Source organism: Segatella sinensis (assembly GCF_040095255.1).
In the GTDB taxonomy this organism is placed as follows: Bacteria; Bacteroidota; Bacteroidia; order Bacteroidales; family Bacteroidaceae; genus Prevotella; species Prevotella sinensis.
The window spans coordinates 1-53194 of sequence record NZ_JBBNGE010000022.1; the positions used below are offsets into that span (position 1 = coordinate 1).

Genomic DNA, 53194 nt, shown 5'->3' on the forward strand with positions numbered 1-53194 from the left:
ATGTACAATAAAAGAATTTTGGTCGTTTTACAAGTAAATTCTCACGAAACCCTATAGGTTGCGGATTTGAGGGTATAGATAAATACTTCTAATGGTATCCACAACTTTCCCTTGTTTCATCAAAAAATACCCTTAGGGATAGAAGCTGTTTCCAGTTATCAGGAATGCTTCTTTCCCTAAGGGTATTGGTTTTCTTAATAAGGAGTATGATTATATCTGTCCTGATTCTACCTGTCTCACCACTCTTTCCGTGAGCCTATCTACTCCGTTCGGATCATATTTCTTGTTGAGGCTGGCACCGAAGAGGGCGGCGAAAGCCTGGTAGAAACCGGCACGGATAGGGCCGAGGAATGCCTGGATAAGGTGATAGGAGGACGAATTGCACTCACGATACACCAGTTTGATGCAGAGCTTGCCCTGTGCATAGGTGAGTTTCTTCATTCTCGGTGTATATTCCTGCTTGATGCTTTTCTCCACCAGTTTCATGTGCGCATCCTTCGCCTTCTTGTTGGGCAGGGTTTCCAGATAGTCACCCGTTTCGATGATGATCTTTCTCACCTCTTTGGCTATCGGCAGAACTTTCTTGATGTTATATACCAGACGGTTGTACGCCATTCTTTCCTTGGCGTTCTTGAACACCGGCTGTGGATAAACATACACGTTGTTCACCTGTACATACTGTATGCTGTCGTGGTCGAGCAGCACCTTTCCCACCTTCACCATCGGTTCGAAGGTAGGAGCATCCATATCGACTTCCTTGTTTTCAGGCTTGTCGTCATCCGTCTGTGCCATTGTCTGCAGCGTGATGCAGAAGAGCATCGCCAGCAAAAAGAATATCTTCTGTTTCATAAAAATCTTCTTGATCCAATTTTAAAAATCCGCTCCCTGTCCGGAACATCTCTTATATATAAAGAGGTGTAATCCTCTTCAATTCCTAATTATGCCGCAAAATTACAGATAATTTCCCATTTAGAGAAAGAAAGTTACTCTTTTCTTACTCATTTTCAGAATTTCGCAGTATCTTTGTGGAAATTTAATAATTCTTTTGCCTGTCTATGAAGTATTGGCAACCTATCATCCGCTTATTGTTGAAACTGTTTTTTATAGGCAGCTCCCAGTTATTCTATGTCCCTTCTGTTTGTGCCCAGGACTCCTCTTCCCGGTCGGAAGAAGATAGGGAGAAGCATGTCTCTTTGCGTCCTTGGCAGGAATATCTGATGGAACTCTCGGAGATGGAGGATTTCGAACAGACTGCCTGGGAGGATTATGAGGAGGAACTGGAGGAGCTGGCGCAGCATCCGCTGAATCTGAATACGGCTACCCGCGAAGAGATGGAGCATCTGCCTTTCCTCACCCCTTCGCAGGTAGAGGATATCCAGGCATATCTCTATCGCTATCACGGGATGAAGACGATGGCAGAACTGGCTCTCATCCCCAGTATCAGCTGGTATCAGCGGCAGTTGATGAACAGCTTCTTCTATGTAGCCGACGAGACTCCCCGCCAGCAGTTCCCGAGCCTGAAGAATATCCTGAAGTATGGCAAGCACGAGGTGATGGGAATGGTGAAAGTGCCTTTCTATGAGCGCAAGGGCGATGGCAAGGGAGCCGATGGATACCTGGGATATAAGTATAGGCACGGGGTGCGCTATCAGTTCAGGTATGGCGACTATGTGAAGATGGGATTCGTTGGCGCCCAGGATGCGGGCGAACCTTTCGGAAGCGGCAGGAACAATCTGGGATATGATTTCTATTCCTTCTATCTGCAAGTCAGGAAATTAGGCAGATGGAAGAATATCACCCTGGGCAGGTATCGGCTGCACGAGGGAATGGGACTGATTCTCAACAAAGACTTCAGCTTCGGCAAACTCTCGGTACTGTCCTCGCTGGGCAGAACCACCAGCCAGATCAAGGTTCATTCCTCCCGCTCTTCTGCCAACTATCTGCAGGGAGCAGCAGCCACCTATACCTTGTTGAAGGGACTTGACCTTACCGGATTCCTCTCTTATCGCAAGATAGATGCCACGCTGAGTGATGAAGGTGGCATCAAGACCATTCTCAAGACCGGTCTGCACCGTACACGCAGGGAGATAGCCAGGCAGGATATAGCCTCCAATACGCTGGTGGGTGGCAACATCAACTATCGCCATCAGGGCTGGCATATCGGAGCCACCGGTTTCTATACCTCTTTCTCTCTTCCGCTGATGCCGGAAAAGGTGCAGTTGTACAAGCGGTTTGCTCCCGAAGGTGATGCCTTCTGGAATGTGAGTGTAGATTATGGCTATATTTCCCATCGCTGGACGATAGGTGGCGAAACGGCAACGGGTGATTGTGGAGCCGTCGCCACGCTCAATGCTGCTTCTTATCAGTTTTCCGACCATTTCTCGCTCACGGCTGTGCAACGGTTCTATTCTGCCAGATACTATTCCCTGTTCAGCAACAGCTTTGCCGAGGGAAGCAGCGTGCAGGATGAAAACGGCATGTATGTGGGGGCTACGTGGTCGCCAGGCAGTCGCTGGACCATTACCGCCTATAGCGACTTTGCCTATTTTGCCTGGCCTAAGTATCATACCCGTCAGAGTACGCAGAGCTGGGATCATCTGCTGAATATCCTCTATCTTCCTGCCCGTTCCTGGACACTGGGAGCCCGGGTCCGCTATAAGGAAAAGGCGGGAAACGCTACCGGGCGTCTCCGTTTCTATGCCAGCGTTACCATGAAAAACTGGAGTTCCAAGACGAGTGTGGATTATACGAAGTACCGGGAAGGAAATGCGGGCAGCGGTACCGGGAATGCTTCCAGTAGCGGCACCCAGAATGCTTCCAGCAGCGGTTATCTGCTGAATGAAAACCTCGGATATCATTGGCGGTGGTTGAGGCTGCAGGGCAGTTTCGGCTATTTTCACACCCAGGATTTCGCCAGTCGCATCTATGCCTATGAGCCGGGCTTGCTCTATCAGATGAGTTTTGGCAGTTACTTTGGCGAGGGCATCCGCTATGCCCTGATGGCGCGTTCGGAGATCAGCCGTCATCTGCTGGTTATAGCAAAGCTGGGCAGCACCGATTATTTCGACCGCACCCACATCTCTTCCGGCTTGCAGGAAATCGCCGGTTCTCATCAGATGGATCTGGAGGTACAAGTGAAGTGGAAGTGGTGAAATCTGGGATTTATACTGCTTTCCCAGTCCTTCTTTTCAGGAATATGATGCAAGATTATAAAAAAACTGGCGTTTTATTTGTGTATGTAAGAAAATCGGGGTATTTTTGCAATTGATAAGTATCCATGCTAACGACGAAAAAAAGAAAAGTGATGAAGATATTCATAGTGATTCCTTGCTATAATGAGGAAGAAGTATTGCCGAAGACCCTGGAGGTGCTTGGCAATCTGATCAAGAACATCAAGGTAAAAACAGACGCCGACACGGAGTTGCTCCTTGTTGACGACGGTAGCCGTGACCGTACCTGGCAGATGATTTCGGATGCTGCCAAGCAACATCATTATGTACACGGCATCAAGTTATCCCATAATCGTGGACACCAGAATGCACTCTGGGCAGGAATGGAAACGGCGGTAGATCATTGCGATGCGATGGTAAGTATCGATGCCGACCTGCAGGATGATGAGAATGTCATCATCGATATGGTACAGCAGGTGCAGGAAGGCAAGGATATTATCTATGGTGTAAGAAAGGAACGTAAGACCGATACGTTCTTCAAGCGATTCACAGCTCTTGCCTTCTATAAATTGATGCAGAGTGTGGACAAGGATACGGTGCAGAATCATGCAGACTTCCGAATGATGACCAACCGTACCCTCAAGGCATTGATGCAATATCCTGAGCGCAATCTCTTCCTCAGAGCCATCGTCCGCCAGTTGGGTTTCCGAGAGGGATTCGTCTATTACGACCGCAAGGCACGCGAGGCAGGTGAGAGCAAGTATCCGTTTACCAAGATGCTGAGCTTCAGTATCGATGGCATCACTTCGTTCTCCGTGGCACCATTGAAGTTTATCACCTTCCTGGGTCTGGCGATGACTTTAGTAGCCTTCATCATGATTATCTTTGCCTTGGTGGAGCATTTCCAGGGCAAGACCATTCAGGGCTGGACTTCCCTGCTTGTCTCCATGTGGTTTATCGGTGGCATCATCACCACGGGTGTGGGCATCACAGGCATCTACATCGGCAAGATTTATACCGAGGTGAAGCGCCGCCCTCGATACTTTATCGAAGAAAGAGTATAATCTTATCGAAGAAAGAAAATAAGAAGACTATAAATTTGATAGATACAAAAATAGCATCGGGTTGATGAATCCCGATGCTATTTTTTGTATCTGATTATTGATTATTTCTTTTGTGCGATGTTGGCACTTGTCTTTACAAACTGATAGAAGCCTACCGGATGGTGCCATTCTACGAGCCTCCTTACTTCCCAAACCTTCTGGAAGGTATAGTCCTTGCCGAATTTCTCTTTGAAATCTGGCATGTCTTCCTCTGGAATCATCAGCACGCCATCCTGTGGCAGCACCTTGTCAAACTGCTGGATCTTATCGCCCAGATAGAAGTTGAGGCTGAAGAAATGCAGCATATCTACTGACATATAAGAGTAGAGCTTGCTGGTATCAAACTTCTTTTCGATAACCGGCGCCAGATGCTTGTCTGCCTTCGTGTTGAGCACGGCAGGCTGCAGGGTGGAGTCGAGTGTGATGAAAATTGCGATAATCATCACCAATGTATATTTCATCATTTGGCTTGTCTCTTTTTTCTTGAGTGCCTTGAATATATGATAAGCCCCTATTATAAGAAACATATAGCATACGTAGAATAGGATACCATGAGTAGATTCCCCTATTGCATGGAGCATGGCGATGTTGTCGGCTGCATGCTTGCCATGGAAAATGGTATCTGGTATGCCGCCTGCTCGTATAACAAGCGTAGCAATCACAAGGATAACTGCCAGCGAGGCAATCACGCCGGCATATACCTTGATGGCTCCCATCTTTTCCTTCATCATCCAAACGATGTATTCGGCGATGAGATAAGCCATGAACGGATAGCATGGCAGCAGATAGACGCTGCGCTTGCTCTTTGGGATGCAGTAGAAGAAGAGCACCAGGAGGAAGGCGAGCCAGGTGAACACTTGCAGCGGAGTAGCCTTCTTCGCATTCTCCAGGAATCGGGTCTTTGAGAACTTTTTCCATGGCAGGATGAAGAGCGAGAACAGTAATAATAAGGTATAAGGAGCCCAACCCATCACGAGTGTAAGCAGATTGTACCACGCCGGGTTCTCATGCGATTCGTATGCCATCTTGCCCATGAATCGGTCGATGTTCTCTTCCTTTACCAGACGCAGGAACTCGTCGCCGCCTTGCAGATAGGCTGCATAGTACCAGCAGAATGGGATAATGAGCGAGAGCAGGGCGGTTAGCGCCATGCGCCATACGATGCCCCAGAAGTTCTCCCGTTGGGTAAGCATGAATACACCCATCACGAAGCATGGCAGGATGATACCCACAGGACCCTTGGTCAGCGTGGCACCGCTCATGCAGAGGATGGCAAGCCAAGGCAGCTGGTGCTTTCCTTTCTCCCACCAGCGATAGAGCAGATACATGGCTCCCACCATGAAGGCGGTGTTCACCATATCCACACGACAGTTGATTCCCGCACGGTGCACTTCGAAAGCGGTAAGTGTGAGGATGGCTGCGATGAGGCTGATCTGGGTATCCTTGCGCTTGGCATAGAACACGAAGCCGCCGATGGTCATCAATACCAGCGATACTGCGGATGGCAGACGGGAGGTGAACTCATTCACGTAGCCGATGAAAAGGCTGAAGAAAGCGATGCACCAGTGGAAGAAAGGTGGCTTGTAAGGGATGTCGCCTCCATTGTTGATAGGCAATATCCAGTTGCCATGTTCCAGCATGGTGTAGGCAACTACTGCCTCGCGAGGTTCTCCCTTGGTATTGAAATCAGAGAGTCCGAGGAATGGAATCAGCATCACGATGGCTAGAATAGTGATAAGCCATAGGGCTTTGTTGTACTTGATGTTCATGTCTTATCGAAGTCTTATAATGTTATTTTGTCTGCAAAGTTACATATAATTATTTGTTTATAGACAGAATAAGGTGGGAATTTTGCTTTTATTGGGATATAATTATTAACTTTGCACCCGATTTCTAAAGTAGAATAAAGATGAAACGATATTTTAAGGCTTTGGGTTATCTCCTTTCGGTGCATGTATTGGCATTGTTGGTGATGACTCTTTTCAGATTGGTAGAATTCATAGCCCTGCATGGCATGATAGTAGATGCAGGGGTGAGTAGGGTAATGGCGTTTGTCAAGGGTGTATGGTTCGACAATGTCATTGCTTGTTATATTTCGGTATTGCCTGTGGCTGTGCTCCTTGTAGCTGCCAGTCTGGGGTGGTGTCATCGCCGTTTGCTGCGTGGCATCAACATCTGGTATGCGGCATGGTTTGCCATCGCCTTCATGCCTTCGGCAGCCAATACCCCTTATTTCCAGTATTTCTTCAAGAACATCAACTCCAGCATCTTCGGGTGGTTCGGCTATGTAGCCACCACATCGGGCATGCTCTTGCAGGAGTCTTCCTATTGGCTCTATATCGCCCTCTATTTCGTGTTCACGGGGGCATTTATCTATGCGCTCGTCCGCCTGCGCCGCTATTTCGAGGGGCTTTTCCTGTTGCCAAAGGACAATATGCACCTGATGCTGGTGGTAAGCCGTTTCCTCATTTCTGCGGTGATGATAGGTTTCTGCCTTTTCGGCATCCGTGGCAGAATGGGCTATAATCCTATCAAGGTGAGCCAGGCTTACTATTGCGAGGATTCCTTCCTCAACCAGCTCGGCATCAATCCGGCATTTAATCTCCTTACTTCGGCACTCGACGATATGCGCAAGGAGAACAAGGAACTGCATCTCATGCCATACGCTGAGGCTATCACGAATACCCGTCAGTGGCTCGGTATTACGGGAAAGGTGGATAGCACGAATATTCTGAAGCGTGAGGTGGTGAACGATTCCCTGATGATGAAGAAGAATCATCCTAATGTGGTGGTGATACTGATGGAGTCGATGTCGGCAAACTTGCTGGGTACTTTCGGCAATCAGCAGCCGCTCACTCCAACGCTCGATTCGCTCTATCATCATTCCCTGGCGTTCACCCACTTTTATAGTGCCGGCATCCATACCAACCACGGTATGACGGCTACGCTCTACAGTTTCCCTGCCCTCATGTTCCGCAACCTGATGAAGGGAACGGTGACTCCGCGCCGCAAGGGTATCGCCACGGTGTTGAAGAAGTATGGCTACGAGAACATGTTCTTCATGACTCACGAGGCACAGTATGACAACATGAAGGCTTTCTTCCAGACCAATGGCTACGATGACATCTTCTCTCAGGAGAACTATCCTAAGAGCGAGGTGGTGAACAGCTTTGGCGTGAGCGACCATTTCGAGATGGGCTATGCCCTCAACACCATCAACCAGAAGGCGAAGACGGGCAAGCCTTTCATGGCTACCATCCTCACCGTGAGCAATCATCCGCCATATATCATTCCTGATTTCTTCAAGCCGAAGACCAAGGAGAAGGAAACGCAGATTGTGGAGTATGCCGACTGGGCGATAGGCGACTTTCTGAAGAAGGCAAGCCGGGAGCCTTGGTATAAGAACACGATATTCGTGATTCAGGCAGACCATGGCAAGCTGGTGGGTAAGAGCGAGGGCGAGTTGCCTCAGTCGTACAACCACATTCCGCTCATCATTTTCGGTCCGGGTGTTCCGCAGCAGCAGTATGCCGGTTTGGGTATGCAGGTAGATGTAATGCCTACGCTTTTCGGCCTGATGAATCTGAATTATGAGTACGAGGGCTTCGGCGTGGATTTGCTGAAGCAGCAGCGCCCGATGGTATTCTATTCGGCAGATAACCAGATTGTGGCAAGAGACCATCAGCGTTGCTTCGTTTATAATCCATCAATGAACCGCAATTTCTGCTATGATGTGTTGCCGAATGGCAATCTGAAGGAAAACAAGCAGGAGTCTAAGTTCTGGGATTTGAAGACCTATGTCTTCTCGAATATCCAGGCAGCGGAGTATATTGAGCGACATCAGCAATAAAACACGGATATCATCATAAACAGTAATCCCCCACCACGTTTTGGCTGCGTGATGGGGGATTAACTGTTTATATAGTTTTTCTATTTTTTATTGAGGCAAAATGTTGCAGTATTCCCGTTTGAACCACAGTTCGAAGACGGGGTCAACCATCTTGAAGCCATCGCCCGATTTCTCAATGAAGTCTCTTTCTACAAGAGTCTTCTTGTTCTTGGTGATGGTGCGTGGAGCACCGAGTCCATATTCTGCTACAACCTGTTGGGCATGGAAATGAGTCTCTCCCATGCAGACGGCACGCAGGAATGCTATTTGTGAGGCAGGCATGCCATCAATATCGGTAATGAACATATCGGCATTGGTATCCAGAAGTTTGGTAAGCTGTGACTGATAGATTTCCTCTGTCACCTCTGTTGCCGTACGTGTCCAGATGAGAAAGCAGAATTGCTGCATGTACCAGGAGTGGCATTGCACGGCATTGCAGATTCGCTCTATCATTTCATTGCTGATAGACTTGCCATAATTGTAGAAACTGTCGTGGATGAAAGGCTTCCAGTATTCCTTGGCTATCTTCTTCAATGTCATCATCTGTCCAAAACGGTAGAATGGATTCTTCGAGTTGCCGAATATATCCATCATCATGTGGCGTTTACTGCCATAGAGACAATAGGTCGTACTGTGTTGTCCCTGCCATACCGAACGCATGGTTCCTTCTAGGCGCTTCCAGTCGGGCAGGTTTGCCAATTGTTGGAACTCATCAATACACACGATGACATGGATGCCTTTTGCCTTGGCAATCTTTTCTGGTAGATTGAGTATTTCTTCGGCACTTTCCTTCAGGGGCTTGAAGTTTAGATTTACTTCTACGGCATTCACCGGGTCGCTGTTGATGGTAAGGCTTGGAGATATGGATTGGATGAACTTTACGATGTCAGCCCATCTCTTTTCCATCGTGGAAGAAACTCCCTGGAGTATTGCACTTGCAAACTTGTGGTAGAACTCTTCCTCAGAGAAAATCTTGAAGGCATCCAGATAGCATACTCTCACATCCTTCTGTTCTTGCTTCAGCTCTTCCATAGCTGCTTTGACAAGTGAAGACTTACCCCATCTTCTTGGAGAAATCAGCATCACGTTGATGCCTCCTCCAAGAAAAGTCTTGAGGTCTCTTCTATCTTCAATTCTATCAATGAAATATTCATTTTCAGCGATAGAACCATATTCAAATGGTATCTTGTTCATATACTTAAAGTCTTGATTCTCTGCAAAGTTACAAAATTATACCCAAAGGTATTATACCCTAGGGTATAATTTATGAAACTTTATGTATTTCTCTTCATCATTATCTCTTTTTCGAGTGTTATCAGCAATGAAATGGTGATATCATCAGAAACAGTAATCCCCCACCACGCAGCCAAAGCGTGATGGGGGATTAACTGTTTTAGGAGATTCAAGATGCCTTATGCAGAAAGTGTAGATGTGCTTTATGCCGAGAGGGTAAGCTTCTGCCAGATTTCGGTGTCGCCACTCTTCAGCTTCTTGCAGAGACCACGCTTGGTCCAGCGGCTTATCATCTTACGGATGGTTTCACGACTGGCTCCGTCGCCACGCTCACGGCTGGCATCAAAGAGGGTGAACTGCTCCGGGAGTTGGGCGAAGAGCAGGGTGTTACGGGATTTATAGACAGGGATTGCCTCGTTGTCCTGCTGCTGCTTGTCGAGGCGCAAGCCAAACATCTCCATCTGCATGGCGAGCACGTAGTCGGCTACAGCCTTGGCAAAACGGATGCAGGCATCGGTCTCCTCTTCGGTCTGCTCCAGAATGTGGAAGATAACGCCACAACGGAAGCCGATGACTGCGGAACGGCGACGATACACATCCATCACACGATCGGCATTCGCCAGGGCGAGTTGCCTCTTTGCTTCGAGCCACTGGCAGAACTCCTCGCACATACGGGGCAGCTCCATCACGCCGTGGCTACGCTCCAGCAGACTTACCGCCTTGAGGATGTTGGCCTGCTCCTCCTCGGTGTAGCCGTGGTGCTGGCTGAGGGGTGCGAAGGATGTATCTGGCATCTTGGCGAGCATCATGCGGGAAGAAGAACCATCCTCGATGTTGTCATCGGTGAAGAACTTCTGGAAGATGTTCTGGGTGCAGCAGCCTGTGAAGTTGAGCTGGGCGTGGGTTACGCCGCTGGTGGCGGTGATGTAATCCTGACCCACCTCGCTCTGGTCGAACGCCTTACGGAAGTAGTCGCCGAACACCTTCCATACGCTCTTCATCGAACCGAGCTCCTCGCTGAACATATACATGGTATGGCCATCGGCACAGAGCTGACGACGCATCAGGGCCGACTTAGAGATGGTATCGCCGATGTGACGGATGCAAGGCTTAGGGTCTATTACGCCCTTCTTGCCCTTGTGCTGCTGGTACCATGCCTCCTCCTCACGTGGTTTCTCATCGTCCTTATCCATCTTCTTCGCCCAGATGCTCTCGATTCTACGGCATACGCCCTTACCCGAAGCCTGCTCGCCGATGATGATAGACATGAGTGCCATCGGAGTCTCGCTGCCGTCGCAATACTTCGCCTTCACGCCGTCGGCGTAGGCTGCGGCAATAGGGAGGGCAGAGAAGAGGGCAGGCACGCGAGCCTCTGGGGCTACGCCAGAGAGTGAATCACGGAGTCCGAGTGGGAGCTGATCTACAGGAAAGTCGTTGAGTGGTTGTGTACTAGCTTTAGCAGCCAAAAGATTCTCAGAGTTTTGAATGGTTAAATTTTCCATGCTTTTAGTGTTTAAAAAGTTCGGTTGCCGGACTATCCGGTAATCGGGGGCAAAAATACGACATTCTTTTGTAACCGCCAAATTTCGGCTGGCGATAAGGTCCCAAATTCAGCAGCCGTTCGGAGCAAATTGTGTTAATAAATGCAACTCGTAGTTTTGTGGGTGGAGAAACATAGTATAAGAGGAGTAAAGTCATAGCTTCTCGGATCTCTAGTTTTTGTTTCGATACCTGAACCCCTCTTTCTTTCTCATAAAAAATAACACGGACAAATTGAATTTGTCCGGACAATTTGTCCGGTTGCTTGTAACTTATTGATTTTCTTCCTGTTATAAACCTATCGGACAACCATCCGGACAAATTCAATTTGTCCGTGTTTAAAAAATCGCCCCCGTTTATCCCTTTATGATATAATGCGTAAATAGTTGATTAATAGTAGTTTCTGTAAAAAGTTACTAGTTTTAAACAACTTTGTTTAAAACAACCTTGTTTAATCTGTTTTTTTTTGCTATCTTTGCAGAAGATTTGCTGCACTCGGCAATTTGAAAGCTTCTGCCCTTTCAGGGCGTGTGGAGCTTACATGCGATTTTCAGTAGTATATAATAAGGTAGTGATTATGAGAAAAAGTAAAGAAGCTCCGTTTGTGTTCGGTGTTCGTGTGGAGGGAGATTCTTTCACCGACCGAAGAGAGGAAACAGAACGCCTGAAGGCGAACTTTACGTATGGAGTGAATACGATATTGATTTCGCCTCGTCGTATGGGTAAGACTTCATTGGTGGATAAGGTGTGTTCGCTTGTAGAGAGCGAAGACATCAGGATAGCTCGTATAGATGCCTTTGGCTGTCGCTCTGAGAATGATTTTATCAATGCTTTTGCCACAGCTGTGGTTCGGGCTACTTCTTCAAAATGGGAAGAATGGATGGAGAATGCCAAGGTGTTCTTAAGCCGTTTCGTTCCGAAAATCAGTATCGGTCAAGATCCTTTGTCTGATTTCTCTTTGTCGTTGGAGTATAATGCAGGTAACAATACAACAGAAGAGGTTTTGAGACTTCCGGAAATGATAGCTCGGTCTAAAGGTTGTCATATCGTAGTCTGCATCGATGAATTTCAGCAGATAGGTGATTTCCCTGATTCCTTGACCTTCCAGAAGAAGCTCCGTAGCGTATGGCAATTACAGAGTCATGTATCTTACTGCCTTTATGGAAGCAAGAAACACATGATGGAACAAATGTTCCAGAATGCCAGTTACCCATTCTATCGCTTTGGTGATTTCTTCTATCTGAATAAAATTAGCGAGAAAGACTGGGTGGAGTATATCTGTCAGCGTTTCGAATCTACTGGCAAGCATATTTCTGAAGAGCTGGCTCGAGAAATCTGTCAGGTAACAGATAGGTATTCCTCTTATGTACAGCAGTTGGCATGGTTTGTATGGTTGCGTGTACAGGATGATTCTGTAGCAACAGAAGAGGACTTGAAATATGGAATAGACCGGTTGCTGGATGCCAGCGAGCCTTTGTTTATTCAGCAGACCGAAGACCTTTCTGCCTATCAGATGAATTTCCTGCATGCCATCACTAATGGAGTACATACCGGTTTCACCCAGACGGCAATATTGGAAACTTATCGCCTGGGTACTGCCGCCAATGTAACCCGCCTCAAGAAGTCCTTGATGGTGAAAGATCTGATTACAATACCTGCTCCTAAGCATCTGGAAATGAGTGACCCCATTTTGGCGTTGTGGCTCAAGAGAAGAGTTTGGAAGTTGACGTAATTTAGGCTTAGGGGAGATTGTCCGTGGATAAGACAACCTCTCCTGAGCCTTATTCTTCCGTTACTTCCTCGCACATTACCATTTCTGCTCCTCGGTAGATAACTACGAGTTTGTGGAGCTTAGTGGTCTTGACCGACTCCTTGACGATGTCGCTATTGGCATAGCGGCAGATTTGGGCAGAGGCTTCCTTGAAGAGAACTTGCAGCTGTTTGTCTTCGGTATTGGTCTTGCAGTATTTCAGTTCGATGATGTAACTGTCCACCATGTCCTTGTAGATGTCGCAGAGCGGAGAAAGGAAGATGTCGGCATAGCCACCATCGTTGTCTAGCTCTGAGATAGGGCGATAGAACTGGTTCTGGCTGGTCATCGCCAAGGTGAAACCATGCACGAATGCTTCTCCCTTCTGCTTGTCACGCTGAGAAGAGTAACGCTTCAGACTGTCGGCGATGAACTCAAAGTATGCCTTGTAGTTGCCATCGTATGCCAATTGAGACTCTAATTTTCCCTTATTGAAACTATCATAGGTCAAATCGTTCTCCTTGTAGGTGTCTAAGAGATATGTATACATCTGGTCTCGTACTACCTCGTTTGGAATGATAAACTTGGTGACTCCCTTGTAATCACCATCTATCGTTACCATGCCGAAATAGAAGAGCAGACTCAGGAAGTTGTCTGGGTCGTTGATGCGCTCGGCAGGGAAGTTCTCTACGAGCTTACCTGTGACGAATCCTTGGGTTACCAACTGCTGGATGATGCTGGCATCATGAGCAAATTCCTTGTCATGACGGATAAGCATACGTACTTTGTCATAGTCGATACGTATATTGCTCTCTACCATATTCTTAGGAATGTCGTAGTTGTTGCGGATGTACTTGTCTAAGAAGTTAAGTACCATCACAGAATTGTACATCGTAGTTTTTCCGTACTCCTCTTCGGCAAAGCAATAGTTGTCATACCATGGCTTCATCACCTTGATGAGTTCATCCACGCTGTGGTTGAATGGCAACACACTGGAGTAGTAGCCCAGCATATCTCTTACTTCATCCTCAGTGAATCCTGTCATTTCATTGAATTCCGGAGCCAGAGAGTAATTGGTGCCGATATTGAATCCGCTTGTCAGGTCATCCATCGTTACAGGGCTAACGCCTGTTACGAAGACACGTGCCAAGGTATCGCCTGCAGCTCCCTTGATGGTATCGAAGAATTTTCTGAGATATCCTTCGCCATGGGTCTGTATGCGGTATCTCTGTTCATGCTCCTTGTGTGCGAGAATCTGGTTGGTGAAGTGGTCGTACTCGTCAATGAAGAGATAAATCTTCTGACCAGATTTTTTGCTTTGGGTGCAAAGATAGTTTAATTGGTTGACGGCATCTTCCTGTTGGTTGAGGCCTTCTTTGGTACCTTCTGGTAAGAGATGCGAATATACATCCACGAAGTAATTAAACTGCGTCCTGCAATAATTGTCCATGCCATGCTTGTAGTCGTTTAGGTCGCCTACAATAATGGCAAAGTTGAGATGGATGATGAGATAACTATTATGTTCGGGAGTTGGATTCTCACCAATATAAAGCTTGCCAAAAATTTCATCAAACTTGTCTTTCTTGTTGATGTCATAGTAATTTTCAAGCATGGAGATGGTAAGGCTCTTGCCGAATCGGCGAGGCCTTATAAAGAAGAAGTACATATTAGAGTCTTCTATTTCCTCGATGAAAGGAGTCTTATCTACATAGTAGCAATCCCTTTCAATCACATCCTCAAAATTCTGCATACCATAAGGTATTCGCTTGCGATAGATTCGCTTTTTTCTTTCTCTTACCATAGCTCTTTACTTTTTGCAATGACTGAGTACAAAGTTACGAAATATTCTTGAAAGTCGATATGCTAGTGGCATTTATTTATGAAACTTTATCAAAGATAAGATGCCAGCACTTGGGCTGGCATCTTATTGTTACTTAAAGAATCTGTTAAGCTGTTTGATGGCTTTGTCAAGTAAATGCTGCCCCCCTCCATATCAAGATGCAGGCAGGTGTATACAGACGAGCGTATTCCTTGATGTAATACCAGGGTTTGCTGTTTTTTCCGCTATGGAATTTATATTTCAATTTTTGAATATTCATAGGATTTCTTTTTGTTTATGAAAACGCTGATGATGTTATTAGGTACAAAAATACGAAATATACTTTAATCTTGCAAGAAAATGGATAAAAAAAGCAAGTATCAATGAAGGAAGAAAGATAATCTTTCTAAAATTTGGCGTTTCTGATAGTTTTTCGTATCTTTGCAACCTATGAGATACCAGGAAGGTATCTTGTTAAAGAATATAAAAGAATTGTATGTTAGAAGTACGTGATAGATTAAACTTCGAGGATTATCTGGATTCACTCTTGAATAGCGTAGAGAGTGATGACTTGGAGTTTAAAAGTGCTGCCGGTGGATTTCCTGGTAGCTTTTGGGATACTTACTCAGCCTTCGCCAATAGTGAAGGAGGAGTTATCGTGCTTGGAGTTATAGAAAGAAAAGGTAAGTTCTATATAGATAATCTATCTGATGAACAGATAGAGAAATACACCAAGGACTTTTGGAATAATGTGAATAATCGGGCTACGGTTAGTTGCAACCTGTTAAAAACAGAAGATGTTGTGGTAGAAGATTACAATGGTCACAAACTTATGTTATTCTTTATTCCTCGTGCATCCAGAGAACAGCGTCCTGTTTATAGAACGTCTCAACCCTATAATGGTACTTTTAAGCGCAATCATGAAGGTGATTATAAATGTACGGAGCGAGAAGTTCAGCGTATGTTTTCAGATGCGAATGTTTCTAATCCCGCTGATAGCCGCATTTTGAGAAATTATTCATTGGATGATTTAGATATGGAGTCTGTTGCTCAATATCGACAATTATTAAAGTTAGCCAAGCCAGATCATCCTTGGTCTGTTTTGTCTGATTTTGAATTTCTTAAAAAGATAGGTGCTTATCGTACTGATCGTGGAACGAAAGAAGAAGGTTTTACTGTGGCAGGAGTTTTGATGTTTGGTAAAGAAAATGCCATTACTGATAATGAATGTTGCCCCAACTTCTTTCCTGATTACCAAGAAAAGCTATCAGATAATCCTGAGATACGATGGACCAATCGTATTTGTCCTGATGGAACTTGGGAGGCAAATTTATTCCAATTCTATCTTCGTGTTCTTCCAAGATTATCAGCGGTCTTGCCAAAACCTTTCATCTTGGAGGGCAATATTCGTCGTGATGAAACTCCTGCGCATGTGGCTGTTCGCGAAGCTCTGGTGAATTTTTGTATTCATACCGATTATTCGGAAAATGCAACAATGGTAGTGCGATTGTATAGCAATAAAATTGTTTTTACTAACCCGGGAACTCTGTTGGTTTCTAAAATGCAATATTATGGAGAAAGTGCTAGCGTATGTCGCAACAAGACTCTTCAAAAGATGTTTATGTTGATTGGCTCTGCTGAAAAAGCGGGAAGTGGAGTTGATAAGATATTGGCAGGTTGGCGATTTGCAAATTGGAGAGCACCTATGTTGAGAACATTAAGTCAGCCTGACTTAGTGGAACTCACAATGATGATGGAGTCGATGATGGATGAAGGAACAAAGGAAAGATTGGTTCTGATATTTGGAACAGAAGTTTTTTCTTTGGGACATGAACGCCTGTTGACTCTTAATGCAGCTTGTACAGATGGATATATTACAAATGAGAGCTTAAGGGTTGTCCTTAACCAGCATAAGGCAGAAGTTGCCGATTTGTTGAAAGATATGTGTAAGCATAAATTGCTGGTTCAAGAGGGATATGGTAGAGAAACCAAGTATCGGTTGCCTATGACAGTTAAGGTTGCAAGTCCTGACTCTAAGGTTGCAAGTTCCGGTTCTAAGGTTGCAAGCTCTGGCTCTAAGGTTGCAAGTTCTCCTATGCCAAATTTGATAAAACAGAGGATGTCTTATTCTGAGCTCAAAGATAAGATATGTTCTTTTTGTTCAGATTGGGTAAGTGTCGATGAATTGGCAGAAGAACTTCGTAGGAAAAGAACATATTTGAGGAATAAAATAATTCCTAAGATGCTAGAAGATAATAGTTTGGAGATGCTATTCCTTGGCGTTCCTAACCATCCTAGTCAAAAATATAAAAGTACTGTAAAGAAATGAAGATAAAGATAAACCCAAAATACGAAGAGATGAGAAGTTTCATCGAACGCATCCCGGATGTATTCGAGCAGGAGGGATGTTGCATCTTTGAAGGACGAAATGTTATCAAGGCTTTTCATGTAAAGTTTGATGGAAAAGAGAAAGAAGTTGTGGTGAAGAGATACAAGCAGCCTAATTTCATTCAGAAGATAGGATATAGCTTCTTCCGCTCTACCAAGGCTTTCCGTGCCTATGAGAATGCCCTTAGGCTGATGGCAGATGGCTTTGCCACTCCCGAAGGCTTTGGATATATTGAAACGAGGGTAAAGGGACTTATTGACTATTGCTACTTTATCTCTGATATTGATAACAGTATGCCTATCAACGATCAGTTGAACTCTCCAGAGAAATTCAACAGGGTGATGGCGGCAGATTATGCGCACTTTGTGAATCGATTGCACCAGAAAGGCATCATCGATATTGACTTGAATGCCGGCAATGTGCTGTATCAGCTTCAGGCTGATGGTCATTATACGTTCTCGCTTATCGATATCAATCGTATGAGGTTTTACTCAGGCTATCCGCCGATGAAGGAATGTGTGGAAAACCTGACGAGGTTTACCGGAAGAATGGATGTCTTCGAGTGTGTGGCACGAGAGTATGTGAAACTGCGGGGAATGGATGAGAAAATATTACAAAAAATAATAGAAGCAAAGAAGATACACGATTGGCGATGGGCACATCGCAAAGGTATCTTGCATTATTTTAAACGCAAAAAGTTAGGTTTATGAAAACAACATTATTGATTACGACTTACAATTGGTCTAAAGCCTTAGAACTCGTGTTGTATAGCGTGTTGCATCAGCATGTTATGCCTGATGAAGTTGTTATTGCTGACGATGGTTCTACCGAAGAGACTAAAAAACTGATAGACCGTTATGCTGAAAAAATGCCAGTACCGGTAATTTGGGTTTGGCAGGAAGATAAGGGATTCAGAAGAACTACCATTTTGAATAAGGCAATAGCAAAGGCTACGGGTGATTATATCATCCAAGTTGATGGAGATGTTGTTTTGAGTTCTCATTTTGTAGAAGACCATATAGAAATGGCTCAGAAAGGATGTTTCGTCTGTGGAAGTAGAGTGCTGCTATCTGCCCAGATTTCCAAAAAAATTTTGGATACAAAGGTAGTCAATGTGAATCTTTGGAACATGCCTTTCAGTTATGTAAGCAACAGCTTCCGTTCTCATGTGTTCCGCAGATTGCTGGCTTTTCGCTATGCTCGTAGAATCGACCATCTCAGAGGTTGCAATATGGCTTATTGGAGAGAGGATGCCATCAAGGTAAATGGTTACAATGAGGATTTGCTGGAATGGGGACATGAGGATGCCGAGTTTGCCTATCGCCTGCATTTTGCTGGCGTTCGGAAGAAGGCTCTGAAGATGGGAGGAATCATGTACCATCTTTATCACAAGGAGGCGTCTAAAGCCCAAGAGAACATGCATAAAGATGTTTTGAACCAGGTGAAGAAGGAGCGTTTGGTTCGTTGCACAAATGGTATCGATCAATATTTATAGTATATAGATATGAACAAGACAAGTGTAGGACAAGAGCAGGTAAATGGCATCTCAGTGGTTATCAATACCTATAATGCCTCCTGCCATCTTCAACAGGTGCTGGATACGGTGAAGGGTTTTGACGAGGTGGTTGTCTGCGACATGGAAAGTACTGACGATACCTTGGATATAGCAAAGCGTAATGGTTGCAAGATAGTTGTCTTTCCTAGAGGAAACTATCAGATTTGTGAACCGGCACGTCAGACTGCTATAGATGCTGCTTCCTGCAAGTGGGTATTGGTGGTTGATGCTGATGAACTGGTAACTCCAGAACTGAAGGAATATCTTTATTCCCTAATAGGGAAGGAGGATGCTCCACAGGGCTTGTATGTGCCGCGCAAGAGCCGCTTTATGGGTAGGTTCATGCATTGTTTCTATCCTGATTACCAGTTGCGTTTCTTTATCAGGAAGGATACCGTATGGCCAGCCATCATTCATGCCGATCCTGTTATCAAGGGCAGGATAGAAAAGATACCAGCGGCTCATGCTGATATGGCACTTGTTCATCTGGCAGATGACAGTATCGCCAGCAGGATGGGAAAGATCAACCAGTATACAGCGAATGAAATAGAAAAGAAGAAAGATCGCAATTATGGAATGGCTGCCTTGTTCTATCGTCCGTTTGTGCGTTTCTTCCGTGCTTATATACAGAAGGGTGGATTCCGGGATGGTAAGGAAGGATTTATCTGTGCCTGCTATGAAGGAATCTATCAGTTTGTTGCTGTCAGCAAGATTATAGAGGATCGTATGAAAAAACGGAAATAGTTCGTGGCAGTTCATTCTGCTACGAACTGTTTCCGTAGAATTCGGTAGAGTTGTCTATCCTTTATAATATGTGGTATCTTTTGATGAAGTCAGACCAGCGATTCCAAACCTCTTCTTTTGTGATGAGAGCATATTTTGCCAATCTGTCAAGTGCTTCAGTATCAGAGTCCTGGTTTGTTATGTCTGTATAGGCGATTCCATCAGCTGGAACATCGTTTTGTGGCAGCCAGGTCTTCTTGTTGGTTGTAGGAGCAACGATGACGAATGATGGTTTTCCGCAGGCGTGCACAATGTGTCTTCCGCCGCCTTCATTTCCAAAGTACAAGGTGATGCGGTTGGAAAGTGCCACGAGCTCTCGCTGGCTCTTTGCTGCAATATCAATATGTACCTGCTGAGGCTTCCCCATTTTCTCATAAATGCGGTAAGCGTTTTCCTTTTCCTTGCCTGGGGCGTAATTGAAGATGATCTGTACCTGAGGATAGGCTTTGATGAATTGCTGGATAGTCCACGCCATTCGGTCTTCATTCCATGTCTTGTAATCTAACTTGGCTGTAACACCTGCCAGGAGAATGGGTTTGGCAAGGTCGATGCCTTGTGACTGAAGATACTGGTCGTAAGCTTTTTGTTCTTCTTCTGTAATATAAAGAGAGAAATGCTCATCTCGTATCAGTTTACCTTCTTTCTCCAAAGGTTTGAGCATAGACAGATTGAATTCTATCATACTTCTGCCGGCACAGCTGCGTTCTATCAGATGGTTGAATGCCAGCTTACAATAGCCTTTGTTCAATCCTATGCGGTATGGAGTGGAAGGAGAGAAAAGGGCGAAAAGCATCGTGTTCATGGTACTTCTCATGTCGATGATGACATCGTAATGGGTGGAATGTACCACATGCCATACTTTCCTGATGTATTTGAAAAAGCTATGTCGCTCTTCGTCTGTAAATGGGATTAATCTGTTGATAGAGGGATGACCTTCAAACAATGGACAGATTTTGTCATTCAGTACAAAGTCTATACTGCAATCCGGGAAACTCTTCTTTAAGGAGTTGAGTACCACGGTGGTGAGTATGGCATCGCCCATCTGCCTGAATCTAACTACTAGTATCTTCATTTTATCTTATATAAATTTTGGTGCAAAAGTAAGTAAAAAAAAGAAAGATACCAAATATTTCATCTAATATCTTTCTTTTTCCATTTACTTATTTGCTGTCTGTTTTTTATTTTCCTTCGATAAAGGTCATTCCGCCTGGTCCTACTTCCTCCCGGCAGCGTTCCAGGAGTTGGGCTGGTGATTCGTCGGCATCATCGAAAGGTAATGCTACTACCGTTTTCTTGTCATAATAGTTTGCCATACCTCGGTTAATCCAGTACCCTGGATAGATGGTGATGTCGTGGAATGCATCGGATGGCATCTTTACGGTGAGCGGATTCAGAACCAGATGGTCTGCCTTGCTTTTCTTTACTTCAATTTCACGCTGCCGCATCTGTTGGTCAAACTTCTGTGCTGTTCCCTTACGCAGCAGGGTGATAGTTCTGTTGGTAGTAGTTGGCTTGGCAGAGATAGACAGTACCAATACCAGCCAGTAGTATACCGGTGTCCACTGGAAGTATCTATCGTATTTCTGTTTGATGGCGTCAATCAGGTTCATTATGGCAACGCTTACCGGTTCCTGAGTAGCCGCTCTGCGCTGGAGGGCACCTGAGAGATAGAAGATATTGAAGCAGAACATCCACAGATGCACATAGAAGTATACATTCTGTACTCTGTCAGCTCCTCTGGATCCCATGGCATAGCTGTTTGGGAAAAAGAAGGCGCTGTAGAGCAGGAAAGAGATGAGCAGATAAAGCCATGGATGAGAAAACTTGAAACGGGATGCCTTGGCTAATCTTGCCAGGAATGGAATGAGAATGGTAAACATGAGTACCTCCATGATTCCAATGGCATCAGCAAGAAATTCCACGCTCTTTCCTATTGCCATAAAGAAGGCAGCAACCACATTCGGCTGATCGGTGACTGTGGCTTGGCGGACTGCATTGCCTGGTGCAAATACGCTGAAAGCAAAGGCGCTGGCATAAATCATAAGGATAGAAATCAGGAAGAAAGGAGTCTTTTTCCTCTCCACCCACATCCATACGATAGCCATAAAGAGAATGGCAGGCATACCCAGACCGGTAACAAAGTTGCCGCCGGCTATGAATATGGCGAGTGCTGCGGAAACCAGCGTGATGATGATTTTCGCTATGATGGATTTTGTAAGATGGAATTCGATGAGTAGGGAGGCAAGAAACAAAGAAATACTATAATATAAGGTATAGTACATCGCTCCGTTATACCAGCAGAATGCATCGTAGAACGACCATACGAACTGTACGGTCATTAATACAAATAGAGTAGAAATGAAAGTGTATTCCAATTTGCTGATATGTAGCAATCTGCGTAATATTGTGTATCCCAGTGTATAGGTGGAAAGAATTAGGCTTCCCAATAGAATAATCGGTACAAGCCAGTATTTGCCAAAAATTCCAGGTTGTAATGCCATCAGGAAACATGCTGAATAGGTACCCTGCCATGTCTGGTAGATATGCATGGATTCAGCCCAGGCCGCCTGAATACATGCCCCAAATGAATGGGTGGCAGTCCAAGCCTTGTAGACAGGAGCTCCGAATACATAGTCATCTGCAAACTGATGGAGATAGGGACCTATTGCCACAACAGGGATGATGGATAAGATTAGAATACAAATCGCCAATATCGTATGGCTTTTTAACAATTTCTGATTCATCGTATTATTGTTTTTGCTTATTTTTATATGTATAATAACAGAGAAACTTGTGCTTTCTTGCACTAATAGTTGTTAAATTATATAAATGCCGTTAAGACTAAAAGGAAAAAGCTTTCAAGAAAGGAAATGGACATCATGTAGACGAACCTATATGATGACCATGTCTTTTCTTGCCTCGAAATTGGCGATAGTCCTGACGATTTCTTCTGATATGTCATCGGATACATACGAGAAGTCCTTGCCGGTGCGGATGGCTTTGAGGAAGGAGAGGAGCATATAGCGCAACCCTTCTCCATCCAGCTGGTAGAAGTAGCGCTTGTTATTCTGCGGATTCTCGTATCTCACCTCGAAGTAATCGGTCTTCCACCATGGGGCTGGTACGTAGATATAGCCCTTGGTACCTGAGATAATCAATTCGCCTTCCGATTTTACGCCTTGTCCTACTTTCAGTGAAGCTACGGCATGAGGGTAGAGGAAGGATATCCTGGTGAAGGCATCATAGCGCTTTGCCTCGTCCAGGAAGTGGGTGGCTATCTGCTTGCTGCTGTATTCTGTGCCCAGAAGCTGGAAGATAGGCAGGAGCGCTGTCGGGCCCCAGGCGCAGATACTGTTCCATTCGTAAAGACTCTTCTGGGAATCCTGGGTCGGGTCGAAGTCTACGAGACTGGTACAGGTGGCATCCACCGACATGATATCGCCGATGATACCGCCCTTTGCCAAGAGTAAGAGTCGGTAATAGGCTACGGAATAGGCGGTTTTGATAGAGTCCATCAAGACTACCTTCTTATCTTTTGCTATTGCCTTGAGTTCTTCCCATTGCTGAGGCTGAAGGGTGATAGGCGATTCGCACAATACGTGTTTGCCAGCTTCTAATGCCTCCTTTATCTGAGCATAGTGCTTGCTTGGGGCAGAGATGACATAGAGCGCATCGCTTTCGTCCAGGAGTTCCTGGAAACTGGCTGCCTGCTTTTCCTCTGCCTGCAGATTCTCTGAGAGATATTGGTCGTTGAGGGAGAAAACCTTTCCTGCCTCCAATCCATTGACATATTGGCTTTCCCGCTCTATCTTGTTGAGGATAGGCGATTCGCCAACCAGTCCGAGGCGAACCACCTGCTGCTCGCTTCTGATCTCCGTGCTCGATACACCCTGAGTGCGGTCTAGATAAACCACCTTGCAATAGGCGTTGAGATAGTCAAACTTGCCTCTCCAGTCAGAACCTACGGTAAAGATATCTACGTCCAGTCGCTTGATGTCGTCAATCTTCTGTCCCTCGTATTCCTCGATGATGATTTCATCGGCAATGCCGGTGGCACGCACGGCTTCCACTCGTTCCATGAGTGATTGTTGCACATTGATTTTGCCACGCTCACGGTCGAAGGTATCCGAGGTTACGCCCACGATGAGGTAGTCGCCCAGAGCTTTGGCGCGTTCCAAGAGACGGATGTGACCATAATGAAGCAGGTCGTAAGTACCGTATGTGATGACTTTAACCATAAGTTTCTCTATCTTGAATGTTCTCTATACCTTATTATATATGTTATAGCAGCCCCTTAGCCTGCATATCCTTCAGTGCATCAACAAGCCTAGTATTGTCTTCCGGACTCAGGTTGCCGAGATGACCTACACGGAACACCTTTTCTGCCATATCGCCACCATTAGGACATACCCAGATGCCATACTCGTCTTTCAGCTTCAGGAAGATGTCGTAGGCTGAGGCGTTCTGCGGATGCAGAGGAGTAACGGCATTTGACATCGATTGGGAAACGATGGTGAATGGCAGGTCCTTGATCTTGTTTCTGAAATCTTCTGCAAGCATTTTCATGCGCTGGTTCTCGCTCTCCACACCGCCATTGCGCTCTATCTCCTTCAGGCGGGCATGAATCTGCAGTAAGGTTCCTACGGCTGGGGTGAAAGGAGTCTGTCCACGCTCACCATTCTTCAAGGCATCCTTCAGGTCGAAGTACATTGACTTCACTTTGTTTGCCTCTACTCGCTTGATTGCCTCTGTATCGAGAATGATGACAGAGATGCCTGGAGGACATGCCAGTGCCTTCTGTGAACCCGTAATCATTACGTTCACGCCGAGTTCCTTCATGTTGAATGGGTCCGCGAGGAAAGAACTGATGGAATCTACGGCCAGGAAAATATGGTTGCGATGACAGAAGTCGCTGATCATCTGGATGTCGTAGAGTACGCCGGTAGAAGTCTCATGTAGATTGACGAGGAAGCCGGTGTAGCCTTGTCCCTCGTATGGCTTGAGGTCTTCTGCCGTGAGTGGAGTACCCATCTCAAGTTTGATTTCAGTATGTGGAATCTCATGAATTTCACAGAGTTGTACGAAACGATGGCCAAAGCTACCGCCATTCACTACCAGTACTTTGTCGGCAGGAGTGAATACATTCATGACCACGGCTTCCATAGAGGCTGTACCCGAACCTGTGATGAATACCGTGCGGGCATCGTCTGATGCCTTGGCAAACTGCTTCATCAATTGTTCGTTCTCCTTCATGATGGCGGAGAACTCTGCTGTTCTGAAATAAGGCACCTGCTCAGCGCCGATGGCTCTAACCTCATCGCTTGCCATCACGGGTCCTACTGTAAAATTAAGCATATCTTTATTCTTTTTTGATTCTTCCAAATGTCTTGATGCTGGTATATTTACGCCAGAGATTCAGCTTTCTGTTCTTTGGTACACCATGGCGACGGATGTAGTCTTCGGCTCCGTCGAGCATGCGCTGGCATACGTTGCCGTCCAAATATGGATCGTAGTTGTCTACTATCCACTGTCGCTTGGCTATCGCCTCAGGGTCTGTGAGGGCATGGTCGTAGGCGGCAATCAGCTGACCTGGCTCTGTAATGTTCTCCCAGTAGATATCCTTGGATATGGTGCCGAGGGTAATGACAGGGCGAGAGAGCAGCAGAAACTCATAGATGGTAGAAGAAGTGTCGCTGATGAGCGTATCTGCCATCAGCTGATATTTCGTTACGTTCTCTCCCTTGTCGATGAAGAGAACATCCTTCTTGGTTGCAGCCCATTCACGGTATTCATCTACCCATTCCTGGCGGGTAAGCGGATGGAACTTCATTACTACCAGGGCATTGCGCTCCTTAGCCAGCTTGCCCAGCTCTTCCTTGATGTAAGGAAGCGAAGTGAGTTTTGGCGAGAAGGTAGGAGCGTAAAGGATTAAGGTCTCCTTGCCGCTTTCCCTGAGCAGTTTCTCTCGGGCGGCATCATATTTATGCAGGTTTTCCTTGATCCAATCCTGCTTAGGCCATCCCGTTTCCAACACCTCGAAATCTCCATATCTCTTGGCCAGAGCCTCGAAGTGAGAAGTGAAGTAAGGACCTTGGGTGAAATAGGTGTCAAAGTAACGGCGGATAATCCAGTGGTCTTTCTTCTCTGCGGCATAGCCGTGGAATACCTGTATCTTGACGCCTGGCAGATAGTATGGAACAATGTTGCCTGGCACATAGATAGCCTCTGGCTGGAAGTCATAGACTTCTTGAATAGAGTTGGTCCATTTCACCTGGTCGGCGTATGGAAAACTGTCTATCTTTGGTTTGTGGATATACCACAATATCTCGTGTGGCAAATGCTGCTTTGTCACATGTTCTTGTATCGGATTAAGTATGTCTATGGCATACTTGTTTTCACAGAAAAGAACTATTCTCATGATTCTTTAGGAATTACTTTACCGTTTTTGATTTCATATCGCTTGTCAAACTCCTCCCGGGTTCGCTTCCATCTGTTATGCGTCCATAAATAATAAGGTGGATTCTTGCGGATGGTTTCTTCCAGCATCTGGAAGAAGCGGCGGGTAATCTCGTGCTCCGGCAATGAGTTGGGTTCACGGGTGATAAGCTTGTAAGTGGCAGTATAATAGCCTCGCTTCGGGCGCGACATTTCTACATAGAACACGGCATTGTTCATCTTCCTCATGATTCTTTCGCCACCCGTAAACACTGGGGTTTCGGGATGGTTGAGGAAAGGAAGCCACAGGTGGATGTTCTCCCACTTAGGTCCCTGGTCGCTGATGTAGCCGAAGATGCTCAAGATGCCCTTGCGCTTGTAATCCACCAAGTAGCGGAGGATGTCTTTCTTGGGCACCACCACGCCATTCTCCTCGTGAGAACGGATGCGCTTGAAGAGTTCGTCGAAGGCTTGGTTGCGCAGTGGATGATAGATGAGGCCTATCTTGCGTGACTTAGGCAGTTCGATGCCCACGCACGAAAGCCACTCCCAGTTGCAGTAATGCCCCAGGATGGCTGCCACGTTCTGACCTTCCAGGAAACATTGCTCCACTTCCTCGCTGTTGATGACCTGGAATCGCTGGCGCAACTCCTTGTCACTGATGCTGAGCAGTTTGACAGCCTCGAAGAAGTAATCGCTGAACCAGCGATAGAACTTCTTCTCGATGTCGATAATCTCTTCTTCTGATTTCTCAGGAAAAGAGCTGGTGAGATTCTTACGCACAATACCCCTGCGGTACTTGATGACGCGATACATCATGAAGTACTCGAAATCGGCGATGCAATAGAGTAGCCTGAAAGGCAGCAGCGATATTGCATAAAATAATGCATAAACAATCTTAACCATCAACAAAACTATTAATTGTTAATTATTAATTCTCAATTATATTACACCTGCTGCATATCGTGCAACTTCTTGTAATATCCGTCTTTTCCAATCAGCTCGTCGTGTGTACCACGCTCCACAATCCTTCCCTCATGCAGTACGCAAATCTCGTCTGCATGCTTGATGGTACTCAGTCGGTGGGCTACAGCCACGGTGGTACGGGTCTTCATCAGTTTCTCCAAGGCATCCTGAACCAGACGCTCGCTTTCGGTATCCAGAGCCGATGTTGCTTCGTCGAGGATGAGGATAGGAGGATTCTTGAGGATGGCACGGGCGATGCTTACACGCTGGCGCTGACCACCGGAGAGTCTGCCGCCACGATCACCGATTCCGGTATCGAAACCATGTTCCGACTTGGTAATGAACTCGTAGGCATTGGCTATCTTTGCCGCATTGGCGATATCTTCATCGGTAGCATCGGTCTTGCCGAAGCGGATATTGTCCTTGAAGCTGGCATTGAAGAGGATTGCCTCCTGGTTCACATTACCTATCAGCTGGCGGAGGTCGTGCACGGCAAGGTCTTTCACATTGATGCCGTCGATGAGCACTTCGCCCTCCTGTACATCGTAGTAACGAGGTATCAAGTCGAGCATCGTACTCTTTCCGCTACCGCTCTGTCCCACCAGTGCGATGGTCTTTCCCTTAGGAATCACGAGGTTGATATCCTTCAATACATAAACCAGTTCATCGTTCTGATGGTCGGTATAGGCAAAGGATACATGGCGGAACTCTATCTGGTGCTCAAAGCTGGCGATATGGTCAGGGTTCTCCTTGTCCTTGATTTCTACCTCTGCCTGAAGAATCTTGTCGATACGCTCCATGCTTGCCAATCCCTTCGGGATATTATAGCTCGCCTTGGAGAATTCCTTCAGCGGGTTGATGATGCTGTAGAGCATCACGAGGTAGAAGATGATGGTAGGACCATCGATTCTGCCGTAATCCAGAACCAGGATACCGCCAAACCACAATACTACCACGATGAGGATGGTTCCCAGGAACTCACTCATCGGGTGAGCCATCTGCTGACGGATGTTCACGCGCATGATGTTGTCGCGATAACTGCTATTCACCTGGTTGAAGCGACAGTTCATCTTATCTTCAGCACAAAAAGCCTTGATGATGCGCAATCCGCCCAAGGTCTCCTCTACCATACTCATCGTATCACTCCAGAGCGACTGTGCCTCGGTACTTTGTGCCTTCAGTTTCTTTCCCACAACACCCATGAACCAGCCGAAAGGTGGTACAAAGAGAATGGTGAAGAGGGTGAGCTGCCAGCTGATGCAGATGAGCGTAATGAAATAGAAGAGAATCAGGACAGGATTCTTGAAGAGCATATCGAGCGACGACATGATGCTGTTCTCTACTTCCTGCACATCACCGCTCATTCGGGCGATGATATCTCCCTTGCGCTCTTCGCTGAAGAAGCCCAGCGAAAGCGAGGTAATCTTCTGGTAGAGCTGGTTGCGGATATCGCGAACAATACCCGTACGGATAGGGATGATGGTGGCTGAAGACAGAAAATAGGCTCCCGTCTTGAGGAATGTCATGAAGGCAAGGAACAAGCCGATAACCAGCAGAGCCAGTGATGCACTGTGCGCCACGATGAACTCTTGGATATAATAATACAGGTTGTTGGTTGCCACTTCCTTGATGCTGCCCAGCGTTCCGTCCCATTCCATATAGTCGTTGGCACGGATTCCGCCATCTACCTGGAAGAGAATCTGCAGGATTGGTATCAAGGCTGCAAACGAAAAGATGTTCAATACCGCAGACAGGATATTGAACAGAACTGAGAGCCCCAGATATTTCTTGTAGGGAGGGACGAATCGTCGTAAGATTTGCAAAAATTCCTTCATAGGTGCAAATATAGTGTTTTTAAGGAAAACCGCCAAACTTTTGGCGGTCTTTCTTGACTTTTATTCAGTTTTTTCTTATAGAAGAGTCGTTTTGGCTCCGTTTTTTCTTCTTCTGGGAGTAATTGGGTATATTTTCACTTCTTTTTCTAAAGAAGCATTCTTACTCTTTTAGAGGGAGCATCCTTACTCCTTTACTTCCTCTCCGAAGAGGGTAGCAGAGGTAGAACCGGTGATGCGGACCTTTACGAACTCTCCGATGTGGTGGTTACCCTTGTCGATGACCACAGCCTTGTTCTGTTCGGTACGGCCCATCATCTGCTCACGGCTGCGCTTGCTGAAGTTCTCGATGAGGATGGTGAATTCCTTGCCCTCATCCTTCTTGTTCTGTTCGGCGCTCACCTCGGTCTGCAGTTTGATGAGCTCGTTGAGGCGAGCTATCTTGGTTTCTTCAGAAACGTTGTCTGGCAGATGCTTGGCTGCGTAGGTGCCCGGGCGCTCCGAATACTTGAACATGAAGGCGCTGTCGAAGCCTACTTCCTTCACCAGCGAGAGGGTTTCCTGATGGTCTTCCTCGGTCTCGTCGTGATAACCTACGAAGATGTCGGTGGTGATGCCGCAGCCCGGGATGATGCGCTTGATGTCGGCGATGCGCTGCAGATACTCCTCACGGGTGTATTTGCGGTTCATCAGCTTCAATATCTTGTTGCTTCCGCTCTGTGCAGGGAAGTGGATGTGCTTGCAGAGGTTTGGTTCTTCGGCAATGGCGTGGAGGATGTCCTCGGTCATATCCTCTGGGTTAGAGGTGGTGAAGCGTACACGCATATCCGGCACAGCCTGGGCTACCATGTGGAGGAGTTCGGCGAAGGAAAGGCTGCCTTCCTCGCGCTTGCCCGATGTTGAGAGACCGTAGCTGTTCACGTTCTGTCCCAGCAGGGTAACTTCCTTGAAGCCACGCTGCTGCAAATCGCGCACCTCACGCAGGATGCTCTCTGCATCACGGCTGCGCTCACGTCCACGGGTATAAGGCACGATGCAGTAGTGGCAGAAGTTGTTGCAACCACGCATGATGCTTACGAAACCGCTCACTCTGTTGCCACCGATGCGCTGAGGCACGATGTCACGGTAGGTCTCGGTCTTAGAGAGTTCGATGTTGATGGCATTGGTACCCATCTCGCACTGCGCAATCATATCCGGCAGGTTGAGATAGCTGTCGGGTCCACAAACCAGGTTGGCATAGTGGTTCTGGATGAGGTCATCCTTTACTCGCTCTGCCATACAGCCCAATACGCCGAGAATCACCTTTCTTCCCTTCTTCTGCTCAGCATGGAGGGTGTCGAGGCGATGGTAAATCTTGTTTTCTGCATTCTCGCGGATACTGCAGGTGTTCAGGAAGATGGCATCAGCCTCTTCTTCTTTCTCACAAATCTCGTAGCCTGCCATCTGCATCACAGAGGCAACTACCTCACTGTCTGCCACGTTCATCTGGCAGCCATAAGTTTCAATAAACAGTTTCTTCATTGTTCTAGATGAATTCTAATTTATGTTTGATGTATTTAATATGATTTCTTTCCTGTATCTTCCATGCCGCATCATTTCATGTTCTTCGAAACTGCCATCAGCATGAAGTAGATGACTACGGCAGAGATCCATCCGGCGATGGCATCGATGAGATAATGCGCCTGGATATACACGGTAGCCATACACAGGAAGATGTAGAATGGCAGCATGGTGAAGAGCAGCTTGCGGTTTCTGCTGTGCCAGGCAAGGAGCATGCAGATGGTGCTTACGCCCACGTGCGAACTCGGAAAGGCGGCGGTAGGTCGCTCTCCTGCTTCCTTGGCATTCTCTACGAGCTGGTAGAAGATTCCGTCGGTATAGCCTGGGGTTGGCAGACAGTTGGTATGGGTGTTGAAGTAATCGCCCATTGCCGGGAAGATGCCCTTGGCAATATCCTGCACTCCCACGGCATCGAAGTAGAACGTTGGTCCTACTACCGGCACGTAAATGTAGATGAGATAGTAGATGAAGAAGCTGGCAAGCAGTACAAAGCTAACCCGTTCTGCCTCATAGTATCTGCAGCAGAAATAGTAGAGAACTACCGCTGCTATCATAGGATAATACATGAAGTATCCCATCGACATCAGTTCGCTCACCACCGCCCAGGGCAGTGCCTTGGCAAAGAGCAGGGCGGGCTGGCATCCAAAGAGATCCTGTTCCCATCCCGCAAAGATATGGTCGAGGTTGGGGAACATGCGGTTGATCTCGTAAGTATCTGGATACCACCAGGCAAGCAGGGCGATCTGCGCCATGATGCGTATCATCTTCGTTATTCTGCATGGAATCATGCGATATACGCCCCAAAGGGCGAGGGTCATGACCAGAATTCTCAATCTGCCCCAAAGCATCGACTCCGGATTCACCACCTTGGTAAAGGTAAAGAGCATGGTGAAGACTGTTATCGCCATATAGCCCAGCATCACCCATTCCAGTGGCAGGAACCCTTTCTTGGGGTTCTTTTCTATCTTAAAATAATCTTTTATCATTATTGATTTTTAATTTTATTACAGCCATCCGTTATCCTTGTACCACTTGATGGCAAGCTTTACACCTCTTGACAGAGGGTAGTGGGGATGATAGCCCAGCTCGTCCATGGCTGGCTCGATGTCACAACGCCAGTTGCGCTGTTTCAGGATGTTATACTTGTCATTGTTCAGTGCCGACATCCTACCGGTCATTCTGCCGAGATACTCGCCAAAGAAGGTTACGATGCGAAGCACCCAGATAGGAGCCTTGATGCGCAACATCCATGGATTGCCCAATTCCTTATGAATCAGGTCGCTGAAAGCTTCCGACTGGTAAACTTCGCCATCGCTGAGGAAGTATTTCCTGCCGTTCATACCATGGTCTAGGGCAAGGAAAACTGCCTGCACCACATCCTGAACATACACGAAGGTGATGTCCTGACGCTTGAATCCTACGGCGAAATCCACGTGCTGCCTGATGCTCTGCGCCATGAGGAAATAGTCTTTTTCTCTTGGACCATATACGCCGGTAGGGCGCAGGATGATATAAGGGAAATTGTTGCCGATGCTGTCGAGATAGCGCTCTGCGGCAAGCTTGCTCTTGCCGTATGCCGTATTAGGCTTAGGCACATCGTTCTCGCAGATTTCCTGATAAGGCTGCTCCTCGCGGATGGCTCCAAAGATGCTGAGCGAGCTGACGAAGACAAATCGCTTGATGGGCATCCCCAGATGCAGGATGGCATTCACCAGGTGCTTGGTGCCCTCGGTGTTTACCTTATAGAAATCCTCTGCATGCAAACACTTGGTAGCGCCAGCTGCATGCACTATATAGTCGAACTCGTGCGGAGCGAGTTCCTTCTCCAACTCTTCCTCTGAAGAAAGATTGAGGTTGATGAAATGGATGCGCTCGTCTTGCAGATATTTTCTGGAACTGGTAGGGCGAACTGCCGCCCAGGTTTCCATGCCTTGTCGCAAGGCTTCTTCTACGATGTAACTGCCGATAAAACCCGACGCACCCGTTACTAGAATCTTCATTAATTATATATAAAATTGCAATTTCGGCTGCAAAGATACGACTTTTTGATGATTTATCACCATGATTCTGTTCAAAAAGGAGATAAAATTTGAAAAAATAGTGTAGGTTTCTATAAAATGTTGTATCTTTGCATGCATGGAGCAAGTATCGGGTTTTTATTTCCCTCCCTCAGAAACGACTTCTGCGCAGTTCAGCAACATGACAGAAATCTCGGCTAGTGGCTTTAATATCCTTATCCGTGCCAAGCGTGATGGCAGGTGGTGGATCTTGAAGGCGCTCGCTCCCGCTGTGCGCAATAGCGAGGTGTATCAGAGCTTGCTTCAGAAGGAATTCGATATCATGAAGCATGTCCAGCATCCCGGAGTTGCCGAGGTAATGGGTATCGAAGAAGTGGATGGATATGGCAAATGCCTCGTGATGGAATGGATAGATGGAGTAACTCTGGAAGAGTGGCTCCTGCAACATCATTCCAAGGCGGAAAGGGTGCATATCGCCAACCAGCTGCTCGTGGTACTTGAGTTTGTACACGACATGCAGGTGGTGCATCGTGACCTGAAACCTTCCAATATGATGGTTACCCGCAATGGGAGTGTGCTGAAGCTGATAGATTTCGGATTGGCTGATGCCGACAGCTATGCCGTACTGAAGGAACCGGCGGGAACAGATGGATATGTTTCTCCCGAACAGCAGAAGGGCGGACCTACCGATGTGCGCAATGATATCTACAGCGTGGGCGTTATCCTGGACAAGATGAGGCTGAATTTCTCTTATCGCCTGGGATTGAAGCGTTGCCTCCGTCCGTTGGAGGAGCGATATCCCAACATGACCGCCATGCGCCAACATATTCATTCTCTGCATCGCAACCTGCTTGCCTTCTGGATATCTTCGGGAATATTGGCGGCATGTACTACGGGTGTGGTTATATATAATAAGGTGAACGAGCCTCCTCGTGGATACGATGTGGTGGCAGAGTTTAAGATAGGAAACCTGGCTTATAAGTCGTGGGGTGGTGGAGTCGTATCGGTCAGGGCTGCCAATTCCAAGGATTCCTGCATCGAGGTACCTAAAACGGTGAACTTCCAGGGAATGACCTATAAGATAGATGAAATAGAAAAGAAGGCGTTTGCCGATCAGCCCGATCTGAGGAAACTGGTGTTTCCGGATACCAAGTTCCATGTGATGAAGCAGATGGTGGAGAACAGTCCGAATCTGCACAGTATCTGTTTCCGAAGCGCCTTGCCGCCAGTCATCGGTAATGCCATCTGGAAGACCAGGATTCAGGATGTCTTCAGTGAATCTGATTTCAGGCGTGTCATCCTGTATGTTCCAAAAGGCAGCTTCGATGCTTATCGCAAATCTGCATGGAATCAGTTTGAGAATATCATTGAATATGAATAGAATATGATAGAGTTACGCTTCAATTATGCAGATAGCCGCATCTCGCGTGAGATGCGGCTATTTGCGTTTATTGCTTATATCAGGTGTCTATACCTTATTATATATGTATCAATACCATACTTCTATCTGTGGTGATTCCTTGGCATAGCTAGGCATGCACTTACCGATCTTGGCTCCGATGTAGGTTGGGTCGCAGATGTAGAACTTCTTGCCCTTGTACTCGTATGAGGTTCCGTTCTCTACCGGCTCATGGAAGGCTACGGCTGTACATTCGTGTCCTGTGAACTGGATGAGATGTACATCGAGTCCGAGTATCTCGTGTACCAGATAGGCATAGAAGATGGCGCGGTCTTCGCAGTCGTTCTTAGCATAGTAGAGACTTTCCTCGAAGTAGAAATACTTCTCGCGATGGAACTGCTCATCATCGGTAGCGTATGGGAATCCCATCTGTATGAATCGCAGGATGCGGTTGGCTGCTTCCTGTTCGCCGAGATCCTGTACCTGTGCTCTGATCTGCTTCACCACATCGTCGCGCAGACTCTTATCTACTACAGATGCGGCTACGGTAGGAATGTCTATGATAGGATATTCATCGAGCAGCGGCATGACGCCGGTTGGTACTTCGCCCTGCAGGGTGATGCCCGCAGCTTCGTATCTGAACGGCTTGGCTTCATCGCCAATCACGGTCTTGCCGGTGAATCTCAGTCCCATATCCTTACCTAGCTCTGCGCCCTTAGGCAGTTCGCAGGAACGGAAGGATCCTTCATCCTCTACGTTCGGATAAATGTAGTAGCGCTTGCCGTCGATATTGAGGTACGACTTCTCGAATACGTGCTCCACGTAAGGGATGAGCATCACCACGTGGTTGCCGCACAGGGCAAGGCGTACGTTGTAGCCGCAGTTGGCAAGCACATACTGCGAAGCGATGATCTTCTCATTCTGGCTGGCGTTTGGCATGGCGGTATCGATGTATTTCTCTACGAGCATGGCAGAACCCCAGTCGCTGAGTCCCATCTTGCGTGATTCGGTGGCGAAAGCCTGGGTTACTTCCTTGAGGTCTGATTGCTTGAGATTCTTCCAGTAGTTCACCACATCGTCTGTAGAGCTGATGCTCATGGAAGCGAGTCGGGTTGCCTTTTGCATCTGCAGGTTTGCGCCATAGAAGTTGACGTCGATGGTCTGCTTGCTTGCCGGAATGTTGACGTGAGGCACGTTTGGCAGGGCAGGCATGACTGGCACGGCTGCTACGGCAGGCATCAGCGGCAGTTCGATACCCGAACCGGTGTATTCGATGTCTGGAATATCAGGCTTCACCTCTGGCAGTTTCGGCTTCTTCACCGGTTCTATTTTTGGACGGACGGTAGGAGCCTTTGGATCTGGCTTCTTCGGAGTCTCCGGTTCTGCAGGACTTACCGGCATCTTAGGCTTCACGGTAACCGGTATCTCCGGTTGTTTCGGAGCTGTATATGTTGGAGGCGTCTTAGGCTTAGGCACCTGCGAGCGCACATCTCCCTTAAACTTCTTGTATTCTTTCCATACGCCTTGCATATACTTATCGTAGTCGGTAAGTATGGTGTTGCGGAACTTGTTGTAATCATCCAGCATCGCCTGTCTTGACTGCTGGAATTGTTTCACAAAGTCATCGTTCTGCGAAAAGCTTGGTGTTGCATGCAAACCGAGCAGCAATATGAAACTGAGAGTAGGATAAATACTATTCATAATCTGTAATTTTAAGATTTCTACTTTCCGTGTTGATAGATATGGGGCAAAGATACGATTTTTTTCTTAATCGCCCAACTTTTTTAAGGAACAAAGGCTCTCCTACCTTAAAATATTGGGAGGAGAGCCTATCTATGTACCGTTCTTAGCGAAGATTCTGTCCCGGAATAGGAGTTGTTTCCTATTTGGTTATGTTTGATAGATGGATTGTCATATCCTAGTTTTTCTATTTGTGCTGCAAAATTACGAAAAACTTTTGAGATAGCATTGGTTCAAATTGGTTCATTTTCAAAGACTGATGAAGAAAATGAAAAAAGAATGATTGAGAGTGGGAAAAAATGTGTATCTTTGCTGCAAAAAAGAAAGGAATAGAAAATGATAGATAATTATAATCCAGAAGATTTCGAGCGCTTGAAGCAGGAAGTGGAAACCTTGGTGGGAAGATCCGTCAAGACACCTAAAGACTTTGAATTTCTCTCCCGCCAGATAGAGGGCTATACCAACGAGACCATCTCGGTGAGTACCCTGAAGCGTATGTGGGGATATGTGGCTTCGCCATGCAAACCGAGCAAGTATAATCTTAATTTGCTTTCCCGTATGATAGGTTATTCCGACTGGGAAGCTTTTTCGGGTGGAAACGAAGTTATGTCTTCCAGCCGCTTCTTTGTGAAGAGTAAGCTCATAGCGGATGCCCTACAGAAAGGGGAACAGGTGAGATTGACCTGGTGCCCGGGCAGAGTGCTTACCATCATGTACAAGGGCAATGATACCTTCGAGGTTGTGGATAGCATCAACAGCAAGCTGGCAAAGGGGGATACCTTCACCTGTCCGCAGTTTGTTGAGGATCAGCCGCTTTATCTTTCCAACCTCAGCCATCCCGGCATCCCGCTCTGCAACTATGTAGCAGGTCAGAATGGAGGAATCAAGTGGAATCTGGGGGGGGTGATTCTGGACCTTCCTGAAACATAAAGACAAAAAGCAAAAAGCTTGGAATCACGAATGCGATTCCAAGCTTTTTGCTTTAAATTCATTGGGGGTTAGCCTCATGCAGCTAATTTCATAGAGGGTTAAGCCTCATGCTGTCTTACGCCCATACGAGCCTCTACTACGTTTACCACGTAGTCGCCGAGCTTCTCGCATTCCTGGATGATATCCATGTACATGGTACCGATGGCATAGGTGTAGAGATGGTTGTTTACATCGTTGATATTCTGGCTCTTCAACTGGTTGCGATAGTTGTTGATCTCGTTCTCGATGTTGAAAGAGAGGTTGGCATCATTATCCACCTTATGACCCACCAGGGTGATGTTCATCTGGGTGAGGGCATTATCTGTAAGCTCCATCATCTGGTGCATGTGCTCATACTGAGAAGGAATGAAGTCTTCCTTGCCACGGATGCGGCGGTTGAGGGTGCGGGCAATGTTGAAACAGCTGTCACCGATACTCTCAATCTCTGAAATCTCACGCAGCATGGCGCGGATCTTCGCCTTGGTCTCATCAGAAAGATGAGAATCGCTCACCTGGTCGAGATACTTCGCAATCTCAATCTCCATGCTGTCGGAGATTCCCTCGTATTTCTCGATGCGGGTATAGAGCTTGATGAACTTGTCGTCGTTGGTCTCGCCCAGGAGTTCCTTCACCATACCGAACATACGCTGGATGCGCTCGGCGAAACTGTGGATCTCCTTCTGAGCCTCGAGCACGGAGATTTCCGGAGTCTTCATGATACCACTCTGGATGAAACGCAGACGGAAATCATCTTCGTCGGCATTCTTCTTAGGACGGATAATCTTGCATACCAGCTTCTCTATCTGTGGGATAAACCATACCAGGATAAAGGTGTTGGAGAGGTTGAACGTGGTATGGAAGGCGGCGAGTACGAACGACAGCTTCGCTGCGTTGGCAACGAAGTGAGGATCGGTCTTCTCCATCATGTCGTCATAACCTACCCAGTCGCAGACCAGATGGATGAACGGACGGAATACGCAGAGTATCCACAGCACACCGAAGATGTTGAACACCATGTGCGCCATCGCCGCTCTTCGCGCCTGCGTGTTGGCGGTGAGTGCTGCCACGTTGGAAGTTACGGTGGTACCGATGTTCTCACCCATCACGAGCGCAATACCTTGATAGATAGGCAGTACGCCGGTGGAACAGAGAATCATCGTAATCGCCATGACGGCAGCCGAACTCTGCACACACATGGTCAGGATACTACCTATGAGCAGGAAGGTGATGGTGGTCTGGAAGCTGTGAGGGTCGAAGCTGGAGAAGAACTCCAGAACTGGCTGGTTATGAGCCAGATCCATGTCGATACCGGTTTGGCGAAGTGTACCCAAGCCGAGGAACATGAAGGAGATACCGAAGATGAAGTCACCTATGATCTTGCGCTTCTTGCTATAGATGAGGATGATGGCGATGAAGAACGCCAGCCACACAAAGTCGGTGATGTTGAATGAGAATCCTGCACTCATGATCCAGGCGGTGAGCGTGGTACCGATATTGGCACCCATGATAACCGAAATAGCCTGGGCAAGGGTGAGGAGACCGGCATTTACGAATGATACCGTCATCACCGTCGTAGCAGTAGAAGACTGTACGGCAGCCGTGATGAGCGTACCCGAGAGTATGCCCGTCACACGATTGGTGGTCATAGTTCCTAACACATGGCGGAGCTGTGGTCCTGCCATCTTCTGCAAACTGTCGCTCATGGTCTTCATACCAAACATAAGTAAGGCGAGTGCTCCGATAAGCCTAAAAAATATCCAAATCGACATATTATAACTTAATTAATGTTGTCAAAATCATCAAGTTTACGTTTTTTTTCGTAACTTTACGCTCTGTAAGCAATGCTCCGCTTGGGGGCTTGCTCAGGCCTGGTGAACATCCTCAAAAGAGGTCTTCGTTAGGCTGTAGATTATTAACTTTGTAACATAGTCTTAACAGAAATGAAACAGAAGATACAAATCCGTTGCAAAAATAATAAAAAATCTCAGAAAGTCGAAATCGGAAGCACACTTTTTGATGTTTTTTCTTCATTTGACCTTAAAATGACCCATGGACCGGTGTCTGCGAGGGTAAATAACAAGGTGGAAGGCATGAATTACCGTGTGTATAACTCCAAGGATGTGGAATTCCTGGATATGAACTCTGCGTCTGGTTCGCGTGCCTATACCCGGACGCTTTTCTTTGTACTGTGCAAGGCGGTGCAGGATATTTATCCGAATACGGATGTGGTCATCGATATTCCGGTATCCAACGGATTCTATGTGGATATCCGTCTGGGACGCCCGGTAGTAGATGAGGATGTGAACATCCTCCGCCGCCGCATGCAGGAGATCATCGACTCCAAGATGCCGATACGCCGCTTCACGGTGCCTACCGAGGTGGCTATCGCCCTCTTCCAGGAAAAGGGCGATGTGGAGAAGGTGAAGCTTCTCAGGACTTCGGGTTCCATCTATACCACCTATTATAAAATAGGTGAATATGTGGATTATTATTATGGCACCCTGCTCACCAATACCTCCCAGCTCTATCTCTTCGGGTTGGAGAAGTACTATGATGGCATGTTGCTGCGCATTCCTTCGGTCTGCAACCCGGATGTGCTGGGTGAAATGACCCGACAGGACAAGATGTTTGATATCTTCAAGGAGCATCATCGCTGGCAGGATATTCTGGGTATCAGAACCGTGGGCGACTTCAACCAGGCTATCGACGCGGGACATGCTACGGATATCATCAATATCAGCGAAGCGCTGCAGGAGAAGAAGCTGGCGAAGATTGCCGAGGAGATTGCCAGCCGGGAAGGGGTGAAGCTGGTACTGCTGGCGGGGCCGTCTTCTTCGGGCAAGACTACTTCCTGCAAGCGTCTGAGCATCCAGCTTGCCGTAAACGGACTGAAGCCTCTGCAGATTTCGCTCGATGATTACTTCGTGGATAGGGACAAGACCCCGAAGGATGAGAATGGTGAATTTGATTTTGAGAGTATCTATGCCCTGAACCTCGATTTGCTCAACGAGCAGTTTAATGCGCTCTTCCGTGGCGAGGAAGTGGAACTGCCGAAATACGATTTCCCTTCGGGCAAGAGTGTGAAGAGTGGAAAGAAGTTGAAGCTGGAGCCTAACAATGTTCTGGTGGTAGAGGGAATCCACGCCCTGAATCCGGAGCTTACGGCGCATGTTCCTGAAGAGCAGATTTTCCGTGTGTATGCTTCTGCGCTGACCACCATTCTGCTGGATAATCACAATTACATCCCTACAACGGATAACCGTCTGCTGCGCCGCATCATTCGCGACTATAAATATAGAGGTGTATCTGCCCAGGAAACCATCCGCCGCTGGCCATCGGTAAGAGCCGGAGAGAACAGGTGGATTTTCCCATTCCAGGAGAATGCCGATGCCATGCTGAATACGGCGATGCTCTATGAGTTGTCGGTTCTCAAGATGCAGGCAGAACCGTTGCTCCAGCAGGTGCCGGAGAATTGTGAGGAATTTGCTGAGGCTTACCGCCTGCTGAAGTTCCTGAAGTATTTCAAGGGAATACCTTATAATAATCTGCCACCAACCTCCCTCTTGCGAGAGTTCCTGGGCGGCAGCTCATTCCATTATTAGGTACTAGCGTTTTTTGCCTCACTATGGCACAATATTGCCCTCCGCCAGGGCAATATCTTGCCGTAGTGAGGCAAGATTCGTTATGTCGTGAAGGAGTTTTGAAGATAAGCGCTACTGCTTCATTTTCTTGCGTATTAAGCGCCACTCTCGCTTTTACTCTTCACTCTTCACATTCTGAGCATAAGTTACTGATATACAAATAGTATTGAGGGTGAAGAGTCAGGCTTCACTCTTCACCTCTCTTCACCTTGTTTTTGGGGGCGAACTCATCTCTGAATCATGTTTAGCCATCTATGATGACCAGCTTCTGTCTTCAATGATGACCAGCCTCTGTCTTCAATGATGGCTGGGCTTACTGAGATAAGGTGAAGAGTGGTGAAGAGTGGTGAAGAGTGAAGTCTGACTCTTCACGAACTTAACGTGTTGATAGTTAATAAAATAGCGCTAAAGTGTGAAGAGTGAAGAGTAAAAGCGAAAGTGGCTTTCTGTGCAGCCGTTTTCCGCTTTAGAGCTTGCTTCCGTAGCAGAGGTCTCCGGCATCGCCGAAGCCAGGAATGATGTATTTGTGCTCGTTCAGTCCCTCATCGATGGATGCACACCAGATGGTAGTCTTATCCTCCGGGAAAGTCTTCTTTACATGCTCGATGCCTTCTGGAGAGGCAAGGACGCAGGCTACGTGGATGTGCTTAGGGGTTCCCTTGGTAAGGAGCGCCTTCATACCCATCTCCATGCTGATACCGGTGGCAAGCATCGGGTCAGCGATGATGAGCGTCTTGCCGGTAAGGTCTGGAGTAGCCAGATACTCGATATGAACCCCCACCTCGGTATGTTCCTTGTTGGTATATTCGCGATAGGCACTCACGAAAGCATTGCCGGAGTGGTCGAAGATATTGAGAAAACCCTCATGGAAAGGCAGGCCTGCACGGAAGATCGTACCGATGACAATCTTGTCGGTAGGGAAATTAACCTGGGCTACACCGAGCGGGGTAGTCACGTCTCTGTTCTCGTAATTGAGGGTCTTTGAAATCTCAAAGGCCTCATACTCGCCGATTCTCTTGATGTTGTTGCGGAAGAGGAGTCGGTTCTTTTGATACTCGCAGTCGCGCATCTCAGCCAGATAGCGGTTGATGATGCAGTTATGCTCGCTCAGATTATTAATTTTCATAAGTCGTAGTATTTATATTCTTGTTATTTCAATCGATGTTTATTCCTGCTGAAATCATCTGTCAAGATGCAGCAAAAGTGTTGCAAAGATAAGGCAAAATCCGGAAACCGCAAAATGTTTTCCGTTATTTTTTCCATCCGGCTTCTTCTGGTGCCATCCATGGGCTTTTATGTGCCTTCTGAACCCCTCTATATATAAATAGGTGGAAAATGAATTCGGATGAAGCAGATTTGCGGCGAATATTTGCAAAGTCAATATGGCAAATTATAGATGAATGGGTCGATTTTTTAATTCTTTAACCTAAAAAGGTTTTAAAAAGCAAGAATATTATCTAAGAATCTTTGCTATAAAACATATTTTTTGTAACTTTGCGGCGGTTTTAGGAAAAAAGGGTTTTTGAAATCCCATTTTGAATATTAGGATAAAGTTTCAGAAAGAAATATTTCACAACTTAAATACATTTAGAAAAAATGGCAAAGTTAGATTTGACAAAGTACGGCATTACTGGTGCTACAGTAATCGCTCACAATCCTTCTTACGAGCAGTTGTTCGAGGAGGAGACAAAGGCTGGTCTCGAGGGTTACGAGGTAGGTCAGCAGACAGAGTTAGGTGCAGTTAACGTTATGACAGGTATCTACACTGGTCGCTCACCTAAGGATAAGTACATCGTAATGGACGAGAACTCAAAGGACACTGTATGGTGGACTACTGATGAGTACAAGAACGATAACCACCCAATGTCTGAGCAGGTTTGGGGTACTGTTAAGGATCTCGCTGTTAAGGAGCTCTGCAACAAGAACCTCTATGTAGTAGATGGTTTCTGCGGTGCTAACAAGGATACACGTATGGCTGTTCGTTTCATCGTTGAGGTTGCTTGGCAGGCTCACTTCGTAACAAACATGTTCATCCGTCCTACAGCTGAGGAGCTTGAGGCATTCGAGCCAGACTTCGTTGTTTACAACGCTTCTAAGGCTAAGGTAGAGAACTACAAGGAACTCGGCTTGAACTCTGAGACTTGCGTTGCTTTCAACGTAACATCTAAGGAGCAGGTTATCATCAACACATGGTATGGTGGTGAGATGAAGAAGGGTATGTTCTCTATGATGAACTACTTCTTGCCATTGAAGGGTATGGCTTCTATGCACTGCTCTGCTAACTGCGATATGAACGGTGAGAATACAGCTATCTTCTTCGGTCTTTCTGGTACAGGTAAGACTACATTGTCAACAGACCCTAAGCGTAAGTTGATCGGTGACGATGAGCACGGATGGGATGACAATGGTGTATTCAACTTCGAAGGTGGTTGCTACGCTAAGGTTATCAACTTGGACAAGGAGTCTGAGCCAGATATCTACAACGCTATCAAGCGCAACGCTCTCTTGGAGAACGTAACTGTAGCTGCTGATGGTAAGATTGACTTCGCTGATAAGAGCGTAACTGAGAACACTCGTGTTTCTTACCCAATCTTCCACATCAACAACATCCAGCCAGGTTCTTCTGCTCCAGCTGCTAAGCAGGTTATCTTCCTCTCAGCTGATGCATTCGGTGTATTGCCTCCAGTATCTATCCTGACTCCAGAGCAGACTCAGTACTACTTCCTCTCTGGCTTCACAGCTAAGTTGGCAGGTACAGAGCGCGGTATCACAGAGCCTACTCCAACATTCTCTGCTTGCTTCGGCCAGGCATTCTTGGAGTTGCACCCAACAAAGTACGCTCAGGAGTTGGTTAAGAAGATGAACAAGAACAACGCTAAGGCATACCTCGTTAACACAGGTTGGAACGGTACAGGCAAGCGTATCTCTATCCGCGATACACGTGGTATCATCGACGCTATCCTGAACGGTGACATCGACAAGGCTCCAACAAAGCAGATCCCTATATTCGACTTCAAGGTTCCAACAGAGTTGCCAGGTGTAGCTACTGAGATCTTGGATCCACGCGATACATACGCTGAGGCTTCTCAGTGGGAGGAGAAGGCTAAGGATTTGGCTGCTCGTTTCATCAAGAACTTCGCTAAGTACACAAACAACGAGGCTGGTAAGGCTCTCGTTGCTGCTGGTCCACAGCTCTAATTCGACATTTCGAATTTATGCTAAATATGGAATCCCGTCTCTCGCAAGAGAGGCGGGATTTCTTCGTTTTTATGCCTCGAAATCACTAAAAAACTTAAAAAATGCGCCTAAAATGAATAATTTGCATAATAATAAGGAGAAAAGGTCGAGTTTTTAAAGAATTCTCAGTAAATTTGCAGCTAAAAAGAAAAATTGGATAGAATGAAAAGTAAATTTTTAGCTTTTATAGCACTTGTTGCAGCTACTTTGTCGCTCTCTTCATGCTTGAGCAGCGACGAGACGGTAGTAGAATATACAAATGATACGGCCATCACGAGTTTCTCCTTGGGAAAGCTCGGTAGATACACGAAGACTACTGCAGGCAAGGATACTCTGATCGCTGATAAAGTGAATGGAGCTAACTATAAATTTTATATAGATCAGGTTAACCACCAGATCTATAACGTAGATTCCTTGCCTACCAAGACAAGGACCGCTGCCGTATTGGCTACCATCAGCAGCAAGAACAGCAGCCCTATCTTCATCATGCACAAGAATTGCCCTGAGAAGATCGACTCGGCAAAGTATTATTCCAGCACCGATTCCATCGATTTCTCTCAGCCACGAATGGTTCGTGTATATAACAACTCGCTCAATGCCTACGTTACTTACACCGTAAAGGTGAACGTGCATCAGCAGGAAGGCAATGAGTTCAACTGGCAAGCCAAGGCTCAACTCAATGAGCAGCTCGCTGCACTCAGCGACTTGAAGGTGCTTGCCCTGGGAAACCATATCTATGTATTTGGCAAGACCCTCGGGGGAATGAAGATATACAAGAGTGCTGCAAGCGACGGTAACAACTGGGCTGAGGTAACAGCCAACCAGACTTTCGCAGCTGCCGATTATCAGAATGCCGTGCAGATGGGCAGTCAGCTCTACATCCTCTCAGATGGCAAGGTGTATGCTTCTGCCGATGCTGCAGCCTGGAGTCTGGTAGGCGAGGATAGCCAGCTCAAGCAGTTGGTAGGTGCCAGCAGCAAGTATCTCTATGCCTTCACAGCTACAGGCATCGCCGTGTCTAAGGACAATGGCGCAACCTGGACTGCCCAGAAGATGGATGCTGATCTCTCACTCCTGCCAACCCAGAACCTGAGCATGAATGTTTCTACCATCGCTTCTGTGAAGAATGTAGAGAATGTTCTCCTGCTCGGTACCCGTGATGCAAGCTATGGCGATACCATCGCTACACTCTGGAATCATGTGGCTGATTACTCTGCCAATGCTCCAGAAAGCGCATGGAACTATATAGAATATGATTCTCTCCAGAGTGGCAAGATGCCAATGATGGATCAGGTGCTCGTTTGCGGTGCAGATTCCGGTTTTGTTGCTCTCGGAAGCAACGGCAAATGGTATAAGAGCAAGACCAACGGACTGACATGGGGTGTAGATTCACTCGTAACCATGCCTGCAGGATTCTCTGCTGCCACCCAGCGCTTCGGCTTCTGCCGCGATAAGGACAACTTCTACTGGGTAGTAAGAAACGGCAGCGTATGGAAGGGCCGCTTCAACAAGGATGCCTGGATCAAGGACCAGACCATCTTCGAATAAGACCCTCGGGAATCAATCATATTCATATCGCGTAAGGTATAGACATGAGGAGAAACTTGTGTAAATGCTTGTTGCTGCTGGTCTTGTTCCTCTTGCCGTTGCAGGTGATGAGGGCACAGGACGATTACCAGTATCGTCTGGAGGTTGGTGCCGGCGTGGGACTGGTTGCCTACGAAGGCGACCTGAACGTCAATATCCTTGCCCACCAGCAGCCGATGGCAGCCATCGTGGGAAGATACAACTTCGATCCCTACAAGGATCTGCGGTTCAACCTGGGGCTGGGCAAGCTGAAAGGCTCTAACGACAAGGTGAAGACCGATTATCCCGACCTGGATGGGAAAGCCTACTCCTTCAGCAATACCCTGGTGGATATGAGCCTCGTCTTCGAGTACAACTTCTGGCCCTACGGCACAGGCAGGGACTACAGAGGAGCCAGGAGGCTGGTGCCTTTCATCTTCGGAGGTCTGGGAGTCACCTTTGTGAAGGGAGACCAGAAGAATGTATTTACTGCCAACGTGCCTCTGGGCATCGGGGCGAAATACAAGATAAACGAACGGATGAACATAGGTGTGGATTGGGGCATCCATTTCTCGCTGAACGATGAACTGGATGGGGTGAAAGACCCTTATGGCATCAAGAGCAGCGGACTCTGGAAAAACCAGGACTGCTATTCCATGCTGCAAGTCTCGTTCACCTACAGCTTCAGCGCAAAGTGTAAAACGTGTAATAAAGAAGAATAAGAACTCTTAATAAAAAAATAAGATATGAACAACTTGGATATGAACAGAATACCTGAGCACATCGCTATCATCATGGATGGCAATGGACGCTGGGCTACGGAAAGAGGTAAGGATCGCAGCTACGGCCACCAGGCTGGAGTTGACGCAGTGCGTTGCATTACATCAGAATGTACTCGCCTCGGTGTGAAGTACCTTACTCTCTATACTTTCTCTACTGAAAACTGGAATCGTCCTGCCGATGAGATTTCTGCCCTGATGGGACTGGTGCTGACTTCTCTGGAGGATGAGATCTTCATGAAGAACAATGTGCGATTCCGCGTGATCGGCGACTTGAAGCGTCTGCCACAGGCTGTACAGGACAAGTTGCAGGAGACCATGGACCATACCGCCAAGAACGATGCCATGACCATGGTGGTAGCCCTGAGCTACTCTTCGCGCTGGGAAATCATGAGTGCGATGAAGAAAACCGTGAAGGAGGCTATGGAGAATGGCGCCAGCTATGAGGAGGTTGAGAAGATGCTTACCGAGGAAAACTTCGAGAAACACCTGGAAACCAACTTCATGCCAGACCCAGAACTCCTGATCCGTACAGGTGGCGAGTTGCGTATCAGCAACTACCTGTTGTGGCAGATTGCCTATTCTGAGTTGTATTTCTGCGATACCTATTGGCCAGACTTCAACGAGGAGTGCCTGCATAAGGCTATCGAGAGCTACCAGTCGCGCCAGCGCCGTTTTGGCAAGACCGAGGCTCAGGTAGAAGCAGAGGAAGAGAAGTAAAAGGGGAAAAAGGACGAAAAATAGATACTATATATATAATAAGGTATAAATGAACAAGCTAAGAAAGATTTTCATCCTGCTATTCGGCATCATGGCGAGTGTGCAGGTTATGGCACAGGACAAGATAGTACATCCAGATATCTCGTATGCCGGAACCCCTCGCACCTTGACCCTTGGAGGTATCAATGTGTCGGGTGTGGAAGGATACGAAGACTATGTGCTCACTGGTATCTCGGGCCTGACAGTGGGAGAAGAGATTGAAGTGCCAGGCGACGCTATTACCAATGCCGTCAAGCGCTATTGGAAACATGGACTTTTCTCTAAAGTCGCTATCGCTGCCGACTCTATCGTGGGTGAAAAACTTTATCTTCACATCTATCTTGCGGTAAGACCTCGTATCTCTGACATCCACTACGTGGGATTGAAGAAAAGCGAGCGTGAGGATATGGAGCAGAAGCTCGGTATGGTTAAGGGTACTCAGGTAACACCTAACATGCTCGACCGTGCCAAGATCCTTGCCAAGAAATACTTCGATGACAAGGGCTTCAAGAATGCTGAAATCCAGATCAACCAGCGCGACGATGTGGCTAACAAGGGTCAGGTAATCCTGGACGTAATCGTAGATAAGAAACAGAAAATCAAGGTTCATCAGATTACCATCGACGGTAACGAGAAACTTTCGGATAGAAAGATCAAGGGTGGACTCTTCTCGAAGGGAGCCTTTGCCAAGACCCACGAGGCTGGCAAGTTTGCAACTTTCTTCAAGTCGAAGAAGTTTACTCCTGAGAGATGGAAGGAAGACAAGCAGAAACTCATCGACAAATACTACGAGTATGGTTATCGTGATGCGCAGATCCTGGAAGACAGCGTAAGCAACTTCGACGAGAAGCACGTCAACGTATATGTCAAGGTAGATGAGGGTAAGCGCTACTTTATCCGCAACATCAACTGGGTGGGCAACACCGTATATGCTACCGACTATCTGAATGCCGTGCTCGGCATGAAGAAGGGCGATGTATATAACCAGAAACTCCTGGGCAAGCGATTGCAGGAAGATGAAGATGCTGTGGGCAACCTCTATTACAACAATGGTTACGTGTTCTCTAACATCAATCCTGCCGAAGTGAACATCGACGGCGATTCCATCGACCTGGAGATGCGCGTGACTGAGGGACCTCAGGCTTACCTGAGCCACGTACGTATCAACGGTAATACCCGTCTCTATGAGAACGTAGTACGCCGTGAGCTCCGTACCAAGCCAGGCGACCTCTTCTCTAAGGATGCCCTGATGCGTTCGGCTCGTGAGTTGGCTTCCATGGGTCACTTCGATGCTGAGAAGGTTTCACCAGATGTAAAGCCTAACTACGAGGACGGTACTGTGGATGTAAACTGGAACCTGGAGCAGAAGAGTAACGACCAGATTGAGTTCTCGCTCGGTTGGGGGCAGACGGGTGTCATCGGACGTGTGGGCTTGAAGCTCAACAACTTCTCTATGGCAAACCTCTTCAACAAGAACAAGGAGCATCGTGGTATCATGCCTATCGGTGACGGTGAGGTGCTGAGTATCGGTGCACAGACCAACGGTACCTACTACCAGAGCTACAACGTAAGCTACTCAACCAACTGGTTTGGCGGCAAGCGCCCTATCCAGTTCAGCGTAGGTGCATACTACAGTAAGAGTACTGACGTGTCAAGCAACTATTACAATAGTGCTTACATGAACAACTATTACAGTTATATGTATGGTTATGGTTCCAGTTACTATAATAACTACGAGAATTATTACGATCCAGACAAGTACATCCAGATGGTGGGTGTGAGCCTCGGTTGGGGTAAGCGCCTCCGTTGGCCGGATGATTACTTCACCTTGTCTGTGCAGTTGGCTTACCAGCGCTACATGATGAAGAACTGGAGCTATATGCTGATGACCAACGGTAATGCGAACAACTTGAACTTGTCCATCGCATTGAACCGTACATCAACCGACAACCAGCTCTTCCCACGTCGTGGTTCAGAGTTTGAGGCAAGTGTGAACCTTACTCCACCATGGAGTGCGTTCGACAACAAGGATTACAAGAACCTCGCCAACAACTCCCAGTCTCCAACCTACTCTGCAGAGCAGCAGGAGAAATACCGCTGGATTGAGTATCACAAGTGGAAGTTCAAGGCAAAGACCTATACCGCACTTACAGAGGGTCAGAAGTGCTTCGTATTGATGACCCGTGTAGAACTCGGTTTGCTCGGTGCTTACAACAAGTACAAGAAGAGTCCATTCGAGACCTACTATGTGGGTGGTGACGGTATGAGTGGATACTCATCCTATTATGGTGAGGAAACCATCGGACTCCGTGGTTACGAGAACGGTTCCGTATCTTACGGCCGTACCACCGGTTACTATGCTTATGCATACGACCGCTTCTCATTGGAGCTCCGTTATCCATTCCTCCTGGGCAATACCACTATCTATGGTTTGACCTTCGTAGAGGCAGGTAACGCCTGGTATGATACCAAGGACTTCAACCCATTCAGCATGAAGCGCAGTGCCGGTGTCGGTGTGCGTATCTTCCTGCCAATGGTGGGTCTGATGGGTATCGACTGGGCTTACGGTTTCGACAAGGTATGGAACGGTAGCCAGTATAAGAAGGGTGGAAGCCAGTTCCACTTCATCTTGGGTCAGGAATTCTAAAGACGGATTTTATGAAGAAAATAGTATTTATGCTGATGATGGCTGTAGCAGCCATCTCAGCACATGCACAGAAATATGCATTGGTGGATATGGAGTACATCCTGCGCAATATCCCAGCCTATGAGCGTGCCAACGAACAGTTGAACCAGGTGAGCCGCAAGTGGCAGGCCGAGGTAGAGGCGCTCAATCTGGAAGCAAGCACCATGTACAAGAACTATCAGAACGAGGTAGTATTCCTCTCACAGGAGCAGAAGAAGGCCAAGCAGGACTCCATTATGCAGAAGGAGAAGGAAGCCAGCGACCTGAAGAAGAAATACTTCGGTGCTGAGGGAGAGCTTTACAAGAAGCGCGAGGCGCTGATGGGACCTATCCAGGAGGAGATTTACAATGCCGTGAAGGAGATTTCCAACCTGCGCGGCTACTCGCTTGTTCTCGACAGAGCCAGCAACAATGGAATCATTTTTGGTTCGCCAAAAATAGACATCAGCAACGAGGTACTCCAGAAATTAGGCTATTCTAACAAATAATAAGTGTTATTCCAGGAAATAATCTAGGTTATTTCAAGAAATAATTGTATATTTGCAGCCGATAAGAGAGGATGCGGCTGGAAAACACCGCCCTCGGCATGACCAATTAAGAATAATAATTAAAAAAGAATAAACAGAAATGAAAAAGCTTATTTTAATGTTGATGCTTTGCGCACCAATGACAATGATGGCACAGAAGTTCGGTAAGGTAAATACTCAGCAGATCATGCAGTCTTTGCCAGACGTAGCTAAGGCCAACGGCGAGTTGGAAGCTCTCCAGAAGCAGAAGGAGAACGACCTCAAGTCTATGCAGGATGAGTTCCAGCGCAAGGCAGACGAGTATCAGAAGGGCGCAAGCACAATGAATGCTACTGCCAAGCAGCAGAAGGAAACTGAATTGCAGGGTCTTCAGCAGAAGATTCAGCAGGCTTACCAGGATGGTCAGCAGGAGTTGCAGAAGAAGAGCAGTGAACTCATGCAGCCTATCATCGCTAAGGTACGTACAGCTATCGAGGCTGTAGGTAAGGCTGGTAACTATACATACATCATGGAGGAAGGCACAGCTATCTATACTGGCGCCAACGTGGTAGATGTTACCAAGGAAGTACAGGCTAAGATCAAGTAATCAAACGTAAGTATTTCTATAAAAAAGCTAAGGGCAGGCACAAGTGCCTGCCCTTATTTATCATCTAGTATATTCATATTATATATAAAAGGTATCACGCATTATGAAAAAGAATCTCCTATTTTTGGCGCTCGCTCTTGTTGCCCTCTCGGCTTCTGCACAGCAGAACCAGACTCCGGCGGAACAACCAGCAGCCATCGTTGCACAGCCAGCATTGCGATTTGGCTACTTCAGCTTTGAGCAGGTTTTTCATACCATGCCTGGTTATGCAATAGCCAAGCATAATATGGATGAACTCCGCGCAAAGTATGATGAGGAAACCAAGCGCGTGGAAACTGAGTTTAATACCAAGTATGAGGAATTCCTTGACGGTCAGCGCTCGTATGCCAAGACTATCCTGGAGAAGCGCCAGGCTGAACTGCGTGAATTGATGGAGAAGAACATCGCCTTCAAGGCTGAGGCTGCCAAACTCCTGAATCAGGCAGAGACCGATGCGTATGCTCCTCTCAAGACCCAGATCAACGAGGCTGCCAAGCAGATTGGCAAGGAGAAGGGATTTGCCTTCATCATCAATACCGACAACAACACCACACCTTATCTGAGTGAAGAAATGGGTGAGGATATTACAGCAGTGCTGGAGGAGAAACTGAAATGATTCTGCCATCTAATCCCGGACCTATCGGAATCTTTGATTCCGGATATGGTGGCTTGACCATCCTGCATGGCTTGCGCCAGATGTTGCCGCAGTACGACTATATGTATCTGGGCGACAATGCCCGTGCGCCATACGGTTCGCGCTCCTTCGAGGTGGTGTATAAGTTTACCCGCCAGGCTGTGCTGAAGCTTTTTTCCATGGGTTGCCATCTGGTAATCCTGGGTTGCAATACGGCTTCGGCCAAGGCGCTGCGCTCTATCCAGCAGAGAGACATCCCGGAACTGGACCCTGACCGCCGCGTGCTGGGCATCATCCGTCCTACTGCCGAGGTGATAGGTACGCTGACCAAGAGTCGCCACGTGGGCATTCTTGCCACCGAGGGAACCATCAAGAGCGAGAGCTACAAGATGGAGATTGGCAAGCTCTGGCCGGATATCCAGGTAAGCGGAGTAGCTTGTCCGCTCTGGGCTGCTATCGTAGAGGCCAACGAGGCAGATAGTCCTGGTGCTGATTATTTCGTCAAGAAGCGCATAGACCAGTTGATGCGTATGGATGAGGACATCGATACCATCATCCTGGGTTGCACCCATTATCCACTGCTCATGAGCAGCATCGTGAAGAATCTTCCCGACGGCGTGAGAGTGGTGCCACAGGGACAGTATGTGGCCAACAGTCTGCAGGATTATCTGCAGCGACATCCGAATATGGAACAGATGGTGACAAAGGGTGGTAGCTGCAAGTATCTGACTACAGAAAGTGAGGAGAAATTCAAGGAGTCGGCGTTGATATTCCTGCATGAGCAGGTGGACGTTACACACGTGGACCTTGAATAGTTTATAATTAATAGTTTATAGTTAATAGTTATGCAAGAAACAAGACAAAACCGTATATCAAGACTGCTCCAGAAGGAGTTGAGTCTTATCTTCCAGTCACAGACCCGCATGATGCATGGTGTGATGGTAAGTGTTACTAAGGTAAGAGTAAGCCCGGATCTTAGCATCTGCACTGCTTACCTCAGTGTGTTCCCATCTGAAAAGGGTGAGGAAATTCTGAAGAATATCAATGCCAACGAGAAGACTATCCGCTTCGACCTGGGCAGAAAGGTGAGAAATCAGTTGCGCATCATTCCTGAGCTCCGTTTCTTCCTGGACGACAGCCTGGATTATCTGGAGCGCATTGATGAACTCTTGAAGAAGTAAAAAAGTAAAAAGACAAATGAATTTTCCATTCTTTATTGCTCGCAGGTATCTCTTTTCCAAGAAGAGTACACACGTTATCAATGTGATCAGCTCCATCTCTGTGATTGGTGTGGCTGTGGCAACGATGGCACTCGTCATCGTGCTGAGCGTATTCAATGGTTTCCACGACCTGGTGGCTACGCTCTTTACGAGCTTCGACCCGCAGTTGAAGGTGGTGCCGATGGAGGGAAAGACGGCGCCTGCCGATGACCCGATATTGACGCAGATACGTATGCTGCCACAGGTAGATGTGGCTACTGAAACCGTGGAAGACCAGGCGCTGGCAATCTATGACGACCGTCAGGCTATGGTGAGGATCAAGGGTGTGGACGACAACTTCTCTGAGTTATCGCATATCAACGACATCCTTTATGGTGATGGCAGTTTCTCGCTCCATGCTGCCAATCTGCAGTATGGAACCGTGGGTATCCGTCTGGCGCAGACCTTGGGTATCGGGGCAAAATGGGATGGTTTTATGAAGATTTATGCTCCGCAGAAGGAGGGACAGTTGGATATGATGAATCCGGATGCCGGCTTCGTGGTTGATTCGCTGAATTCTCCGGGTGTGCTCTTCGCCGTCAAGCAGTCGAAATACGACAAGAATTATATCATCACCTCCATTGCCTTTGCGCGCAACCTCTTCGGGCAGCAGGGTATGCTCTCAGATCTGGAGATCCGCCTGAAGGAGGGTAGTGACCTGCAGGCAGTAAAGGCTGAGATGCAGAAGATTGCCGGCACCAAATATAAGGTGCTGGATAGATTTGAGCAGCAGGAAGATACTTTTAAGATCATGTCGATAGAGAAGCTGATGGCTTACATCTTCCTGACCTTTATCCTCGTAGTGGCATGTTTCAACATCATCGGTTCGCTCTCGATGCTCATCATCGACAAGAAGAACGATGTGGTGACGTTGCGGAATCTGGGTGCCAATGACAAGCAGATTACGCGTGTCTTCCTCTTCGAGGGAAGAATGATTGCAGTGATTGGTGCGGTGATTGGTATCGGATTGGGTCTGTTGCTCTGCTGGCTGCAGCAGCAGTATGGCTTCGTAAGACTGGGCGACTCCGAGGGCTCCTTCATCGTAAATGCCTATCCGGTAAGCGTTCACTATTCTGATGTAGCCATCATCTTTGTAACGGTTATCGCCGTAGGCTGGCTTGCCGTATGGTATCCGGTGAGAGCATTGAGTAAAAGACTTTTGAGTTAGAGGTAAGAGAGTGTGTCATAAGTCCTGATTATGGCAGCCGAGGACGGGCTGAAAGCCCAAAAGCTCCTAGCCCAGGGCAGCGCCCTGGGTAATGTTGGTAAAAAACGAAGTCGCCCTGAAAGGGCAAAAGCTTTCAATTTCAAAGCTTTTGCCCTTTCAGGGCG

At 47.1% G+C, this 53194-nt stretch carries 40 protein-coding genes; 22 read left to right on the forward strand and 18 right to left on the reverse strand.

The features are described from left to right. Positions 1-210: 210 nt before the first annotated feature. Positions 211-849 carry a DUF4294 domain-containing protein gene (locus AAAT87_RS07805; protein WP_117663810.1) on the reverse strand — a complete coding sequence of 213 codons (639 nt, stop codon included), beginning with the start codon at positions 847-849 and terminating at the stop codon, positions 211-213. 206 nt (positions 850-1055) lie between these two features. Between AAAT87_RS07805 and AAAT87_RS07810 the strand changes: the two genes are divergently transcribed. Continuing rightward, positions 1056-3152 carry a helix-hairpin-helix domain-containing protein gene (locus AAAT87_RS07810; protein WP_349226116.1) on the forward strand — a complete coding sequence of 699 codons (2097 nt, stop codon included), beginning with the start codon at positions 1056-1058 and terminating at the stop codon, positions 3150-3152. 152 nt (positions 3153-3304) lie between these two features. Continuing rightward, positions 3305-4234 carry a glycosyltransferase family 2 protein gene (locus AAAT87_RS07815; RefSeq protein WP_349226117.1) on the forward strand — a complete coding sequence of 310 codons (930 nt, stop codon included), beginning with the start codon at positions 3305-3307 and terminating at the stop codon, positions 4232-4234. A gap of 101 nt (positions 4235-4335) precedes the next feature. Here the strand turns inward: AAAT87_RS07815 and AAAT87_RS07820 are convergent, their stop codons facing one another. Continuing rightward, positions 4336-6042 carry an ArnT family glycosyltransferase gene (locus tag AAAT87_RS07820; protein WP_349226118.1) on the reverse strand — a complete coding sequence of 569 codons (1707 nt, stop codon included), beginning with the start codon at positions 6040-6042 and terminating at the stop codon, positions 4336-4338. A gap of 140 nt (positions 6043-6182) precedes the next feature. Here AAAT87_RS07820 and AAAT87_RS07825 point away from each other — a divergent pair, with 140 nt between their 5' ends. Continuing rightward, complete coding sequence (locus AAAT87_RS07825) at positions 6183-8123, forward strand: LTA synthase family protein (RefSeq protein WP_349226119.1); 1941 nt, start codon at positions 6183-6185, stop codon at positions 8121-8123. Between the two features lie 87 nt (positions 8124-8210). On the opposite strand, the gene AAAT87_RS07830 is transcribed toward AAAT87_RS07825, so the two are convergent. Together AAAT87_RS07830 and AAAT87_RS07835 are read right to left on the reverse strand one after the other, a co-directional pair. Further along, a complete protein-coding gene (locus AAAT87_RS07830; protein ID WP_349226120.1) occupies positions 8211-9356 on the reverse strand; it encodes an AAA family ATPase in 1146 nt (381 codons plus the stop codon). Between the two features lie 242 nt (positions 9357-9598). Continuing rightward, entirely contained in the window at positions 9599-10897 is a 1299-nt protein-coding gene (locus AAAT87_RS07835) for a hypothetical protein (protein ID WP_349226121.1), read from the reverse strand. A 614-nt stretch (positions 10898-11511) separates the two neighbouring features. On the opposite strand from AAAT87_RS07835, the gene AAAT87_RS07840 reads away from it, so the two are divergent. Further along, complete coding sequence (locus AAAT87_RS07840; protein ID WP_349226122.1) at positions 11512-12666, forward strand: AAA family ATPase; 1155 nt, start codon at positions 11512-11514, stop codon at positions 12664-12666. A 49-nt stretch (positions 12667-12715) separates the two neighbouring features. Here the strand turns inward: AAAT87_RS07840 and AAAT87_RS07845 are convergent, their stop codons facing one another. Continuing rightward, complete coding sequence (locus tag AAAT87_RS07845) at positions 12716-14485, reverse strand: ATP-binding protein (RefSeq protein WP_349226123.1); 1770 nt, start codon at positions 14483-14485, stop codon at positions 12716-12718. A gap of 514 nt (positions 14486-14999) precedes the next feature. Here AAAT87_RS07845 and AAAT87_RS07850 point away from each other — a divergent pair. From AAAT87_RS07850 to AAAT87_RS07865, 4 genes are read left to right on the forward strand one after another with little or no spacing between them, the layout of a single operon-like run. After that, complete coding sequence (locus AAAT87_RS07850) at positions 15000-16832, forward strand: RNA/DNA-binding domain-containing protein (protein ID WP_349226124.1); 1833 nt, start codon at positions 15000-15002, stop codon at positions 16830-16832. Then, a complete protein-coding gene (locus AAAT87_RS07855) occupies positions 16829-17602 on the forward strand; it encodes a lipopolysaccharide kinase InaA family protein (RefSeq protein ID WP_154480423.1) in 774 nt (257 codons plus the stop codon). The genes AAAT87_RS07850 and AAAT87_RS07855 overlap by 4 nt, the downstream gene beginning before the upstream one ends. Continuing rightward, the gene (locus AAAT87_RS07860) at positions 17599-18387 is read left to right on the forward strand and encodes a glycosyltransferase family 2 protein (RefSeq protein WP_154480424.1); all 789 of its coding nucleotides are present in this window, start codon (positions 17599-17601) and stop codon (positions 18385-18387) included. The genes AAAT87_RS07855 and AAAT87_RS07860 overlap by 4 nt, the downstream gene beginning before the upstream one ends. 9 nt (positions 18388-18396) lie before the next feature. Further along, positions 18397-19191: a glycosyltransferase family 2 protein gene (locus AAAT87_RS07865; protein ID WP_349226125.1), complete on the forward strand. Its 795-nt coding sequence runs from the start codon at positions 18397-18399 to the stop codon at positions 19189-19191. A 61-nt stretch (positions 19192-19252) separates the two neighbouring features. On the opposite strand, the gene AAAT87_RS07870 is transcribed toward AAAT87_RS07865, so the two are convergent. The 10 genes from AAAT87_RS07870 to AAAT87_RS07915 all read right to left on the reverse strand — a co-directional run bounded on the left by AAAT87_RS07870 (position 19253) and on the right by AAAT87_RS07915 (position 32023). After that, positions 19253-20302 carry a glycosyltransferase family 9 protein gene (locus AAAT87_RS07870; RefSeq protein WP_349226126.1) on the reverse strand — a complete coding sequence of 350 codons (1050 nt, stop codon included), beginning with the start codon at positions 20300-20302 and terminating at the stop codon, positions 19253-19255. A gap of 106 nt (positions 20303-20408) precedes the next feature. Beyond that, complete coding sequence (locus tag AAAT87_RS07875) at positions 20409-21974, reverse strand: DUF6056 family protein (protein WP_349226127.1); 1566 nt, start codon at positions 21972-21974, stop codon at positions 20409-20411. Between the two features lie 147 nt (positions 21975-22121). Then, positions 22122-23468: a Gfo/Idh/MocA family oxidoreductase gene (locus AAAT87_RS07880; RefSeq protein ID WP_349226128.1), complete on the reverse strand. Its 1347-nt coding sequence runs from the start codon at positions 23466-23468 to the stop codon at positions 22122-22124. A gap of 43 nt (positions 23469-23511) precedes the next feature. Then, positions 23512-24585 carry a pyridoxal-phosphate-dependent aminotransferase family protein gene (locus AAAT87_RS07885; RefSeq protein WP_349226129.1) on the reverse strand — a complete coding sequence of 358 codons (1074 nt, stop codon included), beginning with the start codon at positions 24583-24585 and terminating at the stop codon, positions 23512-23514. A gap of 4 nt (positions 24586-24589) precedes the next feature. After that, positions 24590-25648: a CDP-glycerol glycerophosphotransferase family protein gene (locus AAAT87_RS07890; RefSeq protein ID WP_349226130.1), complete on the reverse strand. Its 1059-nt coding sequence runs from the start codon at positions 25646-25648 to the stop codon at positions 24590-24592. Further along, positions 25645-26571, reverse strand: coding sequence for a lysophospholipid acyltransferase family protein (locus tag AAAT87_RS07895; protein ID WP_349226131.1), 927 nt, complete (start codon positions 26569-26571; stop codon positions 25645-25647). Before AAAT87_RS07895 ends, AAAT87_RS07890 begins: the two co-directional genes overlap by 4 nt. 41 nt (positions 26572-26612) lie before the next feature. Next, positions 26613-28466, reverse strand: a complete 1854-nt coding sequence (locus AAAT87_RS07900) for an ABC transporter ATP-binding protein (RefSeq protein WP_349226132.1) — start codon at positions 28464-28466, stop codon at positions 26613-26615. A 183-nt stretch (positions 28467-28649) separates the two neighbouring features. Beyond that, the gene (gene miaB, locus AAAT87_RS07905; protein WP_349226133.1) at positions 28650-29984 is read right to left on the reverse strand and encodes a tRNA (N6-isopentenyl adenosine(37)-C2)-methylthiotransferase MiaB; all 1335 of its coding nucleotides are present in this window, start codon (positions 29982-29984) and stop codon (positions 28650-28652) included. Positions 29985-30055: 71 nt separating this feature from the next. After that, positions 30056-31009 (reverse strand): phosphatase PAP2 family protein, encoded by a 954-nt coding sequence (locus AAAT87_RS07910; RefSeq protein WP_349226134.1) that lies wholly within the window; start codon positions 31007-31009, stop codon positions 30056-30058. Positions 31010-31027: 18 nt separating this feature from the next. Continuing rightward, positions 31028-32023 (reverse strand): NAD-dependent epimerase/dehydratase family protein, encoded by a 996-nt coding sequence (locus AAAT87_RS07915; protein WP_117663798.1) that lies wholly within the window; start codon positions 32021-32023, stop codon positions 31028-31030. Positions 32024-32222: 199 nt separating this feature from the next. Here AAAT87_RS07915 and AAAT87_RS07920 point away from each other — a divergent pair, with 199 nt between their 5' ends. Continuing rightward, positions 32223-33422: a serine/threonine protein kinase gene (locus tag AAAT87_RS07920; RefSeq protein ID WP_349226135.1), complete on the forward strand. Its 1200-nt coding sequence runs from the start codon at positions 32223-32225 to the stop codon at positions 33420-33422. A gap of 108 nt (positions 33423-33530) precedes the next feature. Here AAAT87_RS07920 and AAAT87_RS07925 read toward each other — a convergent pair whose 3' ends face one another. Further along, positions 33531-35141, reverse strand: coding sequence for a hypothetical protein (locus tag AAAT87_RS07925; protein ID WP_349226136.1), 1611 nt, complete (start codon positions 35139-35141; stop codon positions 33531-33533). A gap of 375 nt (positions 35142-35516) precedes the next feature. On the opposite strand from AAAT87_RS07925, the gene AAAT87_RS07930 reads away from it, so the two are divergent. Then, entirely contained in the window at positions 35517-36110 is a 594-nt protein-coding gene (locus tag AAAT87_RS07930; RefSeq protein ID WP_349226137.1) for a hypothetical protein, read from the forward strand. A gap of 98 nt (positions 36111-36208) precedes the next feature. Here AAAT87_RS07930 and AAAT87_RS07935 read toward each other — a convergent pair whose 3' ends face one another. After that, positions 36209-37918 carry a Na/Pi cotransporter family protein gene (locus AAAT87_RS07935; RefSeq protein WP_349226138.1) on the reverse strand — a complete coding sequence of 570 codons (1710 nt, stop codon included), beginning with the start codon at positions 37916-37918 and terminating at the stop codon, positions 36209-36211. A gap of 171 nt (positions 37919-38089) precedes the next feature. On the opposite strand from AAAT87_RS07935, the gene AAAT87_RS07940 reads away from it, so the two are divergent. After that, positions 38090-39751, forward strand: a complete 1662-nt coding sequence (locus AAAT87_RS07940) for a nucleoside kinase (protein ID WP_349226139.1) — start codon at positions 38090-38092, stop codon at positions 39749-39751. A gap of 505 nt (positions 39752-40256) precedes the next feature. On the opposite strand, the gene upp is transcribed toward AAAT87_RS07940, so the two are convergent. Continuing rightward, the gene (upp, locus tag AAAT87_RS07945; RefSeq protein WP_296971914.1) at positions 40257-40916 is read right to left on the reverse strand and encodes a uracil phosphoribosyltransferase; all 660 of its coding nucleotides are present in this window, start codon (positions 40914-40916) and stop codon (positions 40257-40259) included. 470 nt (positions 40917-41386) lie between these two features. On the opposite strand from upp, the gene pckA reads away from it, so the two are divergent. The 11 genes from pckA to AAAT87_RS08000 all read left to right on the forward strand — a co-directional run bounded on the left by pckA (position 41387) and on the right by AAAT87_RS08000 (position 53030). Next, positions 41387-42988, forward strand: coding sequence for a phosphoenolpyruvate carboxykinase (ATP) (gene pckA, locus AAAT87_RS07950; protein ID WP_349226140.1), 1602 nt, complete (start codon positions 41387-41389; stop codon positions 42986-42988). Between the two features lie 201 nt (positions 42989-43189). Then, positions 43190-44575, forward strand: coding sequence for a DUF6242 domain-containing protein (locus AAAT87_RS07955; protein ID WP_298531920.1), 1386 nt, complete (start codon positions 43190-43192; stop codon positions 44573-44575). A gap of 44 nt (positions 44576-44619) precedes the next feature. Continuing rightward, a complete protein-coding gene (porG, locus tag AAAT87_RS07960) occupies positions 44620-45315 on the forward strand; it encodes a type IX secretion system protein PorG (RefSeq protein WP_349226141.1) in 696 nt (231 codons plus the stop codon). Positions 45316-45339: 24 nt separating this feature from the next. Beyond that, positions 45340-46092, forward strand: coding sequence for an isoprenyl transferase (locus AAAT87_RS07965; protein ID WP_295024023.1), 753 nt, complete (start codon positions 45340-45342; stop codon positions 46090-46092). Between the two features lie 49 nt (positions 46093-46141). Continuing rightward, positions 46142-48778, forward strand: a complete 2637-nt coding sequence (locus AAAT87_RS07970; RefSeq protein WP_295024020.1) for a BamA/OMP85 family outer membrane protein — start codon at positions 46142-46144, stop codon at positions 48776-48778. An 11-nt stretch (positions 48779-48789) separates the two neighbouring features. Next, positions 48790-49305: an OmpH/Skp family outer membrane protein gene (locus tag AAAT87_RS07975; RefSeq protein ID WP_295024018.1), complete on the forward strand. Its 516-nt coding sequence runs from the start codon at positions 48790-48792 to the stop codon at positions 49303-49305. Between the two features lie 139 nt (positions 49306-49444). Then, positions 49445-49930, forward strand: a complete 486-nt coding sequence (locus AAAT87_RS07980) for an OmpH/Skp family outer membrane protein (RefSeq protein WP_089544734.1) — start codon at positions 49445-49447, stop codon at positions 49928-49930. Between the two features lie 103 nt (positions 49931-50033). Next, positions 50034-50585: an OmpH family outer membrane protein gene (locus AAAT87_RS07985; protein WP_296971905.1), complete on the forward strand. Its 552-nt coding sequence runs from the start codon at positions 50034-50036 to the stop codon at positions 50583-50585. Then, the gene (gene murI / locus AAAT87_RS07990) at positions 50582-51418 is read left to right on the forward strand and encodes a glutamate racemase (protein ID WP_089544732.1); all 837 of its coding nucleotides are present in this window, start codon (positions 50582-50584) and stop codon (positions 51416-51418) included. Before AAAT87_RS07985 ends, murI begins: the two co-directional genes overlap by 4 nt. A 30-nt stretch (positions 51419-51448) precedes the next feature. Next, positions 51449-51784 carry a 30S ribosome-binding factor RbfA gene (rbfA, locus tag AAAT87_RS07995; protein ID WP_089544731.1) on the forward strand — a complete coding sequence of 112 codons (336 nt, stop codon included), beginning with the start codon at positions 51449-51451 and terminating at the stop codon, positions 51782-51784. 16 nt (positions 51785-51800) lie between these two features. After that, complete coding sequence (locus AAAT87_RS08000) at positions 51801-53030, forward strand: FtsX-like permease family protein (protein ID WP_117662622.1); 1230 nt, start codon at positions 51801-51803, stop codon at positions 53028-53030. Positions 53031-53194 lie beyond the last annotated feature (164 nt).

Bases quoted from the DNA above. Each gene is read 5' to 3' on its own strand.
- AAAT87_RS07835 (WP_349226121.1), bottom strand. From the start codon at position 10,897: ATGGAAAATTTAACCATTCAAAACTCTGAGAATCTTTTGGCTGCTAAA.
- AAAT87_RS07810 (WP_349226116.1), top strand. From the start codon at position 1,056: ATGAAGTATTGGCAACCTATCATCCGCTTATTGTTGAAACTGTTTTTT.
- AAAT87_RS07940 (WP_349226139.1), top strand. From the start codon at position 38,090: ATGAAACAGAAGATACAAATCCGTTGCAAAAATAATAAAAAATCTCAG.
- AAAT87_RS07920 (WP_349226135.1), top strand. From the start codon at position 32,223: ATGACAGAAATCTCGGCTAGTGGCTTTAATATCCTTATCCGTGCCAAG.
- AAAT87_RS07985 (WP_296971905.1), top strand. From the start codon at position 50,034: ATGAAAAAGAATCTCCTATTTTTGGCGCTCGCTCTTGTTGCCCTCTCG.
- AAAT87_RS07925 (WP_349226136.1), bottom strand. From the start codon at position 35,141: ATGAATAGTATTTATCCTACTCTCAGTTTCATATTGCTGCTCGGTTTG.
- AAAT87_RS07805 (WP_117663810.1), bottom strand. From the start codon at position 849: ATGAAACAGAAGATATTCTTTTTGCTGGCGATGCTCTTCTGCATCACG.
- AAAT87_RS07825 (WP_349226119.1), top strand. From the start codon at position 6,183: ATGAAACGATATTTTAAGGCTTTGGGTTATCTCCTTTCGGTGCATGTA.
- AAAT87_RS07975 (WP_295024018.1), top strand. From the start codon at position 48,790: ATGAAGAAAATAGTATTTATGCTGATGATGGCTGTAGCAGCCATCTCA.
- AAAT87_RS07980 (WP_089544734.1), top strand. From the start codon at position 49,445: ATGAAAAAGCTTATTTTAATGTTGATGCTTTGCGCACCAATGACAATG.
- AAAT87_RS07910 (WP_349226134.1), bottom strand. From the start codon at position 31,009: ATGATAAAAGATTATTTTAAGATAGAAAAGAACCCCAAGAAAGGGTTC.
- porG (WP_349226141.1), top strand. From the start codon at position 44,620: ATGAGGAGAAACTTGTGTAAATGCTTGTTGCTGCTGGTCTTGTTCCTC.
- AAAT87_RS07915 (WP_117663798.1), bottom strand. From the start codon at position 32,023: ATGAAGATTCTAGTAACGGGTGCGTCGGGTTTTATCGGCAGTTACATC.
- AAAT87_RS07820 (WP_349226118.1), bottom strand. From the start codon at position 6,042: ATGAACATCAAGTACAACAAAGCCCTATGGCTTATCACTATTCTAGCC.
- AAAT87_RS07860 (WP_154480424.1), top strand. From the start codon at position 17,599: ATGAAAACAACATTATTGATTACGACTTACAATTGGTCTAAAGCCTTA.
- AAAT87_RS07840 (WP_349226122.1), top strand. From the start codon at position 11,512: ATGAGAAAAAGTAAAGAAGCTCCGTTTGTGTTCGGTGTTCGTGTGGAG.
- AAAT87_RS07890 (WP_349226130.1), bottom strand. From the start codon at position 25,648: ATGAGAATAGTTCTTTTCTGTGAAAACAAGTATGCCATAGACATACTT.
- AAAT87_RS07930 (WP_349226137.1), top strand. From the start codon at position 35,517: ATGATAGATAATTATAATCCAGAAGATTTCGAGCGCTTGAAGCAGGAA.
- AAAT87_RS07865 (WP_349226125.1), top strand. From the start codon at position 18,397: ATGAACAAGACAAGTGTAGGACAAGAGCAGGTAAATGGCATCTCAGTG.
- AAAT87_RS07935 (WP_349226138.1), bottom strand. From the start codon at position 37,918: ATGTCGATTTGGATATTTTTTAGGCTTATCGGAGCACTCGCCTTACTT.
- murI (WP_089544732.1), top strand. From the start codon at position 50,582: ATGATTCTGCCATCTAATCCCGGACCTATCGGAATCTTTGATTCCGGA.
- AAAT87_RS07900 (WP_349226132.1), bottom strand. From the start codon at position 28,466: ATGAAGGAATTTTTGCAAATCTTACGACGATTCGTCCCTCCCTACAAG.
- pckA (WP_349226140.1), top strand. From the start codon at position 41,387: ATGGCAAAGTTAGATTTGACAAAGTACGGCATTACTGGTGCTACAGTA.
- AAAT87_RS08000 (WP_117662622.1), top strand. From the start codon at position 51,801: ATGAATTTTCCATTCTTTATTGCTCGCAGGTATCTCTTTTCCAAGAAG.
- AAAT87_RS07815 (WP_349226117.1), top strand. From the start codon at position 3,305: ATGAAGATATTCATAGTGATTCCTTGCTATAATGAGGAAGAAGTATTG.
- upp (WP_296971914.1), bottom strand. From the start codon at position 40,916: ATGAAAATTAATAATCTGAGCGAGCATAACTGCATCATCAACCGCTAT.
- rbfA (WP_089544731.1), top strand. From the start codon at position 51,449: ATGCAAGAAACAAGACAAAACCGTATATCAAGACTGCTCCAGAAGGAG.
- AAAT87_RS07895 (WP_349226131.1), bottom strand. From the start codon at position 26,571: ATGGTTAAGATTGTTTATGCATTATTTTATGCAATATCGCTGCTGCCT.
- AAAT87_RS07870 (WP_349226126.1), bottom strand. From the start codon at position 20,302: ATGAAGATACTAGTAGTTAGATTCAGGCAGATGGGCGATGCCATACTC.
- AAAT87_RS07850 (WP_349226124.1), top strand. From the start codon at position 15,000: ATGTTAGAAGTACGTGATAGATTAAACTTCGAGGATTATCTGGATTCA.
- AAAT87_RS07875 (WP_349226127.1), bottom strand. From the start codon at position 21,974: ATGAATCAGAAATTGTTAAAAAGCCATACGATATTGGCGATTTGTATT.
- AAAT87_RS07885 (WP_349226129.1), bottom strand. From the start codon at position 24,585: ATGCTTAATTTTACAGTAGGACCCGTGATGGCAAGCGATGAGGTTAGA.
- AAAT87_RS07880 (WP_349226128.1), bottom strand. From the start codon at position 23,468: ATGGTTAAAGTCATCACATACGGTACTTACGACCTGCTTCATTATGGT.
- AAAT87_RS07970 (WP_295024020.1), top strand. From the start codon at position 46,142: ATGAACAAGCTAAGAAAGATTTTCATCCTGCTATTCGGCATCATGGCG.
- AAAT87_RS07955 (WP_298531920.1), top strand. From the start codon at position 43,190: ATGAAAAGTAAATTTTTAGCTTTTATAGCACTTGTTGCAGCTACTTTG.
- AAAT87_RS07845 (WP_349226123.1), bottom strand. From the start codon at position 14,485: ATGGTAAGAGAAAGAAAAAAGCGAATCTATCGCAAGCGAATACCTTAT.
- AAAT87_RS07965 (WP_295024023.1), top strand. From the start codon at position 45,340: ATGAACAACTTGGATATGAACAGAATACCTGAGCACATCGCTATCATC.
- AAAT87_RS07830 (WP_349226120.1), bottom strand. From the start codon at position 9,356: ATGAACAAGATACCATTTGAATATGGTTCTATCGCTGAAAATGAATAT.
- AAAT87_RS07855 (WP_154480423.1), top strand. From the start codon at position 16,829: ATGAAGATAAAGATAAACCCAAAATACGAAGAGATGAGAAGTTTCATC.
- miaB (WP_349226133.1), bottom strand. From the start codon at position 29,984: ATGAAGAAACTGTTTATTGAAACTTATGGCTGCCAGATGAACGTGGCA.